Source organism: Bhargavaea cecembensis DSE10 (assembly GCF_000348905.1).
In the GTDB taxonomy this organism is placed as follows: domain Bacteria; phylum Bacillota; class Bacilli; order Bacillales_A; family Planococcaceae; genus Bhargavaea; species Bhargavaea cecembensis.
Genome location: NZ_AOFT01000015.1, coordinates 1 through 57451, shown reverse-complemented (window position 1 = coordinate 57451; position 57451 = coordinate 1). Strand labels below are relative to the sequence as shown.

The following is a 57451-nucleotide window of genomic DNA, read 5'->3' as shown; positions in this document are numbered from 1 at the left end:
CTTCATATGCGGCCGCCTCCTTTCTTTCTCTCAGGAAGCAGCGGGCACGGTGGCCGTCTCCCGTATCGTAAAGGTCGGGATCTTCCTCTGTGCACCGCCCGAACGCATACGGGCAGCGCGCCGCGAAACGGCAACCCGTTTTGATCGACCCGGGCCGCGGGACATTGCCCGGGATCGGGTCGAGCCGCTCCTGCTTGAACCGCATGTCCGGCACTGATTTCAGCAGCCCCTCGGTGTACGGGTGCTGGGGATTCCTGAAAATTTCCCCGACCGGACCTTCTTCGACCACCTTGCCGGCATACATGACGATGACCCTGCTGCATGTTTCCGCGACGACTCCGAGGTCATGCGTAATAAGAAGAACCGCCGTATCCAGCCGTTCGTTCAGGTCTTTCATGAGCTTGAGGATCTGCGCCTGGATCGTCACGTCCAGTGCAGTCGTCGGCTCATCGGCGATCAGCACTTTCGGCTCACAGATCAGCGCCATCGCGATCATGACCCGCTGCCGCATTCCGCCCGACAGCTGATGCGGATATTCGTCCATGATTTCCCCGGCCCGAGGAAGGCCGACGAGCCGGAGCATGTCGACCGCCTTGCCCCGGGCTGCCTTCTTGCTGATTTTTCGATGGATGCGGAGCGGCTCGATCATCTGATCCCCGATCGTGAACAGCGGGTTCAGCGACGTCATCGGCTCCTGAAAAATCATCGCGATTTCATTCCCCCGGACTTTGCGCATTTTCCGCTCATTGAGTTTCAGAAGATCCGTTCCCCCGTACAGAATCTCCCCTCCGGTCACTTTGCCGGGCGGATTGGGGACAAGCCCCATGACGGAAAGCGATGTGACACTCTTTCCGCAGCCGGATTCCCCCACGATTCCGAGCACCTCGCCGCGGTACAGATCAAAATCCACTCCGTCCACCGCCGGCACGACGCCCCCGTCCGTGAAGAATGACGTACGCAGCCCGCTCACCTCGAGCACTTTCTGTCGGCTGTCCATGCCGTCTCCCCCTTTGTCTCTATGCAGGTTTTCCCTGCTCATAAAGTGCATGCGCTTTCATTTTTCTGACGATTCTGCGTTCTCTTATTATACAAATCCTTACCAGAGATTCAAGACTTTCTTTGGAAGTCATACCTCTTACATGGTGAAAAAGTCCCGAAATGGCAAAAATCCCGCTTCTCGTATGAGAAACGGGATAGATTTTATTTTGGCAGTTTACTTTTCCGGTGTGCCGAGTTCCTGGACCTGGAACAGGTCGTGGTAGATGCCGCCCCGCTTCAGCAGTTCGGCATGGGTGCCGCTTTCCTTGAGTTCACCGTGGTCGATGACAAAGATGTTGTCTGCATGGGTGATCGTGGAGAGGCGGTGGGCCACGATGATGGTGGTCCGGTCATGGGCGAGCCGTTCCAGCGAGTCCTGGATCAGTGCTTCGCTTTCCAAGTCAAGCGCCGAAGTCGCTTCGTCCAGAATCAGGATCGGCGGATTCTTGAGGAATACGCGGGCGATCGCGATCCGCTGCTTTTGCCCGCCGGAAAGCTTGACGCCGCGCTCACCGACTTCCGTGTCGTAACCTTCCGGGAGGCCCATGATGAAGGCGTGCGCGTTCGCGGCTTTCGCGGCCGCAATCACTTCTTCTTCAGTGGCATCGGGCTTGCCCATCAGGATATTCGATTTGACCGACGCGCTGAACAGCAGGTTGTCCTGCAGGACGATGCCGATATTCTTCCGGAGGGAACGGACCGTCACATCGCGGATATCATAGCCGTCGATCCGGACCGCCCCGCCGGTCACATCATAGAACCGCGGGATCAGGCTGATGATCGTCGACTTACCTCCCCCGCTCATGCCGACGAACGCAATCGTTTCTCCCGGGCGGACAGTGAGGTTGATGCCCCTCAGCACATCTCCCGCTTCCTCCTCATACCGGAAGCGGACATGGTCGAACTCCACTTTGCCCTTGGCTTCCGGCATGACGGATGCGCCCGGTCTGTCGGTAATGTCATATCCTTCATCCATCAGCTCGAACACGCGATCCATCGAGGCAATCGACTGGGTGAGCGTCGTGGACGAGTTGACAAGCCGTCGGAGCGGATTATACAGGCGGTCGATGTAGGCGATAAACGCGACCATCGTCCCGATCGACAGGTCGCCGCCGATCACATGCCAGCCCGCATAGGCGATGACCAGAAGCGGCGCGACATCGGTAATCGTGTTGACGACGGCGAATGCCTTTGCATTCCACTTTGTATGGTCGATCGCGGCATCGAGGAATTCTCCGTTCGTTTCATCGAACAGCCCCTTTTCCCGCTTTTCGAGCGCAAAGCTCTTGATGACGCTCATTCCGGACACCCGCTCATGCAGGTAGCTCTGGACGTTTGCCAGCGCCTGGGAACGTGCACGGGTCAGTTCGCGCAGCCGGCCGAAGAAATGCTTGACGCTCCACGCGTAGAACGGGAAGGCAAGCAGCGTCACGAGAGTCAGCTTCACGTCCATCGTCAGCATGATTCCGACCGCGATCAGGATCGTGGCCAGATCGAGCCAGACGTTCATAAGGCCGATCATGACAAAGTTTTTTGTCTGCTCGACATCATTGATGACCCGGGAGATGACCTCGCCCGCCCTTGTATTGGAATAATACCTGAGGCTCAGTTTCTGAAGATGTTCGTAGATCTGGCTGCGGATATCGAAGAGAATCTTGTTCGACGTGTACTGGGCGTAATACTGCCGGAAATACTCGACCGGCGGACGGACGAGGAAGAACAGCAGCATCGTGCCGCCCAGCCACCAGATAAGCTGTTCCCGCTTTTCCGCCGCGCTCAGCGTGTCCACGATGATGATGTTATCAATGACGATCTTGATGAGATAAGGGATGAAAAGCGGGATTGCAAACTTCAGAATCCCGATGAGTAGCGTGAGGATAATCATCCAGGTGTACGGTTTGACGAACGCCATGTACCGTTTCATGCTGCCGATGCTGCATCATCCTTTCAATAAAGACAACGGAACAGCCCGCCCGGATATGGGGCAGGCTGTCATTTCCGTGTCTGGAACTGTTTCTGGAATTCGTAACGGGATGTCCAGACGTCAATGAAGTCCGGTGCGAATGGGCCGCGCCGCTGCTTGATCCATCCGATCAGTTTATCGACGTTGCGCTTCAGGATTTTGTCGATGACGTCGGGATACCTCATCTCCGCCTTGTGGTCTTCATACTCATCCTCATCCAGAATGTTGTACGACATGTCCGGGAATACCTTCACATCCAGATCATAGTCGATGTACTTGACCGTGTTGTTGTCGAAGACGAATGGAGAGCTCATGTTGCAGTAGTAATAGACGCCGTCGTCCCTCAGCATGCAGATGATATTGAACCAGTGCTGCGCGTGGAAATAGACGATTGAGGGTTCCCTTGTCAGCCATGTGCGGCCGTCGGATTCAATGACCAGCGTGCGCTCGTTTGCTCCGATCACTACATTGCGAGTTCCTTTCAGCACCGTCGTTTCCTGCCAGACCCGATGGATTTTCCCATCATGCTTGTAGCTGTGAATCTGGACTGTTTCCCCTTCTTTCGGGTTTGCCATAATCAACCCACCTTTGTCTGACGGCTGTTCGGAATGATTTTGTATCTTTCCATTATAGCAATGAACCCCTGAAAGCGAAATCAAAAAGAGCCGGCAGGGCTTTTGCCCCGCCGGCCGGTGGTTTCCATCCATTCCGTTATTTGTTGAAACGGTTGTTCGCGCGACCAGAGTTCTGTTGCTTTTTGGCTTCAGACTGCTGGTTTTGGCGACGGACCTGCTGCACGTCCGTTTCAGAGCCGAACTCTTCGTTGCGGATCTGTTTACGGACTTGCTGGATGTCCGTTTCAGTGCCGAATTCTTCGCGCTGAGGCTGCTGCTGGTTGTTGCGCTGGTTGTTGCGTTGGTTGCGCTCATCCTGCTGGTTACGCTGCCTGTCGTTGTTCTTCGTCATGGATTTCTCACCTCCGTGCTCATTAAGATGGCTCGCAGGCAAGTGAAATATTCAATTGGATTATTTTTCATTTTTTAAGGGGTGATCCTCCGGCTGCTTCGCGGCCTTCTTCCGGGAAACGCACCCATCATCCGGCCAACGTGCAACACACAATCACTGCCGGAAAGTACACCAACGATTCACGAAAGTACACCATCTCCCGATGAATGTACACATCACAACCCGAGCGCGGCCCGGACCTTTTTCGTCGGATTGGGTAAAGTAAGCATGTCGAATTCTTCCGGCCGGAACCAGCCGCTCCGGTCCGCAGGTGTTCCCCGGTCCGGCACGGATGCGGCGTATGCCGTGACTTCCCAGATCCGGTGGGTGAACACGTGCCGGAATCGGACCGCTTCCTCAATCGGGCCGACTGTCAGGCGATGGCGCCCGGAAATGATGCGGACAGCTTCTTCCGGGTCGGCGGTTTCCGCCGTCGGAAACTGCCACATGCCGGCGAGAAGCCCTTCCTCTGGCCGCTGCTCCATCAGCCAGCGGCCTTCCGGGTCCCGGAGGGCTATAACAGTCTGAGGGAAAGACTGCTGTTTTTTCTTTTTTGATTTGACGGGAAGCTCTTCTTCCCTTCCTTCGTGGTAAGCGCCGCAAAAATCCCTTACCGGGCAGAGCAGGCACTTGGGCCGCCTCGGTGTGCAGATGACGGCGCCGAGTTCCATCATTCCCTGGTTGAACGAGGACGGATCTTCCCTGTCGATCAGCTCCATGACAGCTTCCTCGAACAGGCGGCGGGTCTTCGGCTTGGCGATGTCTTCTTCGATCAGCAGGATGCGCGACAAAACACGCATGACGTTTCCGTCGACCGCCGGTGCCGGAATGCCATAGGCGATGCTCATGACTGCCCCTTCTGTATAGGGTCCGACTCCTTTCAGCTTACCGAACTTTTCCGGGTCGGCCGGCACCTCGCCGTATGTCTCATAGGCCTCCCTGACGGATGACTGCAGATTGCGGGCCCTCGAGTAATAGCCGAGCCCTTCCCACATTTTCATCAGTTCCTCTTCCGGTGCATAAGCAAGTTCTTTCATATCTGAAAAGCGCTCGGTGAACCGGGCATAATAAGGAATGACCGTGTCGACACGGGTCTGCTGCAGCATCACTTCCGAAATCCAGATATGATACGGGTTCCGGGTGTGCCGCCACGGCAGGTCCCGCTTTTCCTCGCGGTACCAGCCCGTCAGCGCTTCCCGGAATTCTTGTTTCCAATCTGACGTTTTCACGTATTGCCTCCTAATCGTGGTATGCTACGATTACGCTCAAACATTCACGGGTATATTAGTGTGTAGATTCCGGACGCCGAAAAGGCGCCCAGGCAGAAAGGGGGAAGCCGCAGATGGACACGGGAACCCATATTGTCATGGGGCTTGCGCTTTGCGGTCTTGCACAGGCCGACCCTCTTGTGGCGGAGCACGCCCCGACGGCGACCGCCGTCTATGCGGGGCTCATGCTCGGCTCCCAGGCACCGGATGTGGACACCGTCCTGAAGCTCAGGAACAATGCGGTCTATATCCGGAACCATCGGGGATTCACCCACGGGATTCCGATGGTCCTCGCCTGGCCGTTCATCATCTCGCTCCCCCTCGCGCTGATCCTGCCGGAAGCGAATTTTCTCCATCTCTGGCTGTGGACACAGCTTGCGGTCTTTCTCCATGTGTTTGTGGATATTTTCAACTCTTACGGGACGCAGGCTCTCCGGCCGTTTTCCCAACAGTGGGTGGCACTCGGTGTCATCAACACCTTTGACCCGATCATCTTCTTTGCACATATCGTGGCGCTGGCCGCCTGGTTTTTCGGGGCGGACCCGGTTTTGACGATGCTGATCCTGTACGCGCTGCTGACGCTGTACTATGTAGTCAGGTTTTCCGTCCAGGCAGCTGTCCGCCACGCCGTCCGAAATACGATACCTGATGCGGGCGACATCATCATCGCCCCGACGATGCGGTTTTACCAGTGGCGCATCGCGGCATGCTCCGACACCCACCATTATGTGGGCCGGGCATATGGCCGCTCCATCACCATTCTCGACAGATTCCCGCGGCGGCCGATCCCTGACAACGAACTTGTCAGAACCGCTTTTGAAGACCCGAATTTCCGGGCGTTCATCGCATTCTCCCCGATCTACCGCTGGGAGATCACCGACCTCGGGACGGTCTGCGAAGTGCGGCTGATCGACCTCCGCTACCGCAGCAAGGAATATTATCCGTTTGTCGCCGTCGCCCATATCGATGAGGAGATGGAGATCCGCAATTCTTTCACCGGCTGGATCTTCAGCGAGGATAAATTAAGGAAAAAGCTCAGCTTCGCACACGAAGAGGGCTGAAAACAAAAGCGCAAGCGCCCGTTCAGCAACGTACAAACTGGAACCCTTCGAAATGAGATAAAGGAAACACGGTGAGGAACGAGCCGATGTTGACTTATCGCAGTGGAGAAGGGTGAAGTTTGCCAGTTGCTGGGCGCTGGAGCTGGATGTGGCCATCAAGTGAATAATATGATCCACAGAGTAAAGTTTTAGAATTCTCTAACCTACAAGGGAAACCGCCGGGCCGGGATGGCCTGGCGGTTTTATCGTGCGGATTCTAGTGCAGCATCCCGTCTTCCCCGAGCAGTTCCCTGATCCTCGGGTTCGATGCGACAAATTCGTCGAGACGGCTCCCGTAGGCATCGATCCAGCGCAGGATCATCTGGGAAACCTGTTCCTCTTCCATCATCCCGTAGCCGGCCTTGGCATAGGAGGATTCGATGTCTGATGCCATGAGTTCGATCCAGGTCCTCGCCTTGTGGGCCGACAGCTGGTCGTTGCCCTCCATCAGGCGGGCCGCCAGGCGTTCGATCAGATCCGGTGACATCCGGTTCACTTCCCTTTCTTGAGGTTCTGGAGCATCGAGATCGGCAACGCTTCCGTATGCAGCTCACCGCCGAGCCGGTGGCCCCAGGCAAAACGCCCCTTCAGGTAATCCACCTGGAAGAAGTTCCCTTCATCACCCAGGATCCGGTACACTTCCCCCGGGACAAACTCATCAGGATCCATCATGTAAGCCTGTGCCATCAGTGCCTTCCGTTCGTATACCGCAAATTCATTGATGATGCCGAGCTGTTCGGCCTTGCGGGCCTTTTCCTTCAGGCGGGCGATTTCCTGCCTGAGTTCGTGCTCGGTCATTTCGCTGTAGTTTTTCTCATTCATCTTCCGTTTCTTCCTCCTTCGCCTCGATGAACCGGCTGATCCGCTCCGGCGGGATGCCTTTCTGGTACATCGCCTGCTGCACGCGGCGCCGGAGCTCGTTGCCGCTGTGCTTTCTGCTGTATGTCCGCCAGGCTTTTTCGCCCGTCTTCTCCGTGAGCTCGTCCCATTCATCTTCCCCGGGCTCAAGCTCGGATCCGATCCGCTCGATGGCCGAGCTGATGATATCGTAGGAATAGCCTTTGCGCATCAGTGAGTCCTGGATTTTCTGGCGGATCTGCTGCGGTGTCTTCCCGGATGAGCGTGCGGCGATCTTAGCCGCCAGCTCGATCGCCAGCTCCCGCTGCTCCTCCTCGGGAAACGCTTCAAGAGCTTCTTCCTGAAGATCCTTGCTGATCCCTTTCCGGGCCAGTTCCTGTTTGATCGCTCCCGGGCCTTTTTTGGCGGTCCGTTTGCGGGTCTCGAGTAGCGCCTTTGAAAACGAGTCGTCATCCAGGAACTTCTGCTCCTTCAGCTTGCTGATCGCCTCCAGCGCCACCGCCTCGCCGAACCCTGACGCCATCAGCTTCTCTTTTACCTCATGCTCGCTGCGCATCCGGAATCCGAGAAAGTGCAGCGCCTTATTATAAGCTTTGCGGATCTCATCCCCGAAGATGATCTCATCGATCTCCCAGTCGTCGAGCACCTTCCCTTTCATGAGGCCGAACTGGATCAGAACCTGCTCATCGGCACTGAATGCGTATTTTCCGTCGAGAAAGATATTATATCGTTCCGCATTGTTTTTCTGCGTTGAAATCTTGGTGATTTCGGGCATTTCCGTACCCCCAATCTATCCTTCCCATTATACCTGTTCGGAGAGATTCCTTCATCCATGCGGCACGAAAGCAAAAACGGGTATACTGGTTGAAAATGGAGGGATGCGGATATGAGAGTCGCCATCGCGGGCGGGACGGGATTCCTTGGTTCAGTCCTGGCCGGGCTGCTGGAAGACAACGGTCACGAAGTGCTGATCCTGACAAGGCGCCCTGCAGCAGGAAATTCCCGCCTGATCGGGTACCTCACGGACGGCGCCAGGCCGGAACAGGAACTCGGTCCGGTTGATGCATTGGTCAACCTGGCAGGCACCTCGATCAATTCCGGCAGATGGACAGAACGCAGGAAACAGGACATCCTCACGAGCCGGATCGCAGCAACTGACGAGGTGGTCAGGATCATCCGGTCGATGAAAAACAAGCCGGGTGTTCTCGTGAATGCAAGTGCAATCGGTCTTTATCCGACGTCCGAAACCGCCATCTACAATGAAGAAGGACCCGCCGGCAACGATTTTCTTGCTGACGTCGTAAAAACTTGGGAGCATCGGGCGGCGGAAGCCCGTAAAGATGGGGTCCGGACCGTGTTTATGCGGTTCGGCGTGATCCTGGGCAAAGATGAAGGTGCCCTGCCGCTGATCGCATTGCCGTACCGGCTCTTTGCCGGCGGGACGGTCGGTTCCGGACGCCAGTGGGTCAGCTGGATCCATGTTCTGGATGCCGCACGCGCCATCCTGTTTGCTATTGAAAACGAAGCGGTCTCAGGCGCTGTCAACGCCGTCGCGCCGAATCCGCTCCGGATGAAAGATTTCGGCCGGTCGGTCGGCCGCGTGCTCGGCAGGCCACACTTTTTGCCGGTCCCTGCATTCGCGTTGAAAGCGGCTCTCGGAGAAAAAAGCAAGCTCGTTTTGGAGGGCCAGCGCGTCGCCCCGTCAAAACTCGGCCGCCACGGTTTCCGCTTCCGGTTTCCCGACGCGGACGAAGCGCTTCGTGACATTCTGATCAGCGAATAATTCCTCGCCGGCTGCGCAACCTAACGAAAAACGAAAGGTTGCGTTTTTTATGATCAGAAACCATCTCGCCGGCATCGCGCTGGCGGCGGTCCTGATCGCCGCGGGGCTGGTGATGAGCCCGTTTGCTGCGGCGGCAGGCGAGTTCCACTGGGGCTTCAAAAAGGCGACCGGCGGGGTTCCGCCGGATGCGGGCGCGGAGATGAACGCCCTCCTTGAAGAGCATGGTGCCCTCTATAAAGGGTCGCCGGACAAAAAGGTCATTTATCTCACGTTCGACAACGGCTATGAGGCCGGTTACACCGAAGCGATCCTCGATACGCTCAAAAAAGAAAACATCTCTGCGACGTTCTTCCTTACCGGACACTATCTGGAAAGCGCCGGCGATCTCGTTAACCGGATGGTCAAGGACGGACACACGATCGGCAACCACTCATACGGACACCCGAACATGGCGAAAATGTCTCCCGCGGAGATGGAAGCCGAGTGGAAAAAATTTGACGACCGCCTGAGGGAAGTCGCCGGCGTGAAGCGGACGCACTACGCCCGGCCGCCTGAAGGCATTTTCAACGCTCAGGTTCTCAAGACCGGCAACAAGCTTGGCTATCGCCATATCTTCTGGTCGGTCGCGTTCGTCGACTGGCACCGTGACCGGAAGCTGGGCGGCCAGTATGCTTATAATGAGCTGATGAAGCAGCTTCATCCGGGTGCAGTGGTCCTCATGCATACCGTCTCCCCGGACAACTCCGACGGACTCCCTGACTTTATCCGTGACGCCAAAAAGCAGGGCTACACATTCGGAACGCTTGACGGGCTGGTGGAAGAGGCATTCATGCCGGATCTGTAAGTCAATAATAACGGCAAGGACTCCCGCGTCCTTGCCGTTTCTCATGTATGTATTTTGGATGCACGGATTTAATCAGTACGCCTTTATCGGTTTCGTCCTCCCGAACAGGAACACGGCAAAAAGCGCAGCGACGAACAGCGAGATAAAGGTCAGATAATCCGTGCCAGACTCGACGATGACACCGCCCAGGATCGGGCCTGTCAGGCTCCCGATGCTGAAGAAGATCCCGCACAGAAGATTGCCCATCGGAAGAAACGGCTTCGGTGTAAGGTCGGTCATGTAGGCGATCCCGAGCGTGAACGTGGAGCCGACGAGCATCCCGGCGATCATGACGGCAGCGAGCACACCCCATTCACTGCTGCCGGCCAGGCCGCCCCCTAAGAACGCGACGGTTCCGCCGATCAGCGCAAGAAGCAGCACATTTCGGCGGCCGATCCGGTCACTCAGCATGCCGAGGGGAATCTGGGACAGGATCGCCCCGACCGAGAAGGATGCGAGGATGACTGAAACCATGCCGACATCGATTCCCGTCCGGAGGGCATACACCGGGTAGATGGCATTCAGAGAAGACTCCAGGAAACCGTATCCGAATGGCGGGATGAACGCGACCCACGCATATTTCATCGTCGTGAGCACCCTTTTGTGGAACGGCATCGCCGCTTCCTTTTCCTGGACCGCTTCCGGCCGGTCGTTGTCCAGGAAAAAGACGAGCGACCAGGCCGCCATGCAGAGGGCGCCCGACACGATAAACGGCAGCCCTTCAAATATGCCGATCATCGGCACGAAAAGCGGGCCGACAGCGAAACCGGCACTGAACATGAGTCCGTAGACGGCGATGTTCCGCCCGAGCCTCGCCTGAGGGGATGTGCTTGTGATCCACGTTTGGGTGGCGAAGTGAAGGGCGTTGTCCCCCATTCCGATCAGCAGGCGGAGGATAAACCAGAAGGTCACGCTTTTATAGAGCGGAAACAGGAAAAGCGCCAGGAACACGGTCAGACCGCCCACGACGATGACCGGCTTGTAGCCGAACCGCCGGAGCGGTGCTTCCATGAACGGGGAAATGAGCAATGTCCCGATATAAAGGCCTGTCGCATTCAGTCCGTTCAACGTGGATGAGATTCCGTCCTGCTCGAAAATGACGGAAATCAGCGGCAGGAGCATGCCCTGCGAAAACCCTGATATGGATACGATAATGACGAGAATCCAGAATCTCGTCCTTTCCGAAAGCCGTGCAGCCACTGATGAAGCCTCCCGTGCCGGCATTCCATTCGAATCCGGCAGTTAAATCCTGTACAATTCTATCATACCAAGGAGGGATCCAGATGAAGTTTTCCATGACTGAACACGGCTTTGAAACTGCTACGCAGTTCGGCACACTGTCCATCTCGCCCAAGGATGAGCATGGCTTCCGCCCCTACCAGCTGCTCGTCTCATCGGTTGCGGTCTGCAGCGGAGGCGTAATGAGGAAAGTACTCCAAAAAATGCGCATGCCTGCGGAAGACATCCGGATTGAAGTGAAAGAAGTGCAACGGAACCCCGACATTGCTGACCGGGTCGAACGCATCCATCTCCACTTTACAATCAGGGGGGCTGAGATCGAGGAGTCCAAGATGCCCCGAGTCATGGAACTCACGGCCAAAAACTGCTCGATGGTCCAGTCCGTAAAAGACGCCATCGACATCCGGGAAACTTATGAAGTCATCAGCTGAACCCAATCAAAAAGCACATTAAGAAAGCCCAGTCCCTCCGGCGTTCCGGACGGCTGGGCTTCAGCTTCTATTGCACCTATTTAAATTGTCCATTTTTAATCGTATTCAAGGGACGCGTACGTCCGTGAAATGTCCGAATCCCCTCCTTCGCTTTCGTTCAGGATTTCAATTCCGACTTTTTCACCTTGGCCTCCCCTCTGTGTTTAAGTTAAGTTCATGTTAACACGTTATTAAACTTTTGTAAATATTCAATCATCATTTTTTAGAATTTTTTTCCGCCGGCATCGTTCCCCGGATTGCCGGGTAAAGACAGGTAAAGCACTATCCCCATGTGCATTTCTGCCGGGCATTGATTCCCGCACAGTTTCCCTTTAAAATCTACGTTAGGAATTGAGGTGTACTGATGGAACCGACTGAACACAAGCAGCAGGTGGACTTGCTGAAGGAACGGCTCAACGACTTTCTAGAGACGCTTGATGACCTGGAGCCGGAAACGGCTGACCTGGAGGAAATCGACCGGCTGATTTCGATGATCGACGAAATCGACGCCAAAGTGGCTCAGCTGAAAAATAGCGAAAACTGAACCGGCAATGGCTGCCGTGAGTTTTCGGACCTTAAGAATAACTGATTATAAAAAAGCGGCGTTGCCGGGGTCATACCCCGACAGCGCCGCTTTTGGCTTTTGCTTCATTTTCTTCCCGTCTTTCCTGCATGACAGCATTTACCTGTCCTCCGAGAATCAGGATGATCGACGAGAGATACATCCAGATCATGAGCACGATGATGCCCCCGATGCTGCCGTACGTGTTGGAATAATTCGCGAAGTTACTGACATAGAACGAGAATGCCAGTGAGGAAAGAATCCATCCGACTGTCGCGAACACCGCACCCGGCAGGGCATCCCTGATCCTGACTTTGGCCGCAGGCACCAGCCAATAAACCAGCGTGAACACCGCGAAGATCAGAAGCGGCGGAATGGTCCAGCGGATGCTGTTCCAGACCGTCAGGAACGCCTCATCCAATCCCATATAAGAGAAGATGGTCTTGCCGATCTGTTCCCCGAATACCGGGAGCACCAGGGCGACCGCGACCACTGCAATCAGCATGAGGGTGAACACGATCGACAGGACCCGCTTCTTGATGAATGACCGTCTCTCATGGGAAAAATACGATTGGTTAAGCGCCCGGGTCAGCGCATTCATTCCGTTGGACGCGGACCAGATCGTGCCGATGATACCGAGCGACAGCAGGCCGCCGCTGCGATTGTCCAGCACTTCGCCCAGCGTATTCTCGATAATGTTATAGACATTTGTCGGGGCATACTCTTTGATGAAGTCAAAAAGTGCCGAATGGTCGATGTTCAGGTAAGGCAAAAGCGTAAGCATAAAGATAAGGAGCGGAAACAGGGATAGAAGAAAGAAGTAGGCAAGCTGCGAGCCCAGCCCGACGACGTCCACCAGCTTGATCCGGGTGATGAGTTCCTTGAAGAAGCCCTGGCGTGTCGTCACATCGAAGCGCTCCAGGTCACCTTCCTTCACGTCCTCGACAAACCCCATCACTTTGTCTTTCAGGCTGTCGTCCCGGTTGTCCGGGTTTTCCGCACCCGTGTCCAACTTCTTTTCATCCGCCATCTGTCATCCGCCCCCTTCCCATGCATCAGTTTTTCATATTGTCTCTGGCTTCCCCGGCCACTTGACCTTCCCGGTATGCCTCTTCCGGCACGAATGTTCCTTTTGATGTGCTTCCGCCCATCGCGCCTCCGTCTACCTGGCCTTCCCGGTAAGCCTCTTCCGGTACGAATGTCTCGTCCGTACCCGGGTGGCCGCCCTTGATCGCTTCAGATGCCATCTGCTTGTAGTCGTCTTTTGCTTCCATGACCGCATCCTTCGAGTCGACGAACGCCGTCTTCGTATCCTCCACCAGCGTCTTGACCGTCGGCGTCAGTTGCTTCAGCTCGGACGCCTTCGACTGAAGATACTGCTTATCCGAGTCGAACTGCTCGTAGAGCGCCTTCAGTTTGTCTGATTTGTCCTGAATCTTCCAGCGGAGAACGTCCGGATTCTTCATATAGTACTTTGCATCCTCGCCGAGCCCTTTTGCACGGCGTGACATTTCGGAACGTGTCGTCCTGTCGAACATGCTGATGACCGCACCGGTAAGCGCACCGATGAGCACCATTTTGCCAAATTTGCTTCCTGCCATTGAAAATCCCTCCATAACTGTGGTTTAGACTATTTGCATACTCCATTATACCCTCACTTTTCCGGGCACAAACAAGGTCGCCAAAGCCCATTTTAAAATTGGGTCTTGACGGGAGAGCGGAACTTTCGGAATATTAGTACTAAGGTGATATAGAACAGTAGGTGATATAGAGCAGATTTCACAGGAAGGCAACATCTTATGGGGGAAACGACCACTAAGAAAAAGGGGGAACAAAAATGGAAGCTATCGAGAATTTCTTGGGATCGCTGAGCGGCATTGTGTGGGGGCCATGGCTGCTCGTCCTGCTTGTAGGAACCGGTATTTTCCTTACCTTCAGGCTTGCATTTATTCAAGTACGATTACTGCCCTATTCCCTGAAGCAGGTATTCTCACGCAAGCATGATAAAAAAGCGGAAGGCGATATTTCACAGTTCCAGGCACTGATGACCGCCATGGCGGCGACCGTCGGGGTCGGCAACATTGTGGGCGTCGCGACCGCCGTTGTCCTCGGCGGTCCGGGCGCAATCTTCTGGATGTGGCTGGCCGGATTCTTCGGAATGGCCACCAAATACGGCGAAGCGATCCTTGCCGTCAAATACCGTACAAAGGATGCCAACGGCCAAATGGCCGGCGGGCCGATGTACTATCTCGAACATGGCCTGAAAGCGCGCTGGCTTGGAGTCAGCTTCGCCCTGTTCGGCACGCTTGCCGCATTCGGCATCGGGAACGGGACCCAGTCGAAGGCAGTTGCAGATGCCATGAACATGAACTTCAACACGCCGTACTGGGTCACGGGCCTTGTCCTGATGGTCGTTGCAGGTGCCGTTATCCTCGGCGGGATCAAGTGGATCGGCCGGGTGGCCGCCTTCTTCGTCCCGATCATGGCTCTGTTCTACTTTATTGCCGGTGCCATTGTCATGATTACGAATTTCGATCTTGTTCCTGCTGCATTCGCCACGATCTTCTCGTATGCGTTCGGCATTGAGTCGTTCGCGGGCGGCGCGGTCGGTGCAGCCATCCGCTTCGGGATTGCCCGCGGTCTCTTTTCGAACGAGGCCGGTCTCGGTTCTGCGCCGATTGCAGCTGCAGCAGCCCGCACGGATTTGCCTGGGCGACAGGCGCTCGTCTCGATGACCCAGGTGCTGTTCGATACCTTGATCATCTGCTCGATTACCGGCGTTACCATCGTCATGTCCGGCGCGTGGCAAGAAGAAGGGGCCGAAGCAGGAACGCTCACAGCCATGGCGTTCGGTACCTTCTTCGGAGATGCAGGCCAGTATATTGTCGGGCTCGGCATCGTCTTCTTCGCCGCCTCCACGATTTTCGGATGGGCCTACTACGGAGAAAAGTGCTTCCAGTATCTTTTCCCGAATCCGAAACTGCTCAAATTCTACCGCCTGGTATTCGTGGTTGTCGTCTACTTCGGCGCCACTGCCACGCTTGATGTGGTCTGGCTCTTCTCCGATGTCATGAACGGGCTCATGGCCATCCCGAACCTGATCGGCCTTCTCGGCCTGTCCGGTGTCATCGTGGCAGAGACCAAGCGCTTCCAGAACAAAATCAAGGAAGAGAAAGCTGCGGAACTGGCTGCTGTTCCGGCCGTCAACTCTTCCGGCGAATAAATGCCACACCACACAGCCTCCGGGATGCCATGCTTCCCGGAGGCTGTTTGACTTTGCATTCTATTAGTGTGAGAATGATGGCAATCCGATGAAAGGCAGGAACATCAACTATGGACCTAACCAATCCCACTGCGGAAAACGTGGAGTATATGATCAGCGCCATCAAGGAAAAGCTCCGCATGGTCAATGTCGACGCGATGAAGTCCGAACACTTCAACACATCCGACTACGAGGATCTGCGCGACATCTATGACATGGTCATGAAACGCAGCAACTTCAGCCCGAGCGAGATGCAGGCGATTGCAGCCGAGCTTGGCAGCCTGCGTAAATAAGCGATACTCCGTCCCCCGCGCTGCTTCGGCAGGCGGGGGATTTTCCGTTGCCGTCCATACCCGGCTATTGGTAGACTATGGGTAGAACGGAAAGGGGATTTGGAATATGGGGACATTTGAAGAAAATCTCGACAAGTACGCAGAATTGGCAGTGAAAGTCGGCGTCAATATCCAGCCCGGGCAACCTCTTTATATCGGTGCTTCGACTGAGTCCGCGGAATTCGTTCGCCTCGTAACGAAAAAGGCGTATGAAGCGGGTGCCCGGCATGTTGTCGTCGACTGGCAGGACGATGAAATTTCGCGTCTCCGGTATGAGCTGGCACCGGAAGATTCCTTCAGTGACTTCCCTGCCTGGATTCCGAAGATGCGCGAAGAGCTGGTCGGGATGAATGCTGCGTTCATGAATATCGTGTCGCAGAGCCCCGATCTCCTGAAAGGAATCGACCCGATGCGAATCGCCAACTTCCAGAAAGCTGCCGGGCAGGCGCTGGAAGCCTACCGCCAGGCGGTCCAGTCCGACAAAGTCAGCTGGACGGTCATCGCTGCACCTTCCAAGGCGTGGGCAGCCAAGGTGTTTGCCGATCTTCCTGAAAAGGATCAGGTTCCTGCCCTTTGGGATGCCATCTTCAAGGCTGTCAGAGCCGATCTGGAAGACCCGGTCGAAGCGTGGAAAAAGCACGATGAGACGCTTCACGAAAAAGCCGAGCACCTGAACAGGAAGAAATACGCCAAGCTGCATTACACGGCTCCCGGCACTGACCTGACCATCGGTCTCCCGGAAGGCCATATCTGGGCAGGTGCCGGCAGCATCAATGCCCAGGGGGCAACGTTCATGGCCAACATGCCGACCGAGGAAGTATTCACCGTCCCCCACAAGGAACGCATCGACGGCTTTGTCTCCAGCACGAAGCCGCTCAGCTACGGCGGCAACATCATCGACAATTTCAAGATCACCTTCAAGGACGGGCGGATCACGGAAGTGGAGGCCGAGCAGGGCGAAGATGTGCTGAAGCATCTCATCGAAGCGGATGAAGGGGCAAAGTCCTTGGGTGAAGTCGCGCTCGTCCCGCATTCCTCGCCGATCTCAACATCCGGCCTGCTCTTCTACAATACGCTGTTCGACGAGAACGCCTCGAACCACCTGGCGATCGGAAGCGCGTATGCCTTCTGCATCCAAGGCGGCAAGGAGATGGGCAGCGAAGAACTGCAAAAGCACGGACTCAACCAGAGCATCACCCACGTTGATTTCATGATCGGCTCCGACAAGATGGACATCGACGGCATCCTTGAAGACGGGACGGCAGAACCGATTCTCCGCGGCGGCGAGTGGGCGTTCTGATCCCATTTCTTCAGGACAGCATGGCGATTCGCCATGGGCGGCAGGTTCACATTTGTCACAATTCAGCAGGATTCCAGCAATGTCCTATTAAAAACAGGCATATTCTGTAGTATAATGAGCTATAGAAATGTAATAGGAACAAGATTAGAGAGGAGCATTCTGCTATGTGGCTGATGTTTACAACAGTTATCGGTTTCACGGTCCTGCTGCTTTTCGGCATGCTGATTATGATTCACTTCCTCAAGAAAGCCATGTTCTCGGAAGACTCGGTTAACATCGACGAGAGACCCGAGAAAACTTATACCCTTGACTCCTAAAGAATTGCCGGTTCTCCGGCAGTTCTTTTTTATTTCAGATGAAATTTCTCTTACAATCTGATTGCAGACAATGAAGAATCCTGTAACATTCTGTCCATATCGCTTTAAGGAATTTCCAATATCAGGTTTCATATAGCCCTTCAGATCTACTCCGCTTTGTCACATTCCAATATCCACCAATTTGCGGACAGGCTATTTTCTACTATACTTATCATCAGCAGAAAGTACCGTCACCGGGAGGCAATTTATATGTGGAATTCTACTGATATCGGCATCGATCTTGGCACTGCCAATTTACTTATCTATACAAAATCCAAAGAAATCGTCTTTGATGAACCCTCTGTCGTCGCAGTTGACCCTGCAGGACGGCTGATTGCCATCGGCAACGAAGCGAAAGTGATGCTCGGAAAAACGCCCGAGCAGATCACGGCCATCCGTCCGCTCCGTGACGGCGTCATTGCGGACTATGACATGACAGCCGAATTGCTTAAATCCGCCATGGCCAAGGCATCCAAGAAACTCGGCCAGACTCTCCGGAAGCCTCGCGTGGTCGTATCGATCCCATGCGGCGCGACATCCGTCGAACAGCGCGCGATCGTGGACGCTGTGAAGTCCGGCGGCGCAAAAGAAGTCCATCTGATCGAAGAGCCGGTGGCGGCGGCCATCGGGGCGGACCTTCCGGTGAGCGAGCCGATTGCCAACGTTATCGTTGATATCGGAGGGGGCACAACCGAAGTCGCCATCATCTCATTTGGCGGTGTTGTCTCTTCCAACAGCGTGAAATTCGCCGGCGACAAGATGGATGAGGAAATCATCCATCACCTCAGGAAGCGCCACAACCTCATCATCGGAGAGCAGACGGCTGAAGCCATCAAGAAGGAAATCGGTTTCGCGCCGATCGCCCATGAGGCGAAAACGATGGACATCCGGGGCCGTGATGTCGTCACCGGCCTGCCGAAGACGATCAGCCTCCACTCCCGTGATATCCAGCAGTGCCTGAAAGAAGGCTTTGAAACCATTCTTGAAGCGATCCGCACAACGCTCGAACAATGCCCGGCGGAACTGTCCGGAGACATCGTCGACCAGGGTATCGTCCTAACAGGCGGCGGCGCCCTCATGAACGGCGTGCAGGACTGGCTGTCACAGGTCATCTCCGTACCGGTCCACACTTCCCCTGATCCGATGAAGGCCGTCGTGTTCGGCACCGGCAAGGCGCTGGGCACGATCAAAACGATGCGCAAAGTTGCAAACTGAATCTGAACGCCAACCCGGGACGCAGCCCCCTGCCTCCCGGGCTTCTTTATATTCATACATAGCAAAAGGACCCTGTCCGGCTCACGGCCGAAACAGGGTCCTCAGTTTTGCAATGGGTTTCCGCAAAGCGGCCTTACCCTTTCAATGTCCATCCTCGATGATGGAATAGATGTAGTGATCCTCCCAGACACCGTTGATGAAAAGCAGCTGGCGCAGCAGGCCCTCTCTCTCCATGCCGGCCTTCTCGAGCACGCGGACCGAAGCCTGGTTCCTCGGGGACACATAGGCCTCGATCCGGTGGAGACCCGCCCGCTCGAACCCGAACTGCAGCACCAGCTTCAGCGCTTCGGTCGCAATGCCGCGCCCCGCTTCCCCCTGGTCGACGGAGTAACCGACAAAGCCGCTCAGGAAAGGCAGCCGCTTCAGCCCATACAGGGAGATGTGGCCGATCAGGCGGCCGTCTTCCGCACGGAAAATGCCGAAACTGTATTCCCGCTTTTCCCTGAGCTGCTGGAGCGACTCACGGATCTTCTCGCGCTGGACGCCGACCGTGTAGTAGGAGCTGTCATGCCGCGGCTCATAAACCGACCAGTAGTGCTTGTTCCTGGATACGAGGTTGGTCATGGCAAGTGCGTCATCGTCGGTCAGGACACGAAGGATGACCCTCTCGCCTTTCAGCGTGATCACGTCGGCTCACCCTTCACCGGACGTCAGGCTGAGGAACTCTTCCACGTCCCTGATGCAGAGCCGGACGCCCTTTTCCCAGAAGTCCTGCTTTGTGATGTCTTCGCCAAGATGCTTCATCGCCAGGTCCTCGGTCGTCATGATGGCCGTGTCGCGGAGGAGCGCCATGTACTTTTCTTCGAACGCCTCCCCTTCCTCGAGCGCCTTGGCATAAATGCTGAGGGAGAACAGGTAGCCGAAGGTGTACGGGAAGTTGTAGAACGGAACCCCCGTGATGTAGAAGTGAAGTTTGGACGCCCAGAAGTGCGGGTGCGCCTCGCCGAGCGCTCCTGCATAGGCCTCGCGCTGCGCTTCTTCCATCAGTTCGTTCAGGCGGTGGGACGAGACGATGCCCTTTTTCCGCTCTTCGTAGAACCTCGTTTCAAACAGGAAGCGCGCATGGATGTTCATGAAGAAGGAAACACTGCGCTGAGCCTTGTCTTCAAGCAGGGCGATCTTTTCTTCCTTGGATTGCGCTTCCTTTACGGCCGCGTCGGCCACGATCATCTCGGCGAATGTCGAAGCAGTCTCCGCCACATTCATCGCATATTGCCTGTTCAGCTGATGGACGGGACGGAGTGCATAGGAGTGGAAGGCATGCCCGAGCTCGTGTGCAAGAGTGGCAACGTTCGACATCGAGCCGCTGTATGTCATGAAGATACGGGATTCCTCGGACAGCGGCATGCCGGTGCAAAAGCCTCCCGGGCGCTTGTTCGGACGGTCTTCCGCCTCGATCCAGCCGTTCTCGAATGCCATGCGGGCGAACGACCCGAGTTCCGGACCGAACTTTCCGAAATGCTTCAGAATGAATTCTGCGCCTTCCTGATAATCCAGTTTCGCGGTTGATTCGGAAACCGGCGCGAAAAAGTCATACCAGTCAAGCTGCTCTTTTCCGAGAAGGGCGGCTTTGCGATTCAGGTATTCCGCGAACGGCTGCTTGTTGGCCGATATGGCCCCCCACATCGCATCGAGCGTCTCCTGCTTCATCCGGTTATACTCAAGCGGCTCACGAAGGACCTCGTCCCAGCCCCTCTTCTCATAAACCTGGAGGCGGAAGCCTGCGAGGGAGTTGAGCGCCTTCGCGAAAAACTCCTCTTTTTCGGCCCATGCCGCCTCCAGCTTTTCAAATGCCTCTTTGCGGACTGCGGGATCGGGATGGGTGCCGAGGTTGTTCGCCTGACCGACGGAAAGAACCTTCTCCTCTCCGTCCACTTTGACCTTCACCTGCATGTCTCCAACAAGCAGGTCGTACAGCTCGCCCCAGCCGTGGTAGCCGTCAACGGACAGCGCCGTGATCAGCGCTTCCTGCTCCTCCGGGAGTTTGGCCCCGGCCTTTTTGCGCCATTCATCCAGGATGAACGAGAACTCTTTCAGTTCGCCGGAAGCGATCAGCGCATTCCAGATCTTCTCATCGGTCTTTGCCAGCTTTTGCTGGAACGACATGAACGCCGTCTGGAACTTTGCGCCGAGCGCGGACGATTCCCCCTGCAGGAGGTGCGCCTTTTTGTCGGTCGTGTCCTGTGCCAGGAAGCATCCGATGACTGCACCGGATTCCCTCAGGTGGGCCGCGGTGTTCTTTGTCTCTTCGATCAGGGCTGCGACCTCCCCTGCCGTGTCTGCGGCTTCCGGTGTGCGGAAGTCAGCGACCGCTTCCGCATAGCTGCTGACTTTTTCCGCACCTTCATCAAGATGGGCACGAAGTTCTTCAGATTCGCTACCGCCGCTGAAAAACGTCTCCAGATCCCAGGTGACCGGATACGTGGTTGTTGACATCCCAATTCCCCCTGACTGTTTGCCAATTTTCTAAAAACAATTCCGTTACAATTATAACACGGTTGTTCGGAAGGCGAAACTTGCCAACTGGCAAAAAAGCGTCACACTTTCCGCCGTAAACGCCCGAAATCCCATGTATACTAATACGGGTAGGAGGTGAAGAAGATTGATCCGAAAACTGTTGATGGGGATCGCCCTGATTGCGGCGGTCGGCTTCCATGCCTCGGCAATGTTCATGCCGGCATTCGGGCGGCCCGCCGGGGAGATTGCCGCGCGGCTTCCGGTCGTCTTCATGCCGTCCATTTACTCGACGCTGATCCTGATTGTCCTCGTGCCGCTTCTGGGGCTGTATGTTCTCCGGGGCGGCGGACAGGCGGATAGGCCCTCGACTGCGAATCTGCGTGCCGCCCTGTTTATCGCGGCCTCCATTCTCCACATCATCGAACTCATTACATGGCAGGAAGAGCGCTTTGTCCTGTTCACAGCATCGGAAGTCGCCATGCTGGCCGTTCTGGCCGCCCTCTACTTCACTTATCCGAAAAAGGAGAACCGCCTTTCGGGACGGGTTCCCATATCGGGGATCTTCTCCTATTTCTTCTTCAGCCTCCTGGTTGCGATCCACTATACGCTTGAGGAGAATGATTGGGGCGGACTGGGCCTGAGTGATGCGCTCTGGGCGATCATTACGCTGACATTTGCAGCTGCAGCCGCGCTTCATTTCCTTTATCATCACAAGGATGATATGTTCGCCGGTGTCTTTGTCTGGATGTCTCTCATGGTCGCCGCAAGGAACGGGCTGGACGAGCCTCTAGTTTCAGCGGCATCGCTGTTCCTTGCCGGCGCCGTCATCACCTGGATGATCGTCAGCAGGCGGCAAGGCCAAAAAGCGCCGCGAACGGCAGAAGATTAACACATGATTCATACGCAAAACGGTCCCGGGAAATTCCCGGGACCGTTTTTTAGTCTTCGCTGATGTCTGTGATGAGGAGCGGGCCGTCTGCGGTGACGATGACGGTGTGCTCGATCTGGGCGACAAGCGACTTGTCAGGCGTGATGAACGCCCAGCCATCTCCGCCCTCGATGATGTGTTCTGCCTTCTGGGAGATGAACGGCTCGACCGCGAGGACCATGCCCTCTTTCAGGAGAGTGGTGTCCCATCGGTCATAATAGTTCAGCACGTGGCTCGGCTCTTCATGCAGGGAGCGGCCGACGCCGTGGCCCGTCAGATTCTTGATGACATGCAGGCCGTTGTCGCTCGCCTCCCGGCTGACCGCCTTGCCGATCTGGTTCAGCCGGCCGCCCGGCTTCACCTTCTCCAACGCCCTGTCGAGCGCCGACTTTGCGACGTCAATCAGTTTCTGCTTTTCCTCGTCCGGCTCCCCGGCCACGATCGAGATGCCCGTATCGGCAAAGTACCCGTTGTACGATCCGGATACGTCGATATTGACCATGTCGCCATCCTTGATCACATAGTCATCCGGAATGCCATGCGCCACCACTTCGTTGACGCTGATGCATGTGAAGCCGGGAAAATCATACTCGCCCTTCGGACCGGAGACGGCCCCCTTTTCCTCGAACATGCGGCCGGCCATGTCATCCAGCTGCTTGGTTGTGACTCCGGGTTTCGCGGCGTCTTTCAGCGCATCGCGGATTTCCGCACAGATGCGCCCGATTTTTTTGAGATTCTCGAAGTCTTCGGTCGTCTTCGCGATCATTCGATTCAGCACTTCCTTCTGTGGATTCAATTTCCACTATACCACAGACCGGACCGGCGCCAAACAGTCACGTTCTCAGCGCGCGGATCCCCGCCGCGGCACACCAGACAAACGCCGCCCCCTGCATGACCGCATACATTAGGGTCAGCACGGCGGCAGTGCCGGCATGCCCAAAAGACGGCACCGTGCCGGTGAACGCCGCTTCCCTCACTTCGTTTGCCGCGATGAAGGTCGTGACAAGAAGGGCCGCGAGCGGCACGGCCGGAAGGAGCTGGATGACAAGCGCCCGCTTCGCGTGGCGCCGGACCAGCCCGTCGCCCGATGCGAAAAGCAGGACAAGCGGAAACAGGACGGGTGCGAACAGGATACTGAAGTAATTGAATGAGGCGATGAGGCGCGGGTTGTCCATGTTGCCCTCCTTCCGAATGTGGCACAGCTGTTTCCATCGTATGCCGGGACAGGTTGAAAACAGCGGGCGGGTAGTCTACACTTGGAGTGTCCATACTGAATAACTGAACCACAAGGGGAGCCGCGGATGCGGCTGAGAGTGGGCGTCCGGCGCCCAGACCCTTTGAACCTGTAAGGTCATGCTTGCGCAGGGATGTGGATGGAAAACGATGCCTGCAGGCGTCCGGCTCTGTCCCGGACGCTTTTTTAATGGTCATCATCCCCATCTTGCGACAACAGAAAAATGGGGGAATCTTTAATGCAACGCAACGAACGTCTTCAATTCCTGATCGAGGTCGCCATCTTTTCGGCGATCGGCTTTGTTCTCGATCAGATTTCCATCAAACTCTGGTTCCAGGGCGGTTCCATCAGTCTCACGATGGTGCCGATCGTCCTGATGGCCTTTCGCTGGGGGCTCGGGGGCGGCCTGCTCACCGGGCTGATCCTCGGCATTCTCCAGACATTTGCCGGTGCCTATATCATCCACCCGGTGCAGGGCTTCCTGGATTACATCGCGGCATTTGTCGTCATCGGCGCCGCCGCCTTCCTGAGGCCGATGGTGCTGCGGGGCGCCGATTCCGGCGTGAAGGGCCGGATGGTGACCGGCATCGTGATCGGCACGGTCATCGGCGGGCTGCTCCGCTACATCATGCATGTCCTGTCGGGCGTCGTATTCTTCGGTGCCGCTGCCATTGACGCGGGTGACAACGTCTGGTGGTATTCGATCGTCTACAACGCGGGCTACATGATCCCGTCAATCATCCTGACAGCCGCCGCCTGCGCCCTCCTGTTCAGCACAGCGCCGCGGCTGCTGAAGCGATAAGTCCAGCTTGCCCGCACCGCGGCTGGAATAAACCGGAATTCAGATGGACAGACGCCCCCCCGCCGGGATCGGCGGGGGTTTTGGGTTTGTGACGCTGCTCTGAGATCGTCAACGTTTAGATGAAGTTAATCAACGTTTCATCAAAGATTGTCAACGTCTCAATAAACTTAATCAACGTCTCACCTAAGATCGTCAACGTTTCGCGCCTCATATGAAAAAACCCCCTCCGGCAATTCGGAGGGGTTAAAGTAAATGGCATGGATGCCCTGAAGTTGTTCATCGACAGCGATTCGGGTCGGTGTTTCATCGCCGGCATCGGCACTCCGTCCGTCCGCCTCCTGCATCCGCCGGTTCATTTCCTCGAAAGAAACCGGGTTCGGCGGCGGCACTTCCCACGGCTGGACAGTCAGCCCGTACGGGGAGTTTTCAAAGAAGGCGTTCGCCATCCGGCGGTAGCCTTCCAATGAAGGATGGACATCCGCCGGGTTTGGGAGCAGCTGGCTGCCTTCGGCTGCAAATGCCTCTTCGACCGGTACGAAGACGGCGCCTGCGGCCTCAGCCTCCTGCTTCAGGATGGCATTCAGCCGGCCGAGCTCTTTCCGCAGTCCCGGCTTCATCTCTTCGCGGGCATGGGGATAGGGGAAATAATAACCCATGACATAGACAGTCGCCCGTGGTGCCCGCTCCGCCAGCTCATCCAGGATTGCCGCCACATTCTTCCTGACGCCGTTCAGCGCATAATCGGCCGGGATCCGGTCATAGGCGAGCGTACCGGCCCGCGGATTATAGCGCACCAGCCCGAGCAGGTCATTGGCGCCAGCGGAAACCGTAATCAGTGTGGACTGTTCCAGAACCGGCCTTGCTTCATCCGATCTCACCCGCTCCAGCACCTGGCCGCTCGTGAGCCCCGGATAGCTGAGGTCCTTCGAATAAAAGGCGATCGGCACATGCCGTCGCAGCTCCATCGCGATCATGTCCGCATAGCCGAGGTCAATCGCCCGGTTAGGCGTCTGTCCGGCCGCCAGGGAATCGCCGAGCGCGACATAGGCGGCAGGGGCGGCCGCCTTAACGGGGCCTGTCTGCGGGATAAGCAGCAACAGCGCGCCGACGAGGAGAACGAACAGCCTCATCGCCGTTTGCCGCCCTTGTTCCCTTCTTTTTGCTTGCTGTTACGCTGGCCTTTCCCTGCATTGCCCGCGGGCTTCCCGGATGATGCAGCCTGCACGGTCTTGGATGAGCCTTCTATCAGGCTTCCCTTGTGCCAGACTTTCTGGACCGGTTTGCCCGGCAGTGCACGGGTCAGCTTCCGGTACGTCTTCTCGTCCGGATACGATACGAACGACAGCACTTCCCCGTCTGCGCCCGCGCGCCCCGTCCTGCCCGAACGGTGTGTGTACTGCTCTTCGGTGCGCGGCACGTCGATATGAATCACATGGGTCAGGCCGGTGATGTCGAGCCCGCGAGCCGCAACATCGGTCGCGATCAGGATGCGCACCGTGCCGTCACGGAACCCGTCAAGCGCCTGTTTGCGCTCCATCTTGTTCATGCCGGAGTGGAGGACGGCAACCGGCGCGTCCTGGAATTTCAGCTTCGACTCTTTCATGAGCAGCTGGTCGGTGTTATTGATGAAAGCCAGTCCCCGCAAGCCTTCCACATGGGAAAGCCTCCGGATCAGGTCCGTTTTGTCGCGTTCATCCACCTTGATGAATGAATGGGTGACCTCTCCCTGCTTCGGCAGCTCTTCCGCAGTCACTTTCAGCTGGAGCGGATCATCCATGAACCGCTCCGCAACGAGCCGGATTTCATCGGTGATCGTAGCCGAGACGACCGCGACCCGGCAGTCGGATGCGGCGGCCCCGATCAGTGATTTCACATCGGTCCGGTGGTCGCGCCCCAGAAGCTGGTCGCCCTCGTCCAGAACGATGTGTCGGATGTCGTGCATCTTCAGCTTCCGGTCATTGGCCAGTTCCCAGACGCGCCCAGGCGTCCCGACGACAATCGTCGGCTTCTTTTTCAGCTTCTCGATCTGGCGCTGCTTGTTCGCGCCGCCGATCAGCTGCGTGACCGTGACGTCCGTGCCTTCCGTCCATTCCCGGAACACTTCGACGATCTGCATGCAAAGCTCCTGGGACGGCGCCATGACAAGCGCCTCCGTTTTCTTTGATGTTCCGTCGACAAGCATCAGCAGCGGGATAACATAGGCGAGTGTCTTGCCCGATCCGGTCGGCGATTCCGCGACGATGTCCCGTCCGTCGAGCATCGCGGGAATCATCTTCGACTGGATCGGCATCTCCTCTTCAAATGTCCACTTTTCCCGGAATTGCGGCTCCAGCCGTTCAATCCAACTCATCATCCATTCCCCGTTTCAATCCTTGATGGCTTTATTTTAGCACAGCGGGTGCGCGCCGTCTTTTGGCGGCTGCTCCCGGTAGTATCGATGGCAGTTGTATATGTCAACGTCTCAATGAACGATGTCAACGTCTCACACCGATATGTCAACGTCTCACTTAACAAGAAAAAGGGACTTCTATCCTGAAGCCCCCATACATTTCTCTTATGCTCAGTCACTCATTCGGCGGCTTGACACGCCCCTTTTCCCGCTGCTCAAATGCACAGGCGAACCCGATCAGGAGCGGCTCCGCGAACGCCCTGCCGTAGAAGGCGATGCCGAACGGTTCTCCTTCTTCCGTCTTCCCCGCGGGTACCGCCACCCCGGGATAGCCGGCTGCGGCACCGAAGCTGAGGCCATGGGACTGAGGGAAGACGAGGGCACTGATATCGTGCTCCCGGAATGCCCGCTCCAGCGCCACTTCGGACGACAGATGGCGGTTGCGCTCCAGCGCCTCCAGATAGGCCCGCTCCGTCAGCGTGCCGGATGTCCGGTCCGACTGCTCGAGCATATTCTGGCCGAATTTCAGCGTTTCCTCCGGATGCTGGCTGTTGAACTCAATCACGTCAGACAGGGTCCGGATCGGATTGCTTGCAGGCGTCTTGCCGAGGTAGGCGTTCACGGCTGCCTTGAACTCGTGCATGAGCACATCATAGCCAAGGTCATTTTCCATGACGCCGAGGTCGATGTCATCGATGATTTCCGCTCCGCACGCCTTCAGCACGTCCAGCTTCCTGTCAAACAGGTCCTGGATCCGGCTGTCGGCCTCGTTTTCGAAGATGTTGCGTGCGACGCCGATCCGCGCGCCATTCAGCGCATCCGGATCCAGGCAGGCTTCCCAGTCCCTGCCTTCCCACACATCGCTAAGAGATGTGACCGGGTCCGCCGGATCTTCGCCGACCATCTCCCGGAACATCAGCAGCGCACTTTCCACATCGCGGGCAAGCGGCCCGGGGATGTCCTGCGTGACGGACAGCGGGATGACACCGGCCCGGCTGATGGCGCCGACGGTCGGCTTGATCCCGACAAGACTGTTCTGCACGGCCGGCTCGATGATGGACCCGGTTGTCTCTGTCCCGACCGAAGCCGCAGCCAGATTCGCCGCAACCGCGACAGCCGCCCCCGAACTGGAGCCGCCGCAGTCAAACTGGCCGTATGGGCTCTTGACTTGTCCGCCCCTTGAGCTGTAGCCGTTCGTCATCTTGTCGGACATGAAGTTGGCCCACTCGGTCATGTTCGTCTTGCCGAGAATGACCGCTCCGGCTTCCCGAAGCTTTTTGACGAGGAAGGCATCTTCCGCAGCGTAGTGATCGGCAAGGGCAAGCGATCCGCAGCTGGTGTGCATCTTGTCACCGGTGTCCATATTGTCTTTGAGCAGGACAGGAATGCCGTGAAGCGGAGACCGTGCGCCCTTTACCTGGCGCTCATAGTCCAGCTGCCTTGCGATCTGCAGCGCATCCGGATTCACTTCAAGGACAGCGTTGACATTGCGGCCGTATTCCGAAATCCGCGAGAGGTACATGACCGTGAGCTCCTCTGCCGTAACGTCTCCTTTCTCCATCTTTTCCTGCATCTCCCGGATGCTTGCCTCTTCCAGCCATTCATCCCGGATGCGTTCAAGTCGTTCGTTCTGCATCCTGATCCCTCCGATTAGAAAAAGCCGGCCGGCTGATGGCCGTCCGGCAATGATTATTGTTCCTGAAGTTCGGTGTATTGCTTCAATAATGTATAGATGGGCAGCTCATACAGTTGCTTGCCGTCGATCTTGAAAATCCCTTCATCCACCAGCTTATCGATGATGGACTGCTTTTTTTCATCCATCGGACCTTCATGTAATTCTCTCATGGTGCATTCTTCTCCTTGCTCATGATGATACCGACTTCATCTTTCCCTCATTGGACGAAAACGAAACCGGATTTGTTCCATCGGTCAAAGGAAGAAGAACCCGATGCCCATGATCAGATAGGCGGCAAGCAGGGTCAGCCCTTCGAACCAATTTGACTCCCCATCAAGGGTGATGACGACCGTGAGCAGTGCCGCTGTGATCATCGCAACCAATTCCGCGACTGTAAACACAAGCGGCATCTGCACCGGCATCATCAGGGAAATGAGGACCAGGGCAGGTGCAACGAACATGGCGACCTGGAGCGTTGAACCGATGGCAATCTCGACGGATACGTCCATCTTGTCCTTGACCGCCAGGATCAGGGCGGAGGCGTGCTCAGCGGCATTTCCGACGATGGCGACGATGATGACCCCGATAAAGAGCTCCGACCATCCGAAGCGCTCTCCGATGTCCTCAAATGTATGGACCAGGTTCTCTGAGACAAATGCCACAGCGGCCGTCGCCAGAAGAAGGATGAGGATGGCTTTGCCCTTCGACCATTCCGCCTCTTCCTCTTCCTCCGGTTTGCCATGGCTTTCCTTGTCGGAACCCGTGAAAAAACCGCGGTGTGTAACCAGCTTAAAGAACAGCCCCGCCAGATAAAGCAGGATCATGATGACCGAGATCCCGATGCTCAGGCTGATCGTGCCGCGATCGTCCATGCCCTGGGAGAAGATCTCCGGGATGACGAACGCGACAATGATGGCGAATATCAAGAGTCCGGCATTATAGCGGGCATCCCGCAAACTGAAGTTCTGGCGCTTGTGCTTGAGGCCGCCCAGGAAAAATGACAGCCCAAGTACAAGAAGCAAGTTCCCGATAACGGACCCGGTCAGGGAAGCAAGGACGATGCCGACCAGCCCCGCCTTCAGAGAGAAGATGGAAATGATCAGCTCGACTGCGTTCCCGAACGTCGCATTCAGCAAACCGCCGATCCGCGGTCCGGATACGATGGCCAGCGATTCTGTCGCCCTTCCCATGATTGCGGACAGGCCAATGATGCTTACACAACACAGGATGAACATGACCAGACTTGTCCAGTGGAGGGCGGAGCCCGCTACAACGAGCGGAACGCCGACAAATGAGATCGCGGTAAAGACCTTGTTCAATCTATGCGCCCCCGTTCAGAAAAGACTTGTCTTCCAGGACATACCCTTTTCTGATGGATGCTTAACCGCTGAGGACCGGCAGTCAGACCAACGCGACTCTTAAACTTTCGGCGGGTGCTTCCTGAACTTCCTGTAATAGTTGATAGTGGATGCCCAGACTACCGCCTTGCGCTTCACGTTCGTCTCGAAGTCCGCCTCGAGCGGGTGAAACGCCCTGTCCTCCCGGTACAGCGACTTCACCTTTGTGCGGAGCTGAGCCGACTTGATCTGTTTCAGAAGGAGGCTTTTCGGCACGACATTAAAAAGCGCTTCCTCCTTGTTTACGACTGTGCCGAGCTTCAGCTTCCTGATGCGGTCGTCCACGTAATAGGTTGCAGGATTGTGGCCAGCAGCGGTGACGTAGTAGTTGCTGACACCGAGCCGTCCGTTCAGTTCGAAAAATACATATCTGCCCGTTCGTTTATCGTACTTCAGATCAAAGTTCGAGAATCCGGTAAATCCGGTTTCGGCAATTAGTTTCCGCACATCTTCCGTGATGCTGTCTTCCGGCCTTGTCAGGATGGCGAGGTGGTTGCCGATGCCGGAAGGTGTGTGGTCCTCCAACAGGATCTGCCCGAAGACGATCAGCTTGACCTCCTGATCTTCCGGGGATGTATAGGCGGTCACCACGGCAAGGGACCGGTCGTCTCCGGGAACATACTCCTGCAGCACGATCGGCTCGCTATAGCCGCCCTCCCGCATCAGACGATAGATCCTCCGGTATTCTTCCTCGGATTTCACAAAAAAGACTTTTTCCTTCCCGGCAAAATGGAGTGCCTGATACGACGGTGAGTCGGCCGGTTTCATCACGATCGGGAAAGCGAAGGGCAGCTTTTCCTCGAGCTCCGTAATCACCAGCGTTTTCGGATACGGCACGCCGGCCTTTTCGCAGGCCTCATAAAAACTTTCCTTGTTGGTCGCCCGCCCGAACACTTCCTTTGAAACGTACGGAACGACCCATTGTTCAGGGAACCGGTCCTGAAGCCGGACCAGCATTTCGGCATAGCGGTCATCCGCACCGACGATGATTTTCTTGATCCCCGGAAAATCCCGGTCGATCTGCCTGATGGTTTCGAAAAACCGGTCAGGGCGATCAATTTCCGGCTGGACATAGTTTTTCAGGATCTTGGAATTCTCTATGGGCCCGATGATCATTGGGCTGATCACATTTGTCTTAACCCCGTATGCTTCATAAAACGCTCGCGCCAGGCTGTATGCACCGCGATTACCTCCGACGACAACAGGGACAAATTGGATGGTTGATTCGGTTTTGCTCATTTGCTGCTCCCCTCGCACCGGTATTCTCTTTTATTTCCTGCCGGCACACTATATTCCACACCAGCATAAGAAAGCGATTTCATTTAGTCAATACTTTCTACAACTTTAGACATAATTCGATGATCCTGTTGACGGGACCACTGTCAAAAGCTAGATTTAATGAAGCAGAATGGAAGAAAAAGACTCATTCGCCAATTAATCAAAAGGGGAGCCAACATGAATCTGAATATGGTTACTTCACCGAGGGAAACGGTCTACTTTATCCTCTCGGTCATCGTCAGCGTTTTGATCTACCTGGCCGCCGCGGTGTCCATCATCGGCATTGGCATCGCGCTGGTCGTGTTCGCGTTCGTCCTGTTTACAAATTCGATCATGCTCGGTTCAGTCCGGGGCAACGGCGTCCGCCTGTCAGAACGGCAGTTTTCAGATGTGTATGGACGGGCAGCGGAACTGTCCGCCAAGATGGGGCTCCGCACCGTGCCGGACATCTTCCTTGTGCAGTCAGAAGGCGCGCTCAACGCCTTTGCGACACGTTTTTTCGGGAGGAATATGATCGTCCTGTACTCCGAGGTGTTTGATCTGGCACGCGAGCAGGGCGAGAAAGAACTTGATTTCATCATTGCCCATGAGCTGGCCCATATCCGCCGGCGGCATATCTGGAAAAACCTGCTCATCATGCCGGCGCGCTTTATCCCGTTCCTATCCCAGGCGTACAGCCGGTCCTGCGAGTATTCCTGCGACCGGGAAGCCGCCTTGGTCACCGGTGACGGCGTGGCGGCCAAGCGTGCACTCACTTTGCTCGGTGCCGGCAAGGGCGTCTACCGGGAAGTCCACGAGACCGTCTGGCTTGAGCAGATCCATTCTGAATCAAACGGGGCCGTCTGGCTGAGCGAAATCCTATCTTCGCATCCGAACTTGCCGAAACGTGTACAGGCGGTCGGCCATTTCATGCAGGTCGAGGGCACGCCCCACTACCGGCAGAACAACGGACGGATTGCGCTCTGGGCCTCAGGCCTGGCTGCGGCAGCGGCAGCGGCCTATGTCGGCATCATCGTTACCTTTGCCGGTGGCGGCCTGGTTTATGGCAATCTGATGCCGGCTGCTTTCTCCGAACAGGAGGCGTTTTACGAAGAGGTCGATCTGCCCCCCCTTTCTGATGCCGTCTCTGAGTACGATGATGACCGGCTCAGGAGCCTGATCGAGGACGGAGCGGATCTTGAAGATACCGACGAAGAAGGGACGACCGCGCTTCACTATGCCGCCTATGCAGGCAATGCTTCGGCAGCCGCCATCCTCATTGACGCGGGGGCCGACCCGAATGCCAGCGACATTCATGGCACTCCCCTCACCACCGCGGTTGATTTCGAGTATTATGACATCGCGCTTCTCCTTTATGAGGCCGGAGCCGATCCGTATGCCGAAAGCGTAGAAGGCATCAATGCCCTTGATTCCCTCGGAGTCACGACGCCCGGGGAGTTCGAACAGGAACTGAAAGGCAAGCGATGAACAGGACAGTCACACCCCGGAATCACGCCAAGTGCGTGCAACCGGGGTGTTTTATATCCCTTTGCCATCACCTGGGTTCGAAAACAGCAGAAAGAGGCAGGTAAGAATAGAAAACATGATCACTATTAATTGTTAAGAGAATGAATTCGTCCATGAATTTCTCTATTTCAGTATAACTATCGTATTCTGAATAACCCTTCTATTCTTGATTAATAACTGGAATAAATTATTTTTGACAATTGAAAATGCCGGGAGTAGTATAATATGGTCTACAATTAAGGAGGTAGCACAATATGTCGCGTCTATCGCACCGTGAAATAGTCGAGAGTGTCCCTCAAAAAGGGTTCTTCGGCCACCCGAAAGGGCTGTTCACTCTGTTCTTCACGGAATTTTGGGAACGCTTTTCTTACTATGGGATGCGGGCCATCCTTGTCTTCTATATGTACTACGAAGTGTCGGAGGGCGGCCTTGGCATGAGCGAACCGCTCGCCCTTTCGATCATGTCGATCTACGGCTCGCTCGTCTATATGTCCGGGATCATCGGCGGCTGGCTTGCCGACCGGGTCTTCGGCACATCGAAAGCCGTCTTCTACGGCGGGATCCTCATCATGTTCGGCCATATCGCCCTGGCCATTCCGGGCAGTGTCGCCCTGTTCTTCGTCTCGATGGTGCTGATCGTCATCGGTACGGGACTGCTTAAGCCGAACGTATCGAGCGCAGTGGGAGAGATTTATCCTAAAGATGACCACCGTCTGGATGCCGGGTTCTCCATCTTCTACATGGGAATCAACCTCGGCGGTTTCATTGCACCGCTGATCGTCGGTGAACTCATGAAAACGAGCTTCCATCTTGGTTTCGCTGCCGCTGCTGTCGGGATGTTCATCGGTCTTGTCACGTTCGTCATCACCAAGAAAAAGAACCTGGGCCTTGCCGGCACACAGGTTCCAAATCCGCTGTCACCCCAGGAAAAGAAAAACTGGACGAAATATACGGTCATCGGCCTGGTTGCCATCGCAGCGGTCCTGGCCGTAATGATTCCGCGGGGCTGGGTCACAATCGAAGGCGTCATCGCGCTTGTCGGTGTACTCGGGATCCTGATTCCGACCGTTTATTTCATCGTCATGTACCGCAGCCCGAAAACCACGCCAACGGAGCAGTCACGTCTGATTGCCTATATCCCGCTGTTCATCGCATCGGTCATGTTCTGGGCGATCGCCGAACAAGGCTCCACGATCCTTGCCCGATACGCGGACAAGCGGACCGACCTGAACGCGTTCGGATTTGAAATTTCGCCTGCCTGGTTCCAGTCGCTGAACCCGCTGTTCATCATCGTCCTTGCGCCGTTGTTCGCCTGGATGTGGACACGTCTCGGAGACCGGAACCCGTCGATTCCGCGGAAGTTCTCGTTCGGTCTTCTGTTTGCGGGCCTGTCGTTTCTCGTCATCCTGCTTCCGGGCATGCTCAGCGGAGAAGGCGCGCTGGTCAACCCGATGTGGCTTGTCCTGAGCTACTTCCTCGTTGTCCTCGGTGAGCTCTGCCTGTCGCCTGTCGGACTCGCGGCCACTACGCGCCTCGCGCCTGCGGCATTCTCCGCTCAGACAATGAGCCTCTGGTTCCTGTCGAACGCGGCGGCACAGGCGATCAACGCACAGATCGTCAAGCTCAACACGCCGGAAACCGAAAACCTGTACTTCGGGACCATCGGAGGACTGTCGATTGTCCTCGGGATCATCCTTTTCCTCGCGGCACCGAAGATCGTCAAGTTCATCAAAGAATAAGAACAAAAGCGCAGGCGCCCGTTCAGCAACGTACAAACTGGAGCCCTTCGCAATGAGATAAAGGAAACACGGCGAGGAACGAGCCGATGTTGACTGATCGCAGTGGAGAAGGGTGAAGTTTGCTAGTTGCTGGGCGCTGGAGCTGGCCGCGGACGCTATGTGAATAGCAGTATCCACAAAGTGACGTTTTATAATTTCCTAAGCAACACGCAAAAGACGCCCGCCATCATGGCCGGGCGTCTTTTGCTGTTATTTCAGAAGTGCGGAGAACGTATCGCCGTGCTCGAGGTCACCGTATTCAAATCCCCGGTTAAACCATTCCATCCGCTGCTCGGACGTTCCGTGGGTAAAGCTTTCCGGAACGACATATCCGCGGGACCGTCGCTGGATCGTATCATCCCCGATGGCGCTGGCCGCATTCATCGCTTCCTCGAAGTCGCCTTCCTCAAGATACCCTCTTTCCTGGGCATGCTTTGCCCAGACACCTGACAGGTAGTCGGCCTGAAGCTCCATGGCGACCGAATAGCGGTTGTACTCTTCCTCACTCACCTGCCGGCGGATCCGGTTCACTTCTTCGTTTACGCCGAGAAGCGTCTGGACATGGTGCCCGACTTCATGTGCGACAACATAGGCCATGGCAAAATCCCCCGGCGCATTAAACTGGTTTTTCAGTTCATTGTAAAAGCTCAGGTCGATATAGAGCTTGTGGTCGCCCGGACAATAAAACGGTCCGACTGCAGCACTGTTGAAGCCGCATGCTGACTGGACGCTTCCCGTATAAAGGACGAGTGTCGGCTCCTGATAGACCATGCCATTCTCCTCGAATATCTCGCCCCAGATCTCTTCTGTATCAGCAAGAACGACTCCGACGAAATCCGCCAGTTCCTCTTCCTCTGCCGTCTCCACATAGCCGGTGCCGCCTTGCTGCCCTCCCGAACCGGCCTGATCGGAGCCGCCTACGCCGAATAGCCCGTCGAGGCCGCCGCCAAACAGCAGGAACAGGATGATCCCGACAATTCCGAGCCCACCTCCGCCGATTGCGATCGGGCCACCGAAACCGCCCGCTCCGCCCCGTCCGCGGCGGTCCTCGATATTTGAACTTTGTCTCCTGCCTCTAGTCTTCATGCTGTTTCCTCCCCACACGATCGTGATGCAACCTGTATTGTTTGTCCTTTACCCAAAAACATTACGTTTCAGACGCAGGGAGGAGTTTCTGGGCATTGGCGCCAATGAGAAAAGGCCGCACGCCGGCGGCCTGTTATGTAATCGTGTTACCTTCCCTGTCCCCTTGTTTCCTCCAGCGCCTGCCTGAGCGAACCATAGGTAGAGATCATGCCGAAGTCGAGTCCGAGATGGATGGAAGTCTGCGCGATCTCCGGCCGGATACCGGTCACGGTGGAACGGATGCCGAGCAGTCCGAGGATTTGGGTTAGCTCATACATCTGCTGGGCAACCATCGTGTCGATGATCGTGACACCGGACAGGTCGATGAACAGGTGAGTGATATCCAGCTCCGAACACCGCTCCGGCACGACGGTTTTCAGGATCCGCGCCCGGTCGGTGTCGATATCGCCGATCAGCGGAAGGATGCCCCTCTCCCCGTCGATTTTGATCACAGGCGTACCCAGCTCCTGAATCAGCGACTGCTGTGCAATCAGCCGTTCTTCTGTTATTTCATGGTAGGTCACTGAGAACTCATGGAATAACTCATCAAACGCCTCATTCATTTCGCTTCCCCAGCGCAAGACATCCGCGCGCAGAACCTCATCATTATTCGCGCGGATAAAACGTTCGATAAATGACCAGTAGATGGTCCGGAACCTCATGACCGCATCGAACACTTCATGGATGGGCGTATTGCTCCGGATCCGGCTTTCCGCCACCAACTCGGCCCATTTCTTTTTCAATGCCTCAAAATGGCCTGACTGCCCGGACAGACGCGTTGCGATGGAACGGATCGTCAGCCGATTCTGTTTGCGGAGCATTCCGACCGCCTGATCATCGGCTGCGGATGAGTAGACCGAACCGATTTTTAAATCCCGTTTTGACAGCCATTCATCCGTCATCTTTTCCGCGTTTACCAGCAGATAGTCATACAGCTTCTCATTCACTGTCTTCATCAGAACACTTCCCCCTTCTCCGCTATACGTCTTATGTACCTATTCCACCAGTTTACCATTATTTGCTGATATTTCAGAGAATAAGGGTCGGTCCATCTGCGGTACCGAGAAGACAAAAATCCGGTATGCTCCCTGCATTGAAGCGTACCGGATGATATCAGCCTGATTTTCTGGATATACGGACCGTGTGATTATTGCCGTCCGGCCATCAGGTTGGCAAAATCGGATTTTACGGTGACTTTCAGATCCTGCACCCTCTTGCCCCGCTGGGCGGTAGGTTCCGCCGACAGCTCATCGCGGACAAGCTTTTCCAGCCGGTCCTGGACATTTCGGGCATGTTCGATCTCTTCCTGGACTTCAGCAGCCCCGAAGCGTTCGGTGACGGCTTCGTACCCTCCAAACAGCCGGTCCAGCGGCGTCTGGTCCAATTCCTGAACCACCGCGACGATGGCAATATGCTCGTCCTTCATGCGAAGCGTCATCGACCAGAAGAGATTGGCATCGGGCATCATATGAGGCGCATTCTCTTCCGTGCCGACCGAACCGCCGACCCCTACACTGAGCAGTGTCCCGACCGGTCCTGCGATGACCCCTGTAACTCCTCCGATGATGCCGCCGATGATCGACTCATCCGCTTCAGCTCCCGTATTAAAGGAGCGGCGCAGACTGATCATCCCCTGGTCTTTCTTGAAGATGCCGACTTGCGCAATCTGCGTCTCCCCATCTGCTTTCTGCATGTTTTCCAGCTTTGCCAGCGCGTCAAGCGCGGCCTGTTCCTCACTGAAATAACCCACAATGACATTTTCCAACGTGATGAACTCCTTTCGCCTGTAAAATCCTCTTATCTTTCTTGGTATTCCCGCTTCGCGCGGATTCAAGCCAACAGTTTTGACCTTCGGAGCAAAGCCGTTTAATCCGGGCCAGCCGGATAAACCTGTTCAAAAATGAACAAAAACACGAACATTAGACTGCAGAAATACTTAATTTCATGCTTTTCATGTTGAAAACCCTTTCAGAACTTTAAGCGATTGATTAATAAACATACAAAACACGAATGATGGGTTGACATCCATTTTTAGCGTGTTATGATAGTCACAACTTAAGAAATCGTCTAACAATTTCGAGGGAGACATGCGTCAGGGATATAGGGATTCCCAGAGAGCCGGTGGTTGGTGCAAACCGGCAATCCCCCCCGGGCGTTCCGCTCCTGATGTTGGCGGGCTGAACCGAGTATGCCCGTCCGGCCGTGGCCGTTATCCATGTCAATGAAGGCTGCCGGATCCCGGCGGCGAAAAAGGGTGGCACCGCGTGGCTAAAAGCCGTTCGCCCCTTGCAGAAACTGCAGGGGACGAATGGCTTTTTTCATTTCATTTTGATCTGGACGAGGAGGAAACAGACATGCTGAAAGACCAACAGTATCTACGTATTCCAGGACCGACACCGGTACCGCCGAGCGTACAGCGCGCCATGGCGCAGCCGATGGTCGGCCACCGCGCAAGCGAAACCGCCGAACTGATCCGGCGCATCCGCCCGGGACTCAAAAAGGTATTCGGAACTGAACAGGACGTCATGATTTTTGCGGGGAGCGGAACATCCGGCCTTGAAGCCGCAGTTGTCAATACGGTCGGCGAAGGCGATGAAGTCATCGTTGCCGTTACCGGGGCGTTCGGAAGGCGGTTCGTCAAGATCCTCGATGCTTACGGGGTGACCGTCCATGAGATTGAAACGGAATGGGGACAATCGGTCTCGCCGGAAGAGATCCGTGGAGCCCTCAGGAAGAACCCGGAAACCAAAGCGGTCTTCGCCACATTCTGCGAGACATCGACCGGCGTCCTGAACCCGGTCGCCGAACTGGCACAGGCGGTCCGCGATGAGTCGGATGCATTGTTTATCGTCGACGGTGTCTCCTGCATCGGTGGCGTCGAATCGAAAATGGATGAATGGGGCATCGACATTCTCGTCACCGGCTCCCAGAAAGCGATGATGCTCCCCGGCGGCCTCATGTTCGCCGCCTGCAGCGACCGCGCATGGAAGGTGATCGAGGAAAACACGCGCCGCGGATTTTACCTCGACTTCACGAAGTACCGCGACAACCTGAAAAAGGACTCGACGCCGTTCACGCCCGCCACTTCCCTCCTCTATGGCCTCGAGCAGGCGATCCGGCTGATCGAGGAAGAAGGATTCGGGGAAGTCATTTCCCGGCACGAACTGATGAAAGACATGACCCGCGCCGCGTTCAAGGCACTCGGCATCCCGCTTCTTGCCAATGACGAAGACGCCTCCCCGACCGTCACGGCGGTCCGGCCGGATGGCTTCGATGCCGCCAAGCTGCGCAAAGTGCTCAAGGAAGAGTTTAACCTGATTGTCGCCGGCGGCCAGGAACACCTGAAAGACGCCATCTTCCGGATCGGCCATATGGGCTACGCCTCTCCCGGTGATGTGCTCCAGACGCTCGCAATGATTGAAATCGGCATCCGTAAGGCCGGCCAGGAGATTGAACTCGGCAAAGGCGTTGCCGCCGCTCAGCAGATTTACCTAGGGAAAGGGGATCCTCAATAATGAATACAACGATCGAAAAAACCGCATTGAAAAACGCCGTCATCCTCATCAGCGACCCGCTCAGCGAAGAAGGGCTTCAGCCGCTCCGTGAAGCGGAAGGCGTCGAGCTCAAGATCCGGACCGGCATGACACCCGAGGAGCTTCTTGCTGCAGTGAAAGACGCGGATGCTCTCCTAGTCCGCAGCCAGACCCAGGTGACCCGCGAAGTGATCGAAGCGGCAGACAACCTGAAGATCATCGGGCGAGCAGGTGTCGGTGTCGACAATATCGACCTGGAAGCAGCGACCGAGCGCGGCATCATCGTCGTGAATGCGCCGGACGGCAACACCAACTCCGCCGCAGAGCACACGATCGCCATGATGACCGCCCTTGCACGCAACATCCCCCAGGCCTTTGTCTCGCTGAAGGAAGGAAAATGGGACCGGAAAAAGTTTGTCGGTGTCGAGCTGAAAGAAAAGACGCTCGGTATCGTCGGCCTCGGCCGCATCGGCGCGGAAGTCGCACGCCGGGCCAAGGGACAGCGCATGTCGGTCATCGCCTATGACCCGTTCCTGACCGAGGAACGCGCCAAGGAAATGGGCATTGCCGTCGGCACGCTTGATGAAGTCGTGGCTGCGGCCGACTTTATCACCGTCCATACGCCGCTCATGAAGGAAACCCGCCATCTCATCAATGCGGACCGTTTCGCCAAGATGAAAGACGGCGTGCGCATCATCAACTGCGCGCGGGGCGGCATCATCAACGAAGACGATCTTTATGATGCGATCGAATCAGGCAAGGTCGCCGGCGCCGCACTTGACGTTTTCGAAACCGAGCCGTTCGTCGGCCACCGGCTGCTCGACCTGCCGCAGGTCATCGCCACGCCACACCTCGGCGCGAGCACGATCGAGGCGCAGGAAAGCGTCGCAATCGATGTCGGCCGCGATGTTGTACGTTTCTTCGGCGGCAATCCTGTGCGCAACCCGGTCAACATGCCGTCCGTGTCGCGTGAAGTCCTGGCCAAGATCGGGCCGTTCTTCGATCTGGCCGAAGATCTCGGCGCCTTTATTTCCCATCTGGCCGACAAGCCGCTGACCGAGGTGAACATCCGCTATGCCGGTGACCTGGCCGAGTTCGATGTCCGGCCGCTCACGCGCAATGCGCTAAAAGGGATCCTGAAGCGCAATCTCGGCACGCATGTGAACGACGTCAATGCCAAGTTCCTCGCCGATTCGATCGGCATCGGGGTCTCCGAGCACAAGACGACCCAGTCGAAGGGCTTCCAGCACCTGATCACCGTAGAAGTGAAGGCCGGCGATGAGACCCACAGCGTGTCCGGCACCTTGCTGAACGGTCTTGGAGAGCGCATCGTCAAGGTCGATGACTATGTCGTCGACGTCGTCCCGGCCGGCCACCTGCTCCTCATCAAGCACAAGGACCAGCCGGGTGCGATCGGCCGCGTCGGCACACTCCTTGCGGAAGAAAACATCAACATCGCCACCATGCAGGTCGGCCGTTCCGCTGCAGGCGGAGACGCGATCATGATGATCACCGTCGACAATGAAGTGAAGCCTGAAGAAGTCAGCCGCCTCCTTGAGATTGAAGACATCCATGCAGTCCGGACGATTGACCTTTAATAGTAGGAAAAGAAGGCTCCCGCGCAGGCGGGAGCCTTCTATGTTTAGACAAATCTCTTCCGAAGTCATGTCTTTGGAAGAGATTTTTATATCGTATAGTTCTCTATTAATTCTTTTATAGTAAGTAAGCAGCTGATTTCCGTTACGGGTGGACGCTTTCCGCGGGGAAGGCATCAAGCCCCTTGCAGGGTCTCCCGCACTTCCATTTCCGCAGGAGTCGCCACCCTTCACTCCAATCAACAACTAAACAGAATGAGACGAAGAATCAAAAGTCTACAGCTTGAGACTTGCCGCCCAAGCGGAAGCACAATTGTTTAATAAGAAGGGGCTGTCCAAAAACCTGAATTCAGCCCGCCATATAGCAAACGGCACGGACGCCGGAAGACTCCTCGAAAATGCTTCGCATTTCCTTCGTGCGAGGCGGTTTCGAGGAGGTTTTTCTGTCCTGCGGGAAAAGCCGGGCTGTCGAGACCCGCTTCACGCGGGGCTCGGCGCCGGCCCGCGGTAAGCGACCACTTTTGCGACCAAAAGCGAAAGCGTTGGTCAGCAGAGTCCGTGCCGTTTGCTTATTCACATTAATACTTACTTTCCGGACAGCCCCTTGCTGTTCATCTGTTTGCATCACTGATCACTTCGGCCAGTTTGCCGAGGTGGTCGATTTCGTAGGTCGGCTTCACTTCCGGATGCGGTTCGGTGCCTTCGCGATTCAGCCAGACGGAGCGGATGCCGGCACGGTTGGCACCGAGGATATCGGTCATCAGGTTGTCGCCGACCATGAGCGCCTCTTCAGGCCGAGTGTCCGATTTCTCGAGAACATGACGGAAAATCGAGGCATCCGGTTTTCCGCGCCCGAAGTCGCCCGAGATGACGATAAGATCGAAGTACTGCGAGATTTCCGGCGTGATCGTCAGTTTCTCGTTCTGCAGGCTAGGCGCACCGTTTGTGAGGAGCACGAGCCGGTGGTCCTTTTTCAGGGCTTCCAGCACCTCGAACGATTCATCAAAGACAAACGGTGCTTTGCGGCGTTCTGAGATGAACTTCGCGACCAGCTCATTCGCCAGTTCGTAATCCTCCACGCCGACTTTCTTCAGCCCCTTTGTCCAGGCGTCCTTCTGGTAAGTGCGGATGATGTCGCGCATCCGCCTGAAATCATCGCCCTCATCCTCGAAAGAACCCCAAAGCCCCTCGAACGGATTGATGCCGATCATTTGGGTGAACTCATATGTATCGTACGAAGCGTAAAGCTCGCGTGCCGATTCGCGCACCTTTTCTTCCAGCTGTTTCGGATCGACTTTGGTCTTTTCCGCGGCAAATTCGCATGTTCGGTCGAATGCCGTCTGGATGCTTTTCTTGTCCCACAGAATGGTATCATCCAAGTCGAAAATAATTGTCCGGATCATGGGATCGGCCTCCTCTCAACTGTTCTCTATTATATCGGATTTCACGCACAACTGCCCGAAATGTTGGAATGTTCCGCCCCACCCCCCATCAGCTTCCGCAGATTGCAGTTCATGTGTCTGATCACTTGCACCTCTTCGGTCTATCAATTGTTGGGAAACCACAATTTATGAATCATTCCTTCCGGTCCCTTGGAACCATTTTTATCCTTCTCATCATTTCCTCATGATTCTCTCAGGAGATTTTCCCTTTCGGCGGATAAAGTGGCGATAACACATAAACGAACCGGGAGGAATCGAAATGAATATGAAAATAGTAATGGTGCCATCAGGTTTCAAAGAGTGCCTTCATGCAGAAGAAGTGGCAGAGGCGATGGCGAGAGGTGCACGGAGGCTCGGAGGCAAGATTCAGGTGGAAATGCTGCCGATGATCGACGGCGGCGAGGGGTTCGCGAAGGCGATTACCAAGCTGAAAGACGGAGAACTGCTTCAGTTGGAAGTTACCGGGCCTGTCGGGGAACCCTTGATGAGCCACTACGGACTCTTCATTGAACAGGGCATCAAGACCGCTGTGATCGAGATGGCCGCGGTGGCCGGACTTTCTCTCGTCCCCCGTGACATGAGGAATCCGCTGCGGACGACAACCTATGGAGTCGGGGAACTGATCCGCTCCGCCCTTGATGAAGGTGCGGAACGCATTCTGATCGGATGCGGGGATTCCGGCACGTCAGATGGCGGCGCAGGGATGGCCCAGGCGCTAGGCGTCCGTTTTCTCGATCACCGTGGATTGCCTGTGCCCGTCTGCGGAGGCGGAGATCTGTTGCAGGCGGAGCGGATTGATGTTTCCGGCATCGATCCGCGTCTCGGGACAGTCAAAATCGATGTCGCCTGCAATCACCGGAACATCCTTTGCGGCGGCCGCGGCGTCGCCCGCGTGTTCGGCCCGCAAAAGGGTGCGACACCCGAGCAGGTGGAGCAGCTGGCCGCGGCACTTGAGCACTATGGCGCACTGATCCGGGATGCAACCGGCAAAGACATCCGTTTCCAGCCGGGAAGCGGCGCATCCGGCGGACTCGGTGCAGGCCTTGCCGCCTTCACCGGCGCCCGGCTGCATTCCCGCTTTGACATCATCCGCGATTACATCAATATGGAGCAGGTCATCTCCGATGCGGACCTTGTCATCACGGCCGAAGGAAGCCTCGATTTCCAGACGCCTGACGGAAAGATTCCTGCAGAGGTCGCCCGGATCGCCAAACAGCATCACATCCCCGTCGTCGCCATCGCCGGCACGATCGGCAAAGGGGCAAACCTGAACTATGGTGCCGGGATCGATGCGTATATGAGCATTATCCAAAAACCCGCAACCTTGGAGAAATCGATCCGGAAAGCGCCGAAATGGATAGAAGACACGACGGAAAGCGTGCTCCGGCAGGTTTCCATCGGCCTGGCCATCGCGGAACGCAGCAGGACGGAACCAGGGACTGTTGCGCAATGACGACACGTGCGGAACTTCACCGCAGGCAAAGTCTGCGGGCAGTGCGGTTGCTGGACCAAGTCCCGAGGCCTGTACTTGCGGTTGCCGGGCTGCACCTTCTTTATGCCATGCTGATTGTGCCCGCAGGAAGCCTCGGGTACGATGCAAAAGTCTCCCTGTTTGCATTTCTGTCCGCCATGACTCTTTGGGCAGGAACCCGCCTCCCTGCCGGCTATGTCGCCCTCACACTCGTCCTGTTCATCATCCTGATGAAAGCGGGCGAACCGGAATTGCTTTACCAATCGATGGCCGAGCCTGTTGTCTGGCTCATGATCGGCGCCTTTGTCATCGGTGAAGCCTTTACCCGTTCGGGGCTTGCGGACCGGATGACACATGCGGCACTTCGCCGTTTCGGGAAAAAAGGGAGCCTGGTGAACGCGCTGACCGGCCTGCTGTTCGCCACTTCCTTTTTCATCCCGTCCACTTCCGGACGGGCGGCGCTGGCCAGGCCCGTACTCAACCGGCTCGGCAGCCGTTTTTCTGCACGGGAACGGCAGGTGCTTTCCGTTCTCGCGCCCGCTGTTATCCTGATGAGCACATCCGCGACACTTCTCGGAGCGGGTTCCCACCTGATCGGGATCGGGCTGCTCGAGACTGCGGCCGGCCAGTCGATTTCATTTGTCCGCTGGCTTATCTGGGGGGTTCCGTTCGCCGCGGCGGCGACATGGATCACTGTACTGGCCATCCGGCTGACGATGTGGCCGAAAGCGGAAACGAAGACAATCGTCCGGGAGGAAGACCCGGAAGCAGCCCCGATCCCGGAAACCATGAGCCCTCCGGAAAAAAGGACGCTGGTCCTCATTTCACTAATGCTGATCGGCTGGATGACGGACGGCCTTCATGGCTACGGGATTGCGTTCGTGACGATGGCAGGAGCCGCAGTGGCAATGGTACCCCGGTATGGAATCCTCACCTTTAAAGAGGGCATCCGGTCGGTATCCTGGAACCTGATTCTCTTTGTGGCTGCCGCAACGGCGCTTGGAACGGCCCTGATTGACACGGGAGTCGTCAAGGTGGCCGAAGAGAAGCTTTCCGGACTGCTTCTGGCTGCCGGGCAGGCCCCTGAGTGGCTGCTTGTCCTCGCGCTTGCCGCGGTTACGGTAACAAGCCATCTCTACATCACGTCGCATACGACCCGTGCCGTGGTGCTGGTGCCGACACTGATCCTGACCGCCCGCAGCATCGGTGCCGATCCTGCCGCGGCCGTGTTCCTGGGGCTTGTCGGGATGAATTATTGCCTGACGATGCCCGTCAGTTCCAAGGCTCTGCTCCTGTTTTATGAGGAAGGAGATCACTCCTTCAGCGCCAAAGACCTTGCAAAGCTCAGCAGCCTCCTTGCCCCGGCCTATATCGCACTCATGGTGCTGTTCTACTTCACCTACTGGAAGTGGACGGGGCTGGGATTGTAACAACCATGAAAAAAGCATGCGCCCGGAGTCCGGCTGCATGCTTTTTTATTGGCGGGTGGAGTGAACATACACTTTCCGGCTGCGAACATACACCAGACCGCCCCCAACACCTGGAATTTTCAAATCTTTCTGTGTTCTATTCCAAACTATGCTACGATGGGGATAGTCACAATGCCAGGTTCAGGAGGGATGCACCATCAAAAGAATGGATCCGGAGACACAGATCACACTCCTTGAAGCGATGCTGGACGGCAGCCGGACAGCCGCGCTATTCACCGATCCTTCACAGGAAGACCATCCGATCATCTATGCCAATCATACTTTTGAGAAGCTTACCGGGTATACACTTGAAGAAACCATCGGCCACAACTGCAGGTTCCTTCAGGGCGAAGAGACCGACCCGAAAGATGTGAAGAAAATGCGCGATGCAATCGCACAGGAATCCGCCGTCACCGTCACCTTGAAAAACTATAAAAAAGACGGCACTCCCTTCTGGAACCGCGTACATATCGAGCCGGTCCGTGCCGGCGGCCGTCTTTTCTTCATCGGCACCCAGACCGACGTCACTGTGGAAGTGAATCAGCGAAAACGGCTGGAAGAAAAGGAACGAGAGATTGAACGCCTTTCACTGCCGGTCCTGGAGATCGATGACGGAATCGCGGCCATTTCCCTGAACGGGGAGATGAGCGTCGAACGCTATCGCCGCCTGACGGTCAAACTGAGCGAATACGTTCAGGCGCATCATTCCCACTCGGTCATCATCGATATTTCGGGACTCTACTGGGATGAGGACACACCGGTGTTTGACCTGCTTCACATCCAGGATGTCCTGAGACTGATGGGTTGCCGGCTGCTCGTTACCGGCATCACTCCCAAGGCGGCACGTGACATTGCTGCCGAAGTGGCTACAGGCAGTTCGCTAACTGCCTTTACTTCATTTAAACAGGCGGTGGAAACAGCCAAGAGTGCCGGCGCTTTTCCCTGACCCATGCACATGAAAAGCCCCTTCCCGGCAGAACATTGTCTGCAGGAAGGGGCTTCTTATCAATTATTGGTTGACCGCTTGTTTTTCGCGGACTGTCTTGAGAGCGCCTGCCCATGCATTCACTTCGTCAAGCATTGCTGTGACGTTTGTGAGGTGCAGTTCAGCCGGCTTGAACTCGGAGAAGTTCTCGAAGTCCGTGAACAGGGAAAGTGTAGGGTGCGTGCGCACGTCTGCAACTTTCAGTTCGCCGAGGATGCCGCGGAGGTGTTCCGCTGCACGCGCGCCGCCTGTGGAACCGTAGCTGACGATTCCTGCCGCTTTGTCGTTCCATGCTTCGCGCGCGAAGTCGATTGCGTTCTTCAGAGCGCCGGAGATGCTGTGGTTATATTCCTGAACGACGAAGACGAAGCCATCGAGGCTTGCGAGCTTTTCGTTCCATTTCGCGATTCCCGGTTCCGAACCGTCGGTTGTGCCGAGGAACGGAAGCTGGTAGTCAGCGATGTCGACGATTTCGTAGTTGGCGTCACCGCGGCCGTCCGCGATGCCCTTGACCCATTGTCCGACCTGCGGGCTTACGCGGCCTTCGCGTGTCGAACCGAGGATAATACCGATGTTAAGCTTTTCTGCCATGTTGATTGGCCTCCTTGTTGTTGGTTACTTTACGTTACTTACTATACATCGGTTCTATCTCGAAATCAAGACTTTAAACTCATTATTTTTCTGCATGAATCATTCACTGTTTTTTGCTAGGATCATAACAGCCCAGTTGATGGAGGAGATAATCATGACAGACGAATTGATCACCCGTTTTGCAACCGTTCCGACGACGGCAGTTTCCGATGCGACCGGCGGCATGAACAATATGGACCCTGCTCTCAAGCCGCTCCGTGAGGAATACCGGATTGCCGGACGCGCCGTCACGGTGAAGCTTCCTGCAGGCGACAATCCCGCAATGCTCAGGGCGATGCGGACGGCAAGCCCCGGGGACGTGCTGGTCGTCGATGCAAAAGGTGACCTGACAAAGGCGGTGGCCGGGGATTTCGTTGTCGGCATGATGCAGACACTCGGCCTAGCGGGACTGGTCGTGGACGGAGCCATCCGCGATGTCCGCGATATCAAGGCACTCGGATTTCCCGTTTTTGTACGGGGAACGACCGTTGCGGCAAGCAGTAAAACGGGTGCCGGTGAAGTGAATGTTCCGGTTTCTTGCGGTGGAGTGACCGTGCGTCCCGGGGATCTTGTCATCGGTGACGCGGACGGTGTGACCGTCGTTCCGCGCGAGCAGGAACAGGAGGTTCTCCAGGGAGCCCTCTCCAAACTGGAAAAGGACGAAGAACGTGAACGGGAAGTCACGGGTGATATCGATGCGGTCCGGCGCTACCTGGACAAGGTGGCCAATAAATAAAGAAGCTGTGCGGCATTTGGTCCGCACAGCTTTTATTTTGCTCTGAATCCTTCTTTATATGCGACGAAAGGATTTAGGCGAAAAAGCATCGTTTATCCTTTATAAGGGTTTTCTCCGGTTTCCAATAATGCCTTCAATCCACGAAACATCAGATCCCAGCCTTGCTCTGTACTGTCATGGTATTCCTGCAGGGCCTTTTCGATTTCAGACTCTCCCCACCCTTTTTCATGGGGGACGGTAATGTTTTGCGTAAAGGTCATCTCCGTGCCGGCGGGAACATCATCAAGTCTGATGATCAATTCGTCGGCCGCATCGCTGAATTGCGGCATTTCGAACGTCATGACAATCCGGTTCGGACGGTCGAGTTCCAGGTACTTGCCGATTGCCCTGTAGTCTTTTCCCTCACGGCGGTCGACGATTTCCCAGCTTCCGCCGACTTCCGGCTGATTCACAGCAACCTGATTGGTGTTTTCCGCAGTGAACAGCCACTTACTGAAGATATCCGGCACCAGCCATGCCTCATAAACCTTCTCCGGCTGACTGGCAAACGTGCGGTTCATGATAAGGGGAATCATTGAACTGTCGGCCATTATATCCTCCTCCGGTCAATTGATTCATTTATTGTACAGCAATAGGATGCCCCGAGTCACCGGCCAGCAGACACACTGTGGACGAACCCTGAACTTTCATGTCATGGCCTTGATAAATTGTAGCTTTCGACGAACTCTACGAACTTCCTTACCGCCTTCAGATCCATCGACTTTTCCTGACAGAACATCCAAGAGCCCCGAGTGATCCGTTTCCCGTCCCGGTCTTTCAGCTCAGTCTTATGGATATCCTCCATGTTGCGGACCACAAGGCTCGTGACGATCGAGTAGCCAAGGCCGTTCCTGATCATTTCCCTGCAGCTTTCCGCCTTGTCCAGGACCATCGATATCCTCGGAACATCAATGAAGTTTTCGTCCCACCATTTCCTGATCATCCCATCCAGCTTGGCATCTTTTTGATAATCAATCCTCGGGGCGGCAGGCAATTCCGGAAGCGGGATCGGCTTTTCCGAAGCGATACAGAGCGTTTCTTCGAAGAGCAGATGTTTCCTTCCGCGCCACTGGTAATCACCCCTGATAAAGCTGACATGCACCTCATCGTTCCGGAGCCGTTCGTACATGTCCCTGCTCCATCCGGTCGTAATCTGGAAATCCACTTCCGGATACGTTTCCTTGAAGGCTCCGATGACATCGAAAATCATGAAGCTCGTCAGGAAATTGGACACGGCGATTTTAATTGTTCCCCTGACTTCTTCCTCCATGTTCCACAGCGTGTCCTTCATCACCTCAACCTCTTTCAGGATGGCTCTTGCACTTTGGGCAAGGTACTCCCCTTCCGGAGTAAAGTGAATTCCCTTTTTGCCCCGGTAGACGATCCGCACGTCAAAATCGGCTTCCATCTGCTTGAGCCGTTTGGTGATCGTCGACTGGGACAGCTGCATGTTTTCTGCGGCCTTCGTGATCGTCAGATGCCTGGACAGCTGGTCAAGAATTTTCCAATCCTGATTGTTCATCGCTTCTCCTCTCAAAAGATCAGTTTGGACACGTAGACGGCCAGTGTGACGGTCAGGGCGCTGAGCGCCGTCGTTACAAGGACAATCTGCCCGCCCATTTCGGGATAATTATTGTATTCCAGAGCGAATTGGGCGCTGTTCCTGGAGGACGGGAATGAGCTGGCGATAAAGAGAGCCTGTGCCACAATGCCGTCCAAACCCAGCAGAAAGATGATGCAAAGCGATACGGCCGGGCCCATCAATAGCCTGCCGATACAGCTGGCAATGATCACTTTATTGATCTTCCCGATTTTGATGAAGGCGACCTGCGCGCCCAGGGCCAGGAGTGCAATCGCAAGAAACGCATCCGCTGACCGTTCAACCGGCTCCATGATAAAGAACGGCAGCCTGATATCCAGGCTTTTCAGCACCAGTCCGAGAAGCAATGCATACAGCACCGGCATCTTCAGGAATTCGCGGATCGCCTTTGTCCCGCCGTGCCGGGCAGACAGCGAATTGTAAAGCCCATATGTATAGGTGATGAGGTTCTGGATGATCATCACGATCACCTGCACCGCGACTCCGACCGGCTGGGCCTGGAAAACCAGCTGGCTTACAGGAACACCATAATTGCCGGAGTTCATCAAAACCACGCTGTTCTTGAACGTCGCGTCCATGCCCCTGTTCAGTTTCAGAAGCCGTGACAGGCCTGAGGAAATTCCGGCCATGACTGCCGCAGCAAGCAGCTGGACAATGACGATGATAAAGAACATATCCCCTGTCATCTGGCTGTCATAGACATTGATGAACGCCACGACCGGGAGAAAATAGTAGGTCAGCAGCTTTGACAGTGTCGAGAGATTCAAGTTGAATATCCTGTGCATCATGGCACCCGCCCCGATCAGGACAAAGACGGGTGCGATGACTTTCAGGAGAATGGTGGATAAAATCTCCATGCGGAAAACCCCAGTTCATTCTAGTATCCTTGCTTCTGCTGATCCTCATGCTCTGTTTTCATGAAGTTGATGAACGCGCCGACCAATCTGATTTCCCGGAACTCCTCCGGATAATACAAATAAATGCCGGAGGAAATCGGCAGGCCGTCCCGGCCGGTAATTTCATGCCGGTACAGCCGGTCGCTGTCACCGATGATCATCTCCGGCAAAATGGCGTAGCCGACACCGCTCTTCACCAATTCCTTGGCTGTATCGGCTTTATCGACATGAAAGCCCGTTTTGGGAGGCCTGCAGAAATTCTCCTCCCACCACTGCTCCGCCAGTTTCTCGGAATGATGCTCCGTCTGGTATTCGATTCTTGTTAGATCCGGCAGCTCGTCTTTTCGAATCTCTCTTTTTGAGACGGCAACTAGCGGGTCATTCATCAGACGTTCTGCCTGATGCACCCAGTTGAAGTCGCCGTTCACGATCCCGACATGCACCTGCCTGTTATTCACCATTCCGATGATTTCTCTGCTCCACCCGGCATGCACCTGATAATCAATCTGCGGATACTGCCGGCGCAACCGGTTCAGCAGATGCGGCAGGTGATTCCTTGAAAAATGGTTGGACACCCCGATTTTCAGCGTGCCGGCCACCTCTGTTTTCATCCGCATGACGTTTTTCCGGATCTGGGCAAAGCGGTCAAGCATCCGGTCTGCCTGCCCGGCCAGATACTCTCCCTGCGGAGTGAAGCTGACGCCCCTCCTGCCGCGCCGGACAATCTCGGTGCCGAACGTCTCTTCAATCTGCCTGAGCCGCTTGGTCAGGTAAGGCTGTGAGAGATAAAGCTCTTCTGCTGCCCTTGTTATATTGCGATGGGCAAACAGCGTCTTCAGAATCTGCCAATCCCGCTCTTCCATTCCGCTCCCTCCCGGTCCTTCTAGCTTTTTCATTATAATCTTTGCAGTGACATAATCAAAATGCGCTTTATTCATTGATCAACATGAAAATGAGGAATACCTCAACGAAAAACGCCCGACCCGGCAGGCTGCCGGATCGGGCGAACATGATGAAATGATTTAGGTGAAGTCCCTTGGAATCTCCGCTTCCCATGTTTTGTCGAATACTTCCTGATCGCCTTCGTAGGCGGTCAGGCGGTTCGTCAGGTAATAGTTTTTCTCGTCCGCGGTCATGACGCTCTTCGTGACCAGATGGGTCTGCCAGTCTCCCCGGCCGACGTCCAGCGTCCAGTCGCATTCGACTTTGGCGCTGAGCGGCTCCCCGCCTCTGACGGTATAGACGTTGCGGTTCGTGCTGCCGTATTCCAGGCCGTTGACATGCAGGCGGCGGGCACCTTCATCGGAGAAGTCATCGAGCGTCCAGACATCCGTCACGACATCATGTTTGATTTCGCGCGTCCGACCGGCCTCCCGCAGGATGTCTTTCGTCAGGACCGGAGCGGTTTCGGCTGGAGCGAATGGCTTCAGCTCCGCATCAATTTCCTTTTCCCCGCGAATCGGCAAGGATAGGTATGTGTTCTCGGAAGGATAGACGGTGAGTGTCGCTTCTTCCGGCGATGGCCATGCATGCGGCCAGTAGTTCGGCGAGATGGCGAGCTGCCACTGGTGCCCCTTGGCAAGCGTGTAGCCGATGACATCCATCTTCACGTCAACCGTGTACGTCTTGCCCGGCTCGAGCGGTTCAGGGAATTCATCGCTGTCACGATGGGACAGGTTCAGCATCCCCCATGTCACCCGTGTGGAAGAACCATCCGGCGCGACATCGTTCAACCGGACCGCAATCAATGCATGCGGTTTATCCGAAGACAGTTCCACGCTGAAGGTCGGGTGACCCAGAATCGATGTCTCTTCCTCTACCGGTTCCGATTCGAAGACGACGGCATAGCCGTTCTCGTTCCGCTGGTCGGCCGGCAGATCTCCAGGCTGGCCGAACGGACAGTAGACTCCCGCGTGCAGCCCGTGCTGCTGGACACTTCCGACCTTGATGGCATCGCCGCCCGCAGGCTTTGCTGCGAGCTTGTTTTCACCCAGGAAAAAGCGCTGGTCCTTGATCGCAGCAGGCGGCCATTGTTTTTCTGCGACCCATTGTCCGGGACGGTAGTCATAGCTGGTCTGCGGCGGCACGCTGTCCTGAAGGTAAGCCCTGAGCATCGGCTCTTCCATGATGCCGGTATCCTCCCCCTTCAGCCACTGATTCCACCAGCGGAGACACTCCTGGAGGAAGCCGATCTGAGGACCGGGCACCGCCATCTCAGGATACTCATGCGCCCATGGCCCGATGAGGCCTTTGCGCGGGACATCCAGGTTTTCCAGCATTCTCGGGATGGCATTCGGGTAGCCATCCGCCCAGCCGCCGACCGCAAATACCGGGATCTCGATCGCCCGGTAGTCCTCATTTACGGAACCGTGTTTCCAGTAGGCGTCACGGCGCTGGTGACGGACCCATTCCTCGACGTACGGCGGCGTGTTCTCCATGCGGTTCAGCCACATCTCCCGCCATGCGTCTCCGACCACTTCCGGATCGGCAGGACGGGCGTTGTAGGCAAACATCGTCGAGGCCCACCAGAGCATGTCCGACGCCAGCATGGCGCCGCCTTTGTAATGGACATCATCCGCATAGCGGTCGTCGGTCGAGCAGATCGTGATGATCGTCTTTAGCTGTTTGGGACGGCGCGCGGCGACCTGCAGCCCGTTAAAGCCTCCCCACGACTTGCCGATCATGCCGACACTTCCGGTGGACCACGGCTGCTGTTCAATCCATTCCAGGATTTCCAGCGCGTCATCCTGCTCCTGCTTCAGATATTCGTCATACAGGATGCCGTCAGAATCCCCGGTGCCCCGAATATCGACCCGGATGCTTGCATAGCCATGTCCGGCAAAATAAGGGTGCCGCAGCGAGTCACGCAGTGCCGTGAACTCGTTTTTCCTGTAAGGCAGGTATTCGAGAATGGCCGGAACCGGATTTTCCTCAGCATCTTCCGGAAGCCAGATTTTGGCGGACAGCTTTGTCCCGTCCGACATCGGAATCCAAATATTGTTCAGTTCTTTTATTTTATGGGGAAATGAATCCCGAACAGATCGGTTTGTTTCTCGTACGTTAAATACCAACGGTTATTCCTCCTTGGAAGCCTGAGTGATTACAAACCCTGATTTTTTGGGGAAGTCCTTCTTGAGCCATCTGATCAACGAAACAATCAGCAGAAGGTAGAACAGGAAGATCGGAATCGACACCACGACTGCTGATGTCTGGACAACCCTCAGACCGCCGACGAGGAGCAATGAAATTCCCATTACCGCAAGCACGCCTCCCCAGATCATCCGGTGCCAGCGGGCCGGTTCCTGTCCCGGACGCATCTCTTTTGTCGCAATGGCGGCAAGAACATACGTCGCCGAGTCCAGTGAAGTCGACAGGAAAATGACGGCCAGGACAATGAAGAACGGCAGAACGATGGCGCTCAGCGGCAGTGAACTCAGAATCTCGACAACCGCAGCATCGCCGCCCTTTTCCGCCAGGATTCCGGACAGGTCCAGCTTGCCGGTCAATTCGGCATTCATCGAGTAGCCGCCAAAGACCATAAAGTAGATCCAGGCGCCGACCGACCCCCAGAGAAGCATGTGCATGATCAATTGGCGGATGGTCCGGCCCCTTGAGATCCGTGCCACAAACAGCCCCATGAACGGTGCCGTAGCCGCGAACCAGGCCCAATAAAAGACCGTCCACGCTTGAGGGAACCCGCCCTGCCCGATCGGGTCCGTATAAAAGCTCATCATGGCGAAATTCTGGATCATCATGCCGAAGCTGTTTGTGAAGTAGGTCAGGATAAACAGCGTAGGGCCCGCAAGCAGCACGAAGACCGCAAGTGCCAAAGCGAGATAGACGTTCAGGTCGCTCAGGCGGCGGATCCCTTTATGTAGGCCGAGATAGGCACTTGCCGAGTAAACGACCGTGATCAGGACAACCAGGACGGCATCCAGCATCAGTGACGGCTCCAGTCCGAACACACGGGCAACGACCTGCGAGACCATCGGCACACCAAGGCCGAGCGTCGTGCCCAGTCCGCCGATCAGGCTCCAGATCACGAGAATATCGATCACCTTGCCCAGCCAGCCGTCCGCGTATTTTCCGAGCGCGCCGCGCAGCGCGACGCTCATCTTCAGGGAAGGCTGCTTCCTGATGAAATAGGAATAGGCAATGACAACTGTCGGGAATGCGTACAAGGACCATGCGGAAATCCCCCAGTGGAACAGCGCGTAGGTCAGCGACCACTCGGCCGCCGCCTGGCTGCCGGGTTCATTTCCGAACGGGGGTCCGGAGTAGTAGTAGAGCGGCTCCACCATGGACCAATACATGATACTTGTCCCCATCCCCGCCGTGAACAGCATCGTGCCCCAGCTGAACGTCGAGAACTCCGGCTTTCCGTCACCGAGCCGAATCTTGCCAAAACGGCTGAACGCCAGCCAGATCAATAATACAAACAGGCCGATGGTGAGAAACTGCCAGGCCCAATCCATTTTAAATGTGATTCCGGTCATGATCTGATCCAGTACCGGTTCAGCGCTTTCCCGGAAGATTACCAGGGACACCGTGGCCAATAGGACAACAATAATCGCAAACCAGAAGATAAAGGAATCTATCCGTGCATTCTGCACCCAATCACCTCTCAAATGTTTTTATGTCATCCAATTGCCGTTGCGCATGCAAATTCACGCTTGCAATCAGAAAGAATTACAATCATGATGGATATTGTAATCATGATTATTTTTGTGACATTGATTATGCTAACATATGATAAAGTAGTTTGCAAAAGCGTTTTCATTTTTATCTGAACACGGAGGTGCCGGTCCGGTATGACAAACAAGCAATTGCAGAAGAGCCGGATGTGGAAGTATTTCATTGAAGCGACAGTGGAAATCATCCATGAGGAAGGGATCGACAAAGTGACAATCCGCAAGGTTGCGGACCGCGCCGGCTACAATAGTGCCACGCTCTATAACTATTTCAGTGAACTGTCCCATCTGAAGTTTTTTGCAGCGATGCGGCTGCTTGGCGGCTATATCGAAGAAGTAACCTCTCTGATGGAAGACGGGGAAACACCGCTCGACAGGTATTTGATCGCCTGGGAATGTTTTATCCGCCATTCGTTCCGATCACCCAAACTTTTCAATGCGGTATTTATCATGGACCTCGGGGACCAGCCCGGGAAACTGATGCAGCGCTATTATGAAGTTTACCCGGCTGAACTGGTCAATGTTCCTGACGAACTCCAGCCTACCCTGTTTGAACGGAGTGTGATGAAGCGGGGGAAATCTATGCTTCAGATGGCCGCCGAGGAAGGACAGATCCCGCCCGAACAGATGAATCCGGTCAATGAGAAGACCAACCTGATCTGGCAGGGCATGATGACAAGCATCCTTAATCACCGGCTGGATTATGATATCGGAAAAGCTGAAGAAAACACGATGACCTATATTCGTGAAGTCATCGAAGGCGTCCGATTGTAACCCCGCACCAAAACGCCCGACCCGGCAAAAGCCGGATCGGGCTTGTTTGTCTTTCTATCAGGTGCGGTCCCAGAAGCGCTTCATCGCAAGTGCTTCGATGTACTGGTCCGCAAATTCCGGATTGTTTTCCGCCATGACGACGCCGTCCAGGTTGTTGGCTTCCGTGCTCATGGCCGCATACTCGGCGGCACCTGCCCCGACGGCGATCGGCTTCATGAACATGTAGTGCATCTTGAAGAAGTCCATCGCTCCCTGGTCGAATTTGAGCTGGTTCATCTTCGCCTTGCCGCCAACCAGGTAGACCGAATCATACAGCGTCGGGTGGACGGTCAGGAAACTGTTGGTCGGTGTAAGCTCCATACCGTTGTTTCCTTTGACCGGAGCCAGCGTCTCGGAGATGATATCAAGCACCGCTCCGACGCCTTTCAGCGCTGCCAGCATCTTGTCGACTTCCTTCTCGTCGAATCCGTCTCCGATGACGACCGCGACCCTGGAAGTCATCGCGGAGTGCGGGGTGTTCAGCTGGCTCAGGGACGGGTAGCTTTTTTCGTAGTCGACATGCTGTGTCTTCGGCGGCATCACGCCGACGTTCTGTGCAAGCATCGTGGCCATCTCGGTGTCGACGTTCGCGAACATCTCCACCGTCTTCTGACGGATCTCCTTGTTCTTCACACCGCCGACGTGGAAGCTGAACGATTCGATCAGGTCCTGCTTCTCCGGCATCGACAGGCTGTTCCAGAACATGCGCGGCTGCGAGTAGTAGTCCTGGAACGAATCGCTCGGGTGCTCCCTTGTTACCTCGCCTTCCACCTTCTCCGGATAATGCTCATACCCCTCAGGTGCGGGGGTTTCGTGTGGCGTGTTTTCCGCCTGCATGTTGTTGTGGAAGTGGACATTGTCCTGCTCGATCGGGTACTTCAGATAGCTGTCGCGCAGGTTGTGGTTCACGTCGGAGATTGGCCGGTTGATCGGCAGTTCCTCGTAGTTCGCGGAATGGTGGCGATGGAGCTCCGTATCACGGTAGGCGAACGAACGGCCCTGCAGCACCGGGTCATTCGTGAACTCGATGCCCGGTACGAGGTTCGCCGGGTTAAACGCAGACTGTTCGGTCTCTGCGAAGAAGTTGTCCTGGAGACGGTTCAGCACCATCTTGCCGATGACTTTCGGCGGCACTTCTTCCTGCGGCCACAGCTTGGTGTCGTCGAGGATGTCAAAGTCGAACTTGAATTCATCTTCCTCGTCGATCAGCTGGACGCACAGGTCATATTCCGGATATGCCCCGCTCTCGATTGCTTCGATGATGTCCCGGCGGTGGAAGTCCGGGTCGACGCCGCCGATGATATTCCCTTCATCCAGCGTAATCGAATGGACACCGAGCTTCGGCTTCCAGATAAACCGGACGAACGTGGACTTGCCTTTTTCGTTAACGAAGCGGAACGTGTTGACCGGATAACCTTCCATCATTCGCCAGCTGCGCGGGCGGCCGCGCATCGACATGAGCCACATGACCATATGCGCCGATTCCGGGTTGCTTGTGACATAGTCCCAGAAGTTATCGTGGGCCGTCGTCGCCTGCGGCATATGCTGCCTCGGCTCCGGTTTTGCCGCATGCGTCACGTCCATGAACTTCATCGCGTCGGCCAGGATGAACACCGGGAACTGGAGCGCCAGCATGTCATAGTTGCCTTCCTCGGTATAGAATTTCGTGGCGAATCCGCGGATGTCGACTGCAGTGTCCTTCGAGCCCCTGTTCCCCTGGAAGTTGGAGAAGCGGACGAAAACCGGTGTTTTCGTACCTGGTTCAAGGAATTTCGCCATCGTGTAGTCCTTCATTGACTCTGTGGCGATGAATTCCCCATGGACACCGTAGCCCCGTGCGTGGACGACTTTCTCGGGGATCCGTTCACGGTTGAAGTGTGACTGCTTTTTGTAGAAGTGGAAATCCTGCATGAGGAGCGGACCGCGCTTGCCCGCGCGAAGTGTTTTCTGGTCATTGGCGACTTTGTTGCCGTTGATGTCGGTCATCGGCTTTCCCGTGTTCTCACGGCGGAACTGTTCCAGCTGCTCATGTTTCTTGTTTGTCGTGCCTTCGTGTTTGTGATCCATGCTTCCACCCTTTTCCTCATGATTTTGCAAGGCTCTCCGTACGGTTGGATCCTCCTTTGCTTGAACCCGAAAACGTTGCTAGACTTCCGGATCAGGCAACTGAAGTCACCCCTTTCGCCTTTATCCGTACACTTCTTCCCCCGGGCCTCTTCTATCAAACCCGTAATAGGGGAATATTGGTAGATTTTTGAGGTGGTGTGATTTTCCTGATACCGCAAAAA

55 protein-coding genes and 1 riboswitch (2 of these 56 running past the window's edge) are annotated in these 57451 nt (G+C 55.8%); of the genes, 21 read left to right on the top strand and 34 right to left on the bottom strand.

The window, feature by feature from the left end; all coding sequences use genetic code 11:
* Positions 1-6: the start of an ABC transporter ATP-binding protein gene (locus C772_RS12800; protein ID WP_008300578.1), read on the bottom strand. Its footprint begins 1014 nt before the window's first position; 6 of the gene's 1020 nt are visible here — the first part of the coding sequence; the start codon lies at positions 4-6; its stop codon lies beyond the left edge, outside the window.
* On the bottom strand, positions 1-997 hold the 5' portion of the coding sequence (locus C772_RS12795) for an ABC transporter ATP-binding protein (protein ID WP_008300577.1). The gene continues 20 nt to the left of window position 1, outside the view; only the first 997 of its 1017 coding nucleotides appear in the window; its start codon is at positions 995-997; its stop codon lies beyond the left edge, outside the window. The genes C772_RS12800 and C772_RS12795 overlap by 26 nt, the downstream gene beginning before the upstream one ends.
* Positions 998-1213: 216 nt before the next feature.
* Positions 1214-2971 (bottom strand): ABC transporter ATP-binding protein, encoded by a 1758-nt coding sequence (locus tag C772_RS12790; RefSeq protein WP_035002399.1) that lies wholly within the window; start codon positions 2969-2971, stop codon positions 1214-1216.
* 59 nt (positions 2972-3030) lie between these two features.
* Positions 3031-3576, bottom strand: a complete 546-nt coding sequence (gene ntdP / locus C772_RS12785) for a nucleoside tri-diphosphate phosphatase (RefSeq protein ID WP_008300575.1) — start codon at positions 3574-3576, stop codon at positions 3031-3033.
* 136 nt (positions 3577-3712) lie between these two features.
* Positions 3713-3967 (bottom strand): gamma-type small acid-soluble spore protein, encoded by a 255-nt coding sequence (locus tag C772_RS16990; RefSeq protein WP_008300574.1) that lies wholly within the window; start codon positions 3965-3967, stop codon positions 3713-3715.
* A 215-nt stretch (positions 3968-4182) separates the two neighbouring features.
* Positions 4183-5235, bottom strand: a complete 1053-nt coding sequence (mutY, locus tag C772_RS12775) for an A/G-specific adenine glycosylase (protein ID WP_008300573.1) — start codon at positions 5233-5235, stop codon at positions 4183-4185.
* 113 nt (positions 5236-5348) lie between these two features.
* Between mutY and C772_RS12770 the strand changes: the two genes are divergently transcribed.
* Complete coding sequence (locus C772_RS12770; RefSeq protein ID WP_008300571.1) at positions 5349-6335, top strand: metal-dependent hydrolase; 987 nt, start codon at positions 5349-5351, stop codon at positions 6333-6335.
* Between the two features lie 256 nt (positions 6336-6591).
* Here C772_RS12770 and C772_RS12765 read toward each other — a convergent pair whose 3' ends face one another.
* The 3 genes from C772_RS12765 to recX are packed head-to-tail and all read right to left on the bottom strand — an operon-like array spanning position 6592 to position 8007.
* The gene (locus tag C772_RS12765; RefSeq protein ID WP_008300569.1) at positions 6592-6861 is read right to left on the bottom strand and encodes a YfhJ family protein; all 270 of its coding nucleotides are present in this window, start codon (positions 6859-6861) and stop codon (positions 6592-6594) included.
* A 5-nt stretch (positions 6862-6866) separates the two neighbouring features.
* Entirely contained in the window at positions 6867-7196 is a 330-nt protein-coding gene (locus C772_RS12760; RefSeq protein WP_008300567.1) for a YfhH family protein, read from the bottom strand.
* Positions 7189-8007, bottom strand: a complete 819-nt coding sequence (gene recX / locus C772_RS12755) for a recombination regulator RecX (RefSeq protein ID WP_008300565.1) — start codon at positions 8005-8007, stop codon at positions 7189-7191. Before recX ends, C772_RS12760 begins: the two co-directional genes overlap by 8 nt.
* A gap of 111 nt (positions 8008-8118) precedes the next feature.
* Between recX and C772_RS12750 the strand changes: the two genes are divergently transcribed.
* Both C772_RS12750 and C772_RS12745 read left to right on the top strand, forming a co-directional pair.
* Positions 8119-9015 carry a TIGR01777 family oxidoreductase gene (locus tag C772_RS12750; RefSeq protein WP_008300564.1) on the top strand — a complete coding sequence of 299 codons (897 nt, stop codon included), beginning with the start codon at positions 8119-8121 and terminating at the stop codon, positions 9013-9015.
* A 49-nt stretch (positions 9016-9064) separates the two neighbouring features.
* The gene (locus C772_RS12745; protein WP_008300563.1) at positions 9065-9859 is read left to right on the top strand and encodes a polysaccharide deacetylase family protein; all 795 of its coding nucleotides are present in this window, start codon (positions 9065-9067) and stop codon (positions 9857-9859) included.
* Positions 9860-9931: 72 nt separating this feature from the next.
* Here C772_RS12745 and C772_RS12740 read toward each other — a convergent pair whose 3' ends face one another.
* Entirely contained in the window at positions 9932-11122 is a 1191-nt protein-coding gene (locus C772_RS12740) for an MFS transporter (protein ID WP_051059452.1), read from the bottom strand.
* A gap of 59 nt (positions 11123-11181) precedes the next feature.
* On the opposite strand from C772_RS12740, the gene C772_RS12735 reads away from it, so the two are divergent.
* Positions 11182-11568, top strand: a complete 387-nt coding sequence (locus C772_RS12735; protein ID WP_008300561.1) for an OsmC family protein — start codon at positions 11182-11184, stop codon at positions 11566-11568.
* A gap of 403 nt (positions 11569-11971) precedes the next feature.
* Positions 11972-12151, top strand: coding sequence for an SE1561 family protein (locus C772_RS12730; protein WP_008300560.1), 180 nt, complete (start codon positions 11972-11974; stop codon positions 12149-12151).
* A gap of 70 nt (positions 12152-12221) precedes the next feature.
* Here C772_RS12730 and C772_RS12725 read toward each other — a convergent pair whose 3' ends face one another.
* Together C772_RS12725 and C772_RS12720 are read right to left on the bottom strand one after the other, a co-directional pair.
* Entirely contained in the window at positions 12222-13199 is a 978-nt protein-coding gene (locus C772_RS12725; protein WP_008300559.1) for a YihY/virulence factor BrkB family protein, read from the bottom strand.
* Between the two features lie 25 nt (positions 13200-13224).
* Positions 13225-13770 carry a hypothetical protein gene (locus tag C772_RS12720; protein ID WP_008300558.1) on the bottom strand — a complete coding sequence of 182 codons (546 nt, stop codon included), beginning with the start codon at positions 13768-13770 and terminating at the stop codon, positions 13225-13227.
* A gap of 236 nt (positions 13771-14006) precedes the next feature.
* Here C772_RS12720 and C772_RS12715 point away from each other — a divergent pair, with 236 nt between their 5' ends.
* From C772_RS12715 to mreBH, 5 genes are all read left to right on the top strand, one after another.
* Positions 14007-15392 carry an alanine/glycine:cation symporter family protein gene (locus C772_RS12715; protein WP_008300556.1) on the top strand — a complete coding sequence of 462 codons (1386 nt, stop codon included), beginning with the start codon at positions 14007-14009 and terminating at the stop codon, positions 15390-15392.
* A 110-nt stretch (positions 15393-15502) separates the two neighbouring features.
* Complete coding sequence (locus tag C772_RS12710) at positions 15503-15724, top strand: DUF1128 domain-containing protein (protein WP_008300554.1); 222 nt, start codon at positions 15503-15505, stop codon at positions 15722-15724.
* Between the two features lie 106 nt (positions 15725-15830).
* A complete protein-coding gene (locus C772_RS12705) occupies positions 15831-17063 on the top strand; it encodes an aminopeptidase (protein WP_008300552.1) in 1233 nt (410 codons plus the stop codon).
* Between the two features lie 164 nt (positions 17064-17227).
* Positions 17228-17380, top strand: coding sequence for a hypothetical protein (locus tag C772_RS16750; protein ID WP_008300550.1), 153 nt, complete (start codon positions 17228-17230; stop codon positions 17378-17380).
* Positions 17381-17629: 249 nt separating this feature from the next.
* Positions 17630-18634 (top strand): rod-share determining protein MreBH, encoded by a 1005-nt coding sequence (gene mreBH, locus C772_RS12700; RefSeq protein ID WP_008300548.1) that lies wholly within the window; start codon positions 17630-17632, stop codon positions 18632-18634.
* A gap of 141 nt (positions 18635-18775) precedes the next feature.
* Here mreBH and C772_RS12695 read toward each other — a convergent pair whose 3' ends face one another.
* Positions 18776-19321 (bottom strand): GNAT family N-acetyltransferase, encoded by a 546-nt coding sequence (locus tag C772_RS12695; protein WP_008300547.1) that lies wholly within the window; start codon positions 19319-19321, stop codon positions 18776-18778.
* A gap of 6 nt (positions 19322-19327) precedes the next feature.
* Positions 19328-21130 carry a M3 family oligoendopeptidase gene (locus C772_RS12690; RefSeq protein ID WP_008300545.1) on the bottom strand — a complete coding sequence of 601 codons (1803 nt, stop codon included), beginning with the start codon at positions 21128-21130 and terminating at the stop codon, positions 19328-19330.
* Positions 21131-21296: 166 nt separating this feature from the next.
* On the opposite strand from C772_RS12690, the gene C772_RS12685 reads away from it, so the two are divergent.
* On the top strand, positions 21297-22040 hold the full coding sequence (locus tag C772_RS12685) for a hypothetical protein (protein ID WP_008300543.1): 744 nt from the start codon (positions 21297-21299) through the stop codon (positions 22038-22040).
* A gap of 49 nt (positions 22041-22089) precedes the next feature.
* Here the strand turns inward: C772_RS12685 and map are convergent, their stop codons facing one another.
* Together map and C772_RS16185 are read right to left on the bottom strand one after the other, a co-directional pair.
* Positions 22090-22845, bottom strand: coding sequence for a type I methionyl aminopeptidase (gene map / locus C772_RS12680; protein WP_008300540.1), 756 nt, complete (start codon positions 22843-22845; stop codon positions 22090-22092).
* Between the two features lie 67 nt (positions 22846-22912).
* The gene (locus tag C772_RS16185; protein ID WP_008300537.1) at positions 22913-23254 is read right to left on the bottom strand and encodes a DUF4870 domain-containing protein; all 342 of its coding nucleotides are present in this window, start codon (positions 23252-23254) and stop codon (positions 22913-22915) included.
* A 103-nt stretch (positions 23255-23357) separates the two neighbouring features.
* A riboswitch (TPP riboswitch) is annotated at positions 23358-23464 on the top strand.
* A gap of 87 nt (positions 23465-23551) precedes the next feature.
* Between C772_RS16185 and thiT the strand changes: the two genes are divergently transcribed.
* Complete coding sequence (gene thiT / locus C772_RS12670) at positions 23552-24115, top strand: energy-coupled thiamine transporter ThiT (protein ID WP_008300536.1); 564 nt, start codon at positions 23552-23554, stop codon at positions 24113-24115.
* Positions 24116-24294: 179 nt separating this feature from the next.
* Here the strand turns inward: thiT and C772_RS12665 are convergent, their stop codons facing one another.
* From C772_RS12665 to C772_RS12645, 6 genes are all read right to left on the bottom strand, one after another.
* Positions 24295-25245: an SGNH/GDSL hydrolase family protein gene (locus C772_RS12665; RefSeq protein ID WP_008300534.1), complete on the bottom strand. Its 951-nt coding sequence runs from the start codon at positions 25243-25245 to the stop codon at positions 24295-24297.
* Complete coding sequence (locus C772_RS12660; RefSeq protein ID WP_008300533.1) at positions 25242-26465, bottom strand: DEAD/DEAH box helicase; 1224 nt, start codon at positions 26463-26465, stop codon at positions 25242-25244. The genes C772_RS12665 and C772_RS12660 overlap by 4 nt, the downstream gene beginning before the upstream one ends.
* Positions 26466-26679: 214 nt before the next feature.
* Entirely contained in the window at positions 26680-28140 is a 1461-nt protein-coding gene (locus C772_RS12655) for an amidase family protein (protein ID WP_008300532.1), read from the bottom strand.
* A gap of 53 nt (positions 28141-28193) precedes the next feature.
* The gene (locus C772_RS16430) at positions 28194-28349 is read right to left on the bottom strand and encodes a Fur-regulated basic protein FbpA (RefSeq protein WP_008300531.1); all 156 of its coding nucleotides are present in this window, start codon (positions 28347-28349) and stop codon (positions 28194-28196) included.
* Between the two features lie 84 nt (positions 28350-28433).
* Positions 28434-29498, bottom strand: a complete 1065-nt coding sequence (gene cax / locus C772_RS12650) for a calcium/proton exchanger (RefSeq protein WP_008300530.1) — start codon at positions 29496-29498, stop codon at positions 28434-28436.
* Positions 29499-29597: 99 nt separating this feature from the next.
* Positions 29598-30815 carry a carboxylate--amine ligase gene (locus tag C772_RS12645; protein WP_008300529.1) on the bottom strand — a complete coding sequence of 406 codons (1218 nt, stop codon included), beginning with the start codon at positions 30813-30815 and terminating at the stop codon, positions 29598-29600.
* A gap of 216 nt (positions 30816-31031) precedes the next feature.
* Here C772_RS12645 and C772_RS12640 point away from each other — a divergent pair, with 216 nt between their 5' ends.
* Together C772_RS12640 and C772_RS12635 are read left to right on the top strand one after the other, a co-directional pair.
* Positions 31032-32321 carry a M48 family metallopeptidase gene (locus tag C772_RS12640; protein ID WP_008300528.1) on the top strand — a complete coding sequence of 430 codons (1290 nt, stop codon included), beginning with the start codon at positions 31032-31034 and terminating at the stop codon, positions 32319-32321.
* Positions 32322-32614: 293 nt separating this feature from the next.
* A complete protein-coding gene (locus C772_RS12635) occupies positions 32615-34099 on the top strand; it encodes a peptide MFS transporter (protein ID WP_008300526.1) in 1485 nt (494 codons plus the stop codon).
* Between the two features lie 249 nt (positions 34100-34348).
* On the opposite strand, the gene ypfJ is transcribed toward C772_RS12635, so the two are convergent.
* The 3 genes from ypfJ to C772_RS12620 form a co-directional block, all read right to left on the bottom strand.
* Positions 34349-35224, bottom strand: a complete 876-nt coding sequence (gene ypfJ / locus C772_RS12630) for a KPN_02809 family neutral zinc metallopeptidase (RefSeq protein WP_008300524.1) — start codon at positions 35222-35224, stop codon at positions 34349-34351.
* 146 nt (positions 35225-35370) lie between these two features.
* Positions 35371-36219: an STAS domain-containing protein gene (locus C772_RS12625; protein WP_008300521.1), complete on the bottom strand. Its 849-nt coding sequence runs from the start codon at positions 36217-36219 to the stop codon at positions 35371-35373.
* 191 nt (positions 36220-36410) lie between these two features.
* Positions 36411-37028 carry a hypothetical protein gene (locus C772_RS12620; protein ID WP_008300520.1) on the bottom strand — a complete coding sequence of 206 codons (618 nt, stop codon included), beginning with the start codon at positions 37026-37028 and terminating at the stop codon, positions 36411-36413.
* Positions 37029-37617: 589 nt separating this feature from the next.
* Between C772_RS12620 and C772_RS12615 the strand changes: the two genes are divergently transcribed.
* Positions 37618-38778, top strand: coding sequence for a pyridoxal-phosphate-dependent aminotransferase family protein (locus C772_RS12615; RefSeq protein WP_008300518.1), 1161 nt, complete (start codon positions 37618-37620; stop codon positions 38776-38778).
* Positions 38778-40394: a phosphoglycerate dehydrogenase gene (gene serA, locus C772_RS12610; protein ID WP_008300516.1), complete on the top strand. Its 1617-nt coding sequence runs from the start codon at positions 38778-38780 to the stop codon at positions 40392-40394. The genes C772_RS12615 and serA overlap by 1 nt, the downstream gene beginning before the upstream one ends.
* A 608-nt stretch (positions 40395-41002) precedes the next feature.
* On the opposite strand, the gene C772_RS12600 is transcribed toward serA, so the two are convergent.
* A complete protein-coding gene (locus C772_RS12600) occupies positions 41003-41794 on the bottom strand; it encodes an HAD family hydrolase (RefSeq protein WP_008300515.1) in 792 nt (263 codons plus the stop codon).
* 304 nt (positions 41795-42098) lie between these two features.
* Between C772_RS12600 and C772_RS12595 the strand changes: the two genes are divergently transcribed.
* The 3 genes from C772_RS12595 (at position 42099) to C772_RS12585 (ending at position 45719) form a co-directional block, all read left to right on the top strand.
* Positions 42099-43286, top strand: a complete 1188-nt coding sequence (locus tag C772_RS12595) for a glycerate kinase family protein (RefSeq protein WP_035002402.1) — start codon at positions 42099-42101, stop codon at positions 43284-43286.
* Positions 43283-44734 carry an SLC13 family permease gene (locus C772_RS12590; RefSeq protein ID WP_008300511.1) on the top strand — a complete coding sequence of 484 codons (1452 nt, stop codon included), beginning with the start codon at positions 43283-43285 and terminating at the stop codon, positions 44732-44734. The genes C772_RS12595 and C772_RS12590 overlap by 4 nt, the downstream gene beginning before the upstream one ends.
* 205 nt (positions 44735-44939) lie before the next feature.
* Entirely contained in the window at positions 44940-45719 is a 780-nt protein-coding gene (locus C772_RS12585; protein WP_008300509.1) for a PAS domain-containing protein, read from the top strand.
* A 63-nt stretch (positions 45720-45782) separates the two neighbouring features.
* Here C772_RS12585 and C772_RS12580 read toward each other — a convergent pair whose 3' ends face one another.
* Positions 45783-46349 carry an NADPH-dependent FMN reductase gene (locus C772_RS12580; RefSeq protein WP_008300507.1) on the bottom strand — a complete coding sequence of 189 codons (567 nt, stop codon included), beginning with the start codon at positions 46347-46349 and terminating at the stop codon, positions 45783-45785.
* Between the two features lie 154 nt (positions 46350-46503).
* Between C772_RS12580 and C772_RS12575 the strand changes: the two genes are divergently transcribed.
* Entirely contained in the window at positions 46504-47124 is a 621-nt protein-coding gene (locus C772_RS12575) for an RraA family protein (protein WP_008300506.1), read from the top strand.
* Positions 47125-47216: 92 nt separating this feature from the next.
* On the opposite strand, the gene C772_RS12570 is transcribed toward C772_RS12575, so the two are convergent.
* From C772_RS12570 to C772_RS12545, 6 genes are all read right to left on the bottom strand, one after another.
* Positions 47217-47714: an SRPBCC family protein gene (locus C772_RS12570; protein ID WP_008300504.1), complete on the bottom strand. Its 498-nt coding sequence runs from the start codon at positions 47712-47714 to the stop codon at positions 47217-47219.
* Positions 47715-47815: 101 nt separating this feature from the next.
* Positions 47816-48685 (bottom strand): LysR family transcriptional regulator, encoded by an 870-nt coding sequence (locus tag C772_RS12565; protein ID WP_008300502.1) that lies wholly within the window; start codon positions 48683-48685, stop codon positions 47816-47818.
* A gap of 11 nt (positions 48686-48696) precedes the next feature.
* The gene (locus C772_RS12560) at positions 48697-49620 is read right to left on the bottom strand and encodes an AEC family transporter (RefSeq protein WP_008300500.1); all 924 of its coding nucleotides are present in this window, start codon (positions 49618-49620) and stop codon (positions 48697-48699) included.
* Between the two features lie 20 nt (positions 49621-49640).
* Positions 49641-50522: a LysR family transcriptional regulator gene (locus C772_RS12555; RefSeq protein WP_008300498.1), complete on the bottom strand. Its 882-nt coding sequence runs from the start codon at positions 50520-50522 to the stop codon at positions 49641-49643.
* A gap of 159 nt (positions 50523-50681) precedes the next feature.
* The gene (locus C772_RS12550) at positions 50682-52730 is read right to left on the bottom strand and encodes a CocE/NonD family hydrolase (RefSeq protein ID WP_008300496.1); all 2049 of its coding nucleotides are present in this window, start codon (positions 52728-52730) and stop codon (positions 50682-50684) included.
* A gap of 3 nt (positions 52731-52733) precedes the next feature.
* Complete coding sequence (locus C772_RS12545; RefSeq protein WP_008300494.1) at positions 52734-54272, bottom strand: BCCT family transporter; 1539 nt, start codon at positions 54270-54272, stop codon at positions 52734-52736.
* Positions 54273-54470: 198 nt separating this feature from the next.
* On the opposite strand from C772_RS12545, the gene C772_RS12540 reads away from it, so the two are divergent.
* Positions 54471-55124, top strand: coding sequence for a TetR/AcrR family transcriptional regulator (locus C772_RS12540; RefSeq protein ID WP_008300493.1), 654 nt, complete (start codon positions 54471-54473; stop codon positions 55122-55124).
* A 57-nt stretch (positions 55125-55181) separates the two neighbouring features.
* Here C772_RS12540 and C772_RS12535 read toward each other — a convergent pair whose 3' ends face one another.
* Positions 55182-57230 (bottom strand): catalase, encoded by a 2049-nt coding sequence (locus C772_RS12535; protein ID WP_008300491.1) that lies wholly within the window; start codon positions 57228-57230, stop codon positions 55182-55184.
* Positions 57231-57451: the final 221 nt, after the last annotated feature.

Excerpts from the sequence above, each read along its gene's own strand:
- ntdP (WP_008300575.1), bottom strand. The coding sequence starts at position 3,576 with ATGGCAAACCCGAAAGAAGGGGAAACAGTCCAGATTCACAGCTACAAG.
- C772_RS16990 (WP_008300574.1), bottom strand. The coding sequence starts at position 3,967 with ATGACGAAGAACAACGACAGGCAGCGTAACCAGCAGGATGAGCGCAAC.
- C772_RS12770 (WP_008300571.1), top strand. The coding sequence starts at position 5,349 with ATGGACACGGGAACCCATATTGTCATGGGGCTTGCGCTTTGCGGTCTT.
- C772_RS12765 (WP_008300569.1), bottom strand. The coding sequence starts at position 6,861 with ATGTCACCGGATCTGATCGAACGCCTGGCGGCCCGCCTGATGGAGGGC.
- C772_RS12760 (WP_008300567.1), bottom strand. The coding sequence starts at position 7,196 with ATGAATGAGAAAAACTACAGCGAAATGACCGAGCACGAACTCAGGCAG.
- recX (WP_008300565.1), bottom strand. The coding sequence starts at position 8,007 with ATGCCCGAAATCACCAAGATTTCAACGCAGAAAAACAATGCGGAACGA.
- C772_RS12750 (WP_008300564.1), top strand. The coding sequence starts at position 8,119 with ATGAGAGTCGCCATCGCGGGCGGGACGGGATTCCTTGGTTCAGTCCTG.
- C772_RS12745 (WP_008300563.1), top strand. The coding sequence starts at position 9,065 with ATGATCAGAAACCATCTCGCCGGCATCGCGCTGGCGGCGGTCCTGATC.
- C772_RS12740 (WP_051059452.1), bottom strand. The coding sequence starts at position 11,122 with ATGCCGGCACGGGAGGCTTCATCAGTGGCTGCACGGCTTTCGGAAAGG.
- C772_RS12735 (WP_008300561.1), top strand. The coding sequence starts at position 11,182 with ATGAAGTTTTCCATGACTGAACACGGCTTTGAAACTGCTACGCAGTTC.
- C772_RS12730 (WP_008300560.1), top strand. The coding sequence starts at position 11,972 with ATGGAACCGACTGAACACAAGCAGCAGGTGGACTTGCTGAAGGAACGG.
- C772_RS12725 (WP_008300559.1), bottom strand. The coding sequence starts at position 13,199 with ATGGCGGATGAAAAGAAGTTGGACACGGGTGCGGAAAACCCGGACAAC.
- C772_RS12720 (WP_008300558.1), bottom strand. The coding sequence starts at position 13,770 with ATGGCAGGAAGCAAATTTGGCAAAATGGTGCTCATCGGTGCGCTTACC.
- C772_RS12715 (WP_008300556.1), top strand. The coding sequence starts at position 14,007 with ATGGAAGCTATCGAGAATTTCTTGGGATCGCTGAGCGGCATTGTGTGG.
- C772_RS12710 (WP_008300554.1), top strand. The coding sequence starts at position 15,503 with ATGGACCTAACCAATCCCACTGCGGAAAACGTGGAGTATATGATCAGC.
- C772_RS12705 (WP_008300552.1), top strand. The coding sequence starts at position 15,831 with ATGGGGACATTTGAAGAAAATCTCGACAAGTACGCAGAATTGGCAGTG.
- C772_RS16750 (WP_008300550.1), top strand. The coding sequence starts at position 17,228 with ATGTGGCTGATGTTTACAACAGTTATCGGTTTCACGGTCCTGCTGCTT.
- mreBH (WP_008300548.1), top strand. The coding sequence starts at position 17,630 with ATGTGGAATTCTACTGATATCGGCATCGATCTTGGCACTGCCAATTTA.
- C772_RS12690 (WP_008300545.1), bottom strand. The coding sequence starts at position 21,130 with ATGTCAACAACCACGTATCCGGTCACCTGGGATCTGGAGACGTTTTTC.
- map (WP_008300540.1), bottom strand. The coding sequence starts at position 22,845 with ATGATCGCGAAGACGACCGAAGACTTCGAGAATCTCAAAAAAATCGGG.
- C772_RS16185 (WP_008300537.1), bottom strand. The coding sequence starts at position 23,254 with ATGGACAACCCGCGCCTCATCGCCTCATTCAATTACTTCAGTATCCTG.
- thiT (WP_008300536.1), top strand. The coding sequence starts at position 23,552 with ATGCAACGCAACGAACGTCTTCAATTCCTGATCGAGGTCGCCATCTTT.
- C772_RS12665 (WP_008300534.1), bottom strand. The coding sequence starts at position 25,245 with ATGAGGCTGTTCGTTCTCCTCGTCGGCGCGCTGTTGCTGCTTATCCCG.
- C772_RS12660 (WP_008300533.1), bottom strand. The coding sequence starts at position 26,465 with ATGAGTTGGATTGAACGGCTGGAGCCGCAATTCCGGGAAAAGTGGACA.
- C772_RS12655 (WP_008300532.1), bottom strand. The coding sequence starts at position 28,140 with ATGCAGAACGAACGACTTGAACGCATCCGGGATGAATGGCTGGAAGAG.
- C772_RS16430 (WP_008300531.1), bottom strand. The coding sequence starts at position 28,349 with ATGAGAGAATTACATGAAGGTCCGATGGATGAAAAAAAGCAGTCCATC.
- C772_RS12645 (WP_008300529.1), bottom strand. The coding sequence starts at position 30,815 with ATGAGCAAAACCGAATCAACCATCCAATTTGTCCCTGTTGTCGTCGGA.
- C772_RS12640 (WP_008300528.1), top strand. The coding sequence starts at position 31,032 with ATGAATCTGAATATGGTTACTTCACCGAGGGAAACGGTCTACTTTATC.
- C772_RS12635 (WP_008300526.1), top strand. The coding sequence starts at position 32,615 with ATGTCGCGTCTATCGCACCGTGAAATAGTCGAGAGTGTCCCTCAAAAA.
- ypfJ (WP_008300524.1), bottom strand. The coding sequence starts at position 35,224 with ATGAAGACTAGAGGCAGGAGACAAAGTTCAAATATCGAGGACCGCCGC.
- C772_RS12625 (WP_008300521.1), bottom strand. The coding sequence starts at position 36,219 with ATGAAGACAGTGAATGAGAAGCTGTATGACTATCTGCTGGTAAACGCG.
- C772_RS12615 (WP_008300518.1), top strand. The coding sequence starts at position 37,618 with ATGCTGAAAGACCAACAGTATCTACGTATTCCAGGACCGACACCGGTA.
- serA (WP_008300516.1), top strand. The coding sequence starts at position 38,778 with ATGAATACAACGATCGAAAAAACCGCATTGAAAAACGCCGTCATCCTC.
- C772_RS12600 (WP_008300515.1), bottom strand. The coding sequence starts at position 41,794 with ATGATCCGGACAATTATTTTCGACTTGGATGATACCATTCTGTGGGAC.
- C772_RS12595 (WP_035002402.1), top strand. The coding sequence starts at position 42,099 with ATGAAAATAGTAATGGTGCCATCAGGTTTCAAAGAGTGCCTTCATGCA.
- C772_RS12590 (WP_008300511.1), top strand. The coding sequence starts at position 43,283 with ATGACGACACGTGCGGAACTTCACCGCAGGCAAAGTCTGCGGGCAGTG.
- C772_RS12585 (WP_008300509.1), top strand. The coding sequence starts at position 44,940 with ATGGATCCGGAGACACAGATCACACTCCTTGAAGCGATGCTGGACGGC.
- C772_RS12580 (WP_008300507.1), bottom strand. The coding sequence starts at position 46,349 with ATGGCAGAAAAGCTTAACATCGGTATTATCCTCGGTTCGACACGCGAA.
- C772_RS12575 (WP_008300506.1), top strand. The coding sequence starts at position 46,504 with ATGACAGACGAATTGATCACCCGTTTTGCAACCGTTCCGACGACGGCA.
- C772_RS12570 (WP_008300504.1), bottom strand. The coding sequence starts at position 47,714 with ATGGCCGACAGTTCAATGATTCCCCTTATCATGAACCGCACGTTTGCC.
- C772_RS12565 (WP_008300502.1), bottom strand. The coding sequence starts at position 48,685 with ATGAACAATCAGGATTGGAAAATTCTTGACCAGCTGTCCAGGCATCTG.
- C772_RS12560 (WP_008300500.1), bottom strand. The coding sequence starts at position 49,620 with ATGGAGATTTTATCCACCATTCTCCTGAAAGTCATCGCACCCGTCTTT.
- C772_RS12555 (WP_008300498.1), bottom strand. The coding sequence starts at position 50,522 with ATGGAAGAGCGGGATTGGCAGATTCTGAAGACGCTGTTTGCCCATCGC.
- C772_RS12540 (WP_008300493.1), top strand. The coding sequence starts at position 54,471 with ATGACAAACAAGCAATTGCAGAAGAGCCGGATGTGGAAGTATTTCATT.
- C772_RS12535 (WP_008300491.1), bottom strand. The coding sequence starts at position 57,230 with ATGGATCACAAACACGAAGGCACGACAAACAAGAAACATGAGCAGCTG.